A 40,567-nucleotide genomic window follows, 5' to 3' on the forward strand; every position below is an offset into this window, starting at 1 on the left:
CGCGAGCCCACTGCGGGTGGAGCTCGCGGCCGCCGCGGTCGGCGATGCCCGCCGCGACCTCGTCGGGGTCGTCCCCGGCCTCGAGCCGGATGTCGAGGTGCAGCCGGTTCTTCTCCGGGCCCTTGCCTGCCGGCTCGGGGCACAGGTCGAGGAGCGGACCGCGGCGAGACGGGTGACGCAGGGTGCGCGGTGCGACGCCGGGCGCGTCCGTCCAGCCCGTCAGCCACGACCAGAAGCCCGCGTCCCGGTCGGGGTCGGCGCAGTCGAGCGGCAGCACCGCGATGGGTCCGGTGTCGGTGTACACCGACCTGTCCTCCATGACGCAGCAGGGGTTGCCCTCGGGGTCGGCCAGGACGACCCACGGCACGTCGCCCTGACCGATGTCGAGCAGCCGAGCACCCAGCGCGAGCAGCCGGTCGACCTCCTCGGCCTGCCGGTCCCCGCCGCGCAGGTCCAGGTGGAGCCGCGGCGGGTCGGCCGGTCGCTCGGGCACCCGCTGGAAGCACAGGTCGAGCACGGGTCCGCCCTCGACGGCGAGCCTCGTCTCGAAGCCGTCGGGCTCGTCGGTCAGCCGCTCTCCGCCGACCACCGCCTCCCAGAACCGGCCCACCCGCTGCGGGTCGACGGCGTCGAAGACGAGGTTCTCCAGGTACATGGTGGACACCGTAGGTCGGGTGGGACCGGGCTCGCCTCCCGTCCCGTGCGTCCTAGGATGCCCGGGTGATCCGGTACCAGGAACGCTCCCCCAGCCGTCGCGCGTGGCTCGTCCTCCTCGGGATCTGCGTCGTCGCGTGGCTCGGCCTCTTCCTCGTCGACACCTCCTCCCCGTGGATGCCGACCACGATCGTCGGCATGCTCGGCGTCATCGCGGCGATCACCCTGTGGAGCACCGGGCGGTACGGCAACATCACGCTCACGGACACGCTGCTGCGCGTCGGGAGGGCTCGGGTGCCCCTCGCGGACATCCACCCGTGGGGCGTGTCGAAGCCGGGCGAGGCCCTCTCCGGCAAGATCATCGGCGGCGCGTACGCGCAGGCCATGGGCACGCACGTCGTGGGGCTCACGATGCGCGACGGCCAGACGACGCTGGTGCAGGCGAAGGCCCCGGAGGCGCTGCGCGCGGCGCTCGACGAGGCGCTGGTGCCGTTCCGCGCGGACGTGCCCTGACGCCCGGTGGGGGACGTGCCCGCCCGGTAAGGTTTCGCCCGGCATCGACACCCCCGAGGAGACCTTGAGCATGGCGCAGCTGGATGTGGTGCGGCGACGGATCTCGCTGAGCGACGACGAGTTCGAGACCCTGCGGCTGGTCCACAACGCCGAGCCGGTCGCGGCCGAGGCCCGGCAGGCGCTCGTCGACGCCGGGATCGTCGACGCCGACGGCGACATCGCGCCGCTCGTGCTCGACCTGGTGCGGACCGTCTCGGAGCCGATGATCGAGTGCGCCGTCGAGATCGCGGGCCCGCAGGGTGCCACGAACGCGCTGCTCGCGGTGCGCGAGGAGACCGTCTGGTACTCCGACCCGTGGCCCGACGGTGGTGCCACGGTCTACAGCCAGGACGAGCTGCCGCAGATCCTCTGGATCCTGGCGCGGCTCGTCGGGCTGCGCCGCCGCGAGGTGCCGCGCGTCGCGACCCCGTTCACGGTCCCGCTGCGGGCGATCGACGCCGTGGTACAGACGATGGCCCTGTCCGAGGACGCGTGGGAGCCCACGCGCATCGTGGCGACCGCGCAGCTGGAGCGGTTCTTCGGCGCCGAGCTCGCGGACCAGGACCGCACGATGCTCATGGCGACGCTGTCGTTCCTGGAGGCCACCGCCCGGGTGACCCTGGTGTGGGGACCGGACATCGCGACGGACGCCCGGGGCCTGGTCCTGTGGGACTGCGGGCCGGGCGGGTACTGGGTCCGCGAGCAGCCGGCCGAGCCCCTGCGGGCCGAGGACATCACCCCCGACACCGTCGCCCACTTCCAGCCCGTCACCGGCGGGGAGGCCTGGAAGCTGCTCGCCGGGCTGCTGCCGTCGTCGGCGGACCTGCGGGCGGTGCTCGACCGGGTCCCCACGCCGTGACCGTCAAGGTCGACAAGGACGTCCTCGCGGCGACGGTCATCGCCCTGGACGACCTGTCGTACGCCCTGCCGGACCTGATGTCCCGCGCGGACCGCCTGGGCGCCGGCACCGAGCTCGCCGGGCTGCGGGGTGCGGACCAGTGGGCGGTGGACACTGCACGCGACCTGCAGGCCCGCATCGGCGTGCTGGAGCAGATGGCCCAGGCGAACCCGTCGTTCGCCGGGGTCCGCATGAGCGGCGACCAGGCGCTCGAGATCGCCGGGCAGTCGATGCGCATCGAGGACGCCGCGCTCGCGCTCGAGGTCGCCGACACCCCCGCCGACGCCTGGACCGAGGACCCCGCCAACCTCAGCGAGTGGTTCGAGCAGCTCCAGGCTCGGGCGCTGCAGAAGCTCACCGGCATGAGCGACGCCGAGCAGGCCGAGAAGCTCGTCGACGCCTACAACGACGTCCAGAACCTGGTCGTCGCCAGCGTCGGCACCACCGCCGCGGTCTCCCAGGTCATCCTCAAGGGCGGCCCCGCGCTGGTCCGGTGGATGGCCCAGCGCGGCATCGTGGACCCCGGGCTCAACGCCCTGGTCGCGTCCGGTCGCCCGGGCCTCGCGAACTGGCTCAGCGGTGCGCTCAACGCCGCCGACGCCAACTACATCAACGGCAAGACCCAGTTCACCCGGCCCGGCGCCTTCGTCCCCAACCTCACGCAGAAGCTCCTGCTGCGCACCGCGTCCACGGTCGAGGACTTCGACGCGTGGGTGCAGCGGACCTCGCAGGCGGTCAAGCCGTACCAGGTCGCCGGCCAGACGAAGCCGACCCTCCTGGCCAAGCTGCTCACGTCCCGCCCCGGCGTGGCCAGCACCACGTGGGTCTCGTCGATCCTGCAGACCACCAGCACCGGGCAGCTCGCTACCCGGCTCGCCGGCTGGGGCAACAACGTGTTCGGTCGCCCCTGGACGAACACGGTCACGGGCGTCACCTACGGGCGCGGCGCGGGCAACCTCCTGACGATGGCGAACCAGTCCGGGCTGCGCACGATGGCCTCCAGCGCCGGGGCGCTGCGTGTCCTCGGCGTCGCCGGGAGCGGCCTGGCCACGGTCGACGGCGTCGTCGGTCTCGTGAACAACTGGGACGAGCACGGCGAGATGTGGGAGAACGGGGGCACGGAGGGCAAGGCGCACGTCATCGGCGAGTACGCCGAGACCGCGTTCAACGCCTCCATGACCGCCGCGCTCATCGCCCCCAACCCGGTGACCCTCGGGCTCGTCGCGGTGACCGGGCTGGTCTGGGCGGGCGCCGAGGTCGTCGAGCACTGGGACGACATCACCGCCGCGGTCGACGACGCCGCCGACTGGGTGGGCGACCGGGCGGACGACGCCGCCGACTGGGCCGGCGACCGCCTGGACGACATCAAGGAGTCCGACCTCAACCCCATGAACTGGTTCTAGGGAGGACGCGATGACCTCAGCGGACCTGTACGCCAAGGCACGGGACCTCGACACGCTCGCCGACGACGTCGAGACCTGCGTCGACGTCGCGTGGGGGGTGCCCCGCTCGCCGGAGTGGGAGTGCGCCAACGCGGACGACGTGCGGGGCGCGCTCGACCAGTGGCGCACCGCCGCGCGGACGTCGGCACGCAACCTGCGCGAGGAGGCGTCGCGCGTGCGGGGGGAGGCCGGCCGGGCGGCGGAGCGCGAGCAGGACGAGCGCGACGCCCGGGCGAACCAGCCGCAGTGACCGGGCCCGACGTCTGGGCGCCGCTCGGCACGGCAGGGACGGTCGACGTCGTCGACGCCCTGACCCACCTGCAGTTCCAGGGCACCCGCACGACGGCACCCCACGTGCACCGGTGCACCCTGGACGTCGCCGGCCACCACGTCGACGTCCACTGGCGGCTCGGGCGCGTCCTGGCGTGCTCGGTGACCGGCCCCGACGGTGAGGCCCGCGAGGTGGCGTCCGGCAAGGCCGAGGGTGTCCGCACCGGTCAGGACACGTTCGTGTGGGACTACACGGTCATGCCGCTGACCGTCCTGGGCGGCACGATCGAGGTCACCCGGGAACGCAGCGGACGCGACCGGTGGGAGTTCCGCGTGGACGGGCCGCAGGACCGGACCTGGCGGTGGCGCCCCGCCGGCACCCTCATCGCCGACCGCATGGAGCTCACGCGGGACGGCGAGCGTTCCCCCGTCGTCACCCACACCCTGCGTCCCGTGCCGGGACACCCCCGCTCACCGTCCGGACCACCCACGGTGACCTGGCAGGAGTCGGCGAGCCTGGTCGAGGTCCTCATGCCCGTCCTGTGGGTCCTGGACCAGGTCCACAAGGGGCTGCTGCCGAAGGCCCAGCGCATCGCGCGCCTCGAGTTCCTCTAGGGACGGCCCCACCCGCGACCCTCTCTTCCCAAAACGGGCTATACGGGGCAGGGTGGCTGGTTGTCCGAGCGTGATCGAGGAGCCCCCCATGCAGATCCGTCGCCGGCGCCAGGGTGCTGCCGCCACCGTCGCCGCCCTTGCCCTGATCCTGACCGGTGCCACCGCCGCCGACGCGCACGGCAAGCCCCCGAAGCCCCCCAAGCCCGCCAAGACGGTGACCGTCAACCTCATCGCCTTCAACGACTTCCACGGCGCGATCGACCCGCCGACGGGCAGCGGCGGCCTGGTCAACGGCACCCCCGCGGGCGGCGTCGAGTACCTCGCCACCGCGGTCAAGACCCTGCGCGCCCAGCAGGAGCAGGAGTCGCCGTACAGCTTCACGGTGGCCGCCGGGGACCTCGTCGGCGCGAGCCCGCTCGTCAGTGCGGCGTTCCACGACGAGCCGACCGTCGACGAGATGAACAGCCTGGGCCTCGACGTGACGAGCGTCGGGAACCACGAGTTCGACGAGGGCGTCACGGAGCTGCTCCGCCTGCAGAACGGCGGCTGCCACCCGGTCGACGGCTGCCTGGACGGCGATGGGTTCGCCGGGGCGGACTACCCGATCCTGGCGGCGAACGTCGTCGACAAGACCACCACCCGCCCCATCCTCGCGCCGTACACGATCGAGAAGGTCGGCGGCATCAAGGTGGCGTTCGTCGGGATGACGCTCGAGGGGACGCCGAGCATCGTGAACCCGGCGGGGATCACGAGCGTGAGCTTCCTCGACGAGGCGGAGACCGCCAACCGCTACGCCCGCGAGCTGCGGCGGCACCACGGCGTCCGGTCGATCGTCCTGCTGCTGCACGAGGGCGGCCAGCAGACCGGCGCGACCCCGGACCCGAGCGGCTGCACGGGCTTCTCCGGAGCCGTCACCGGCATCGTGTCCCAGCTGGACCCGGCATACGGCGTGGTCGTCAGCGGGCACACGCACCGGGCGTACAGCTGCGCACTGCCGAACTCGTCCGGCGCCAGCACCGTCGTGACCAGCGCAGGGTCCAACGGCACGGTCCTGACGGACATCTCCATGACGCTCGACAAGCGGGCCAAGACGATCGTCGCGGCCGACGCGCGCAACCTGATCGTCGAGAACGGCGTCAAGAACGCGGACGGGACCTGGCAGCAGTCCGCGCCCGGCGTGTTCGTCCGCAACCCCGCCACCGTCGACCCCGCCGCCAAGGCCATCGCCGACAAGTACCGAGCCGCGGTGGCACCGCTGGCCAACCGGGTCGTCGGGTCGATCAGCGCCGACATCACGCGGACCGCGAACGCCGCGGGCGAGAGCACGCTGGGCGACGTGATCGCCGACGGCATGGTCGCCTACACGTCGTCGGCCGGCGCCCAGCTGGCCCTGATGAACCCCGGCGGCATCCGGGCGGACCTGATCTACACGGCCTCGCCCGGCGGCGAGGCGCCCGGGCAGGTCACCTACGGCGAGGTGTTCACGGTGCAGCCGTTCAACAACCTCGTGGTCACCGTGACGCTCACCGGCGCCCAGCTCAAGGAGGTCCTCGAGCAGCAGTTCGCGGGCTACGCCGGGCAGTCGACCACCAGGATCCTGCAGGTGTCCGACGGCTTCACCTACACCTACACCGCCTCCGCGGCGCTCGGGAGCCGGGTCAGCGCGATGGCGCTGAACGGCACCCCGGTCGACCCGGCCGGGACCTACCGGGTGAGCACCAACGACTTCCTCGCGAACGGGGGCGACGGTTTCACCACCCTCACGGCCGCCACCGACCGCGTGACGGCGCCCGGTTTCGACGTCGACTCGCTCGCCGCCTACGTCGGTGCCGGACCCGTCGGGCCGGGACCGCAGAACAGGATCACGCGGATCCCCTGACCGCCCTCACGGGGAGAGGTCGGTCGGTCGCCGCCTCGGAGCGGTGGGGCCGGATCGTGGCGACGGCGGCGACCCCGGTCGAGATCGAGCTGTGACCTGGACGAGGGCTCCTGCGCAGCCACCGACCGGCATCCTTGGCCGCAGGAGGCCTCGATGACGACGGCGGGACGCAGGACCGGTCACGGCGTCCTCGCCTGCGCGGTCCTCGCCGTGACCGCCACCCTCGCCGGGTGCGCCGGGACCGGCGGGGCGTCGGACTCCTACGACTGCATGGGGACGTCGATCCCCGCCGAGACCCTCACCGACCCCCGGCCGGCGACCGAGCTCGACGCCACCGGCCGGGACGCCCTCGCCGGGACGAACGTGCCGCCGATCGACCCCGCGGAGTGGGCGATCGCGGCCACGACTCCGACGGAGGTCGTGCTGCTGCGTGAGCTGGCCGAGCCCGTCGACCAGGGTGCGGGCGACGTCCGCACCCACGAACGCATGGTCATCACCCTGGTCGACGCGCCGAACCTCCCGAGCTCACCGGCCTGGATGCTCTCCGCGCTCGGCACCTGCGCGATCACCTCGTCCGCCCCCGGCGCCGGCAGCGCCACGGTGACGCTCGACCCGGCCGGACCGCCGACCCCCGGGTCGACGGCGGTCGCTCTCCTGGTCACCGAGAGGTCGTGCAACAGCGGCGAGGACGCCGACGGTCGCGTCGAGCTGGCGACGCTGCGCGAGACGGCCAGCACCGTCGAGGTCGTGATCACGGTCGAGCCCCGGGACGGCGGACACGACTGCCAGTCCAACCCCCCGACCCCGTTCACGGTCGAGCTGGCCGAGCCTCTCGGAGACCGACGGCTGCTGGACGCCTCGACGCTCCCGCCCCGGCCGATCACGCTGCCGACGCACTGACCGAGAGGCGCGCCCGGTCAGCCGGCGATCTCCTGGTAGGTGTCGATCAGGCCGACGAACTCGGACCGCAGGCCGTAGACGTCCTCGCCGAGTGCGGCCTCGGCGCGTTCGCGCGCCCGGGTGGCGCTGGCGTCCTCGGCGTGCGGCGACCCGGTGACGGCCAGGGCGAACTCGACGACCGCGGAGGCGAACCTGAAGTCGCTCGTCGGCCTGGTGGTGAACACGCTCGCCCTCGCCGGGAACACGGCCTCCGTGCTCGTGCCGGCGCCCGGCTGCTTGTAGCGCACGTGGACGGTCAGGAAGTCGCTGGACTGCCCCGACTCGACGTCCTGGTAGTCCAGGTCGTCGACCTGCGCCCCCTCGCGGGCCGGGACCAGCTCGTAGAAGGCCGTGACCTCGTGCCCGGCGCCGACGTCACCGGCGTCCTTGGTGTCGTCGTCGAACTCCTCGTCCTCCAGGCGCCGGTTGTCGTAGCCCAGCAGCCGGTACTGGGCGACGGTCGCAGGGTTGAACTCGACCTGGACCTTGAGGTCCTGGGCGACGACGAACATCGTCAAGTCGAACTCGTCCACCAGGACCTTGCGCGCCTCGTCGAGGGTGTCGATGTACGCGTAGTTGCCGTTCCCGTGGTCGGCGATGGCTTCCATCGTGTTGTCCTTGAGGTTCCCCATGCCGAAGCCGAGCACCGAGATGTAGACCCCGGACCTCGCGTGCTCCTCGATCAGGTCCGTGAGCTGCTCGGGGGTCGACGGGCCGACGTTGAAGTCGCCGTCGGTCGCCAGGATGACCCGGTTGTTGCCGCCCTCGACGAAGTTCTCGGCAGCGAGCTCGTACGCGGTCTGCAGGCCCTGCGCGCCGCCGGTCGAGCCTCCCGCCTGCAGCTCGCGCAGGATCCCCACGAGCTCGTCGCGCCGGTCGCCCGGCACGGAGTCGGCGAGCACCTGGTCGCTGCCGGCGTAGGTCACGATCGAGACGGTGTCGTCCTCGTCGAGCTGCTCGACCAGCAGCTCGAAGGAGTCGGCGAGCAGCGGCAGCTTGTTCGGCTCGTCCATCGAGCCCGACACGTCGAGCAGGAAGACGATGTTGTTCCCGCGGCTGGTGCCCGTCGCGGCGGTGGCCTGCACACCGATCATCGCGAGCTGGTGGTCCGGCGACCACGGCGACCGGGCGACCTGGGTCGTGACCGTGAACGGGTCCTCCGCGCCCGGCTCCGGGGTCGGGTAGTCGTAGTCGAAGTAGTTGACCAGCTCCTCGATCCGCACGCCCTCCGGCGCGACGCCTTGACGCAGCTGGCGGCGCAGGTTGCTGTACGACGCGGTGTCGACGTCGGACGCGAACGTCGACAACGGGCTCGTCGTCACGTCCTGGAACGTCTGCTCCGGGGAGTCGTCGTACTCCTCCTGGTCGTCCGTCGGGACGTCGCGCCACTGCTCGGGGGCGACCGAGTCGTCGTAGGCGATGCCCTCGTCGTAGGAGGCGTCGCTCATGCCGTCCGCGCCGCTGCAGGCAGCGAGCGTGCCCACGACAGCGAGCACGGCCACCGCGGCGACGACGCGCGTCGGCGCCGTGTCACGACCGTTCGCCCGGGCAGGCGTCTTCGCAGGGGAAAGGGCACCCATCAATGACCGAACGCGCATCGCTTCCTCCATTGTTCGAGGACTGAAGCGTGGCGCTCCGCGAGAGCCGGGACCAGCACGACACGGTCACGCAAACATCCCGTTCGGGTAACGGACTGCACACCCTCAGCCGCCCCGGCACACGCCCATGACCAGGGAGATCGTCACCCGAGAGGCGCAACGGCGGCCCAGAGAAATAGTGCCCGCGCCGTGACTTTTCCGACGCCGGTCGCCTGCACAAAAAGAATCACCAGGAGGGCTGCTTCACGTTTCCTCCACAACCCTGGGTGGATATCCACACAGAAGAGGACGACTAGTCCCGCACCGTGACCGATCCGTCGAGCACCGACCCCCGCAGGTCCGGGTACTCCGTCGCCGCCGCGCAGTACGCCGTCGTCGCACCCGTCGACCAGTCGTCCGGGTGCGGGAAGCTCACGTCCGTCCAGACGACCCAGTCGTCGAGGATGCCCGGCGCTGCGCGCTCGATCATCGCCGAGCACTCCGCGAACCCGCGGTCGTAGCCCGCGTCCGACGGGTCCGCCAAGGCGTCGACCGGACCCGACATCGGCAGGACCGCCACGATCTGCAGGGCGTGCGCCTCGCCGCAGTCCACCGGGTCGGCCGTGCCGAGGTCCCACGACCCCGGGTACTCGCGCAGACAGTCGCCGACGACGAGGTCCGAGCGCAGCGAGTAGTCGGGGAGCTCGTCCCCGGCGGCGAAGTCGCTGACCACGCCAGGGCTCGACGCCGCCCACACCGCGAGCCACACCCAGCCGATGCATACGAGGGTGCTCACCGCTCCCACGACCACACCGGCGATCGCCATCCCGCGACCCCGCGTGCCGCGGCGCCGGATCCTGCGCAACGCGCCGATCCCCAGGCCCACGCCGACGGGACCCGGAAGCCCGCCGAGGACCAGCAGGCCCGCGATGCTGGTCACGAGCGACGCGATTGCCAGGCCGTCCGGGGGCGGCTCGACGACGCCGTACCCGAAGGCGGTCCCCGGGGCACCGGGCGTGCCGTACGACGGGGGCCCACCGTAGGCGGGCACGCCATACGGCAGGGGCCCGCCGTAGGGCTGCGGCGCACCGTACGCAGGCGGCGCGCCGTACACGGGAGGCTGCGCGAACGGGACGGCCGGTCCGTACGCGTCGGCCTGCGGGTACGTGCCCGGCGGGGTGTGCGGGCCGGGCCGGGCGTACGGGCCGGGCTGGGCGTACGGGCCGGGCTGCGTGTACTGGCCGTACGGCGCGGTCCCCGGCGTCGGGTGGGGTGCGGGCGGAGCGAAGGGCGACGCGTCCCCCGCAGTCGGCACGGCGTACGGAGACGTCGCGGAAGGATGGGGCCCGGCCGCCGCCTGCCCGGCGTCAGCCGACGGGCGGGGACCGCCCGGCGGGACGAACGGCGTACCGCTGGGCCCGAGCCCCGTCTGCTCACTCACCCGCGCACCGTAGTGGAGGCCGGGGCGCCGCGTGGCGCCCTACTGACGAGGTTCACCCGCGCACCGCACCCGACGGTCTGCCGTACCCTCAGCGCATCGACCGCCCGGACCCCGACGCGGACCGAGTGCGAGCGCGGATCCGTCACGACGGGACCGCGCAGTCCGACGGTCGGCGCGCTCCCGCGGCTCACGCACCTGACGTTCGGTCGACTCATGGGGAGGAACGCGAGCGTGTGCGGCGCACGACACGCGCCCGACCCAGGCACCGCCTCGCCACCGGACCGGCTTCCGTGATGGGATCCAGTCACGGAGGACGCGGACCGACCTCACGGGGCTTGCCCCGAGGGTTCCACGGACCACGAGCGCATCCCCCGGGCCTCTAGCTCAACTGGCAGAGCAGCGGACTTTTAATCCGCGGGTTGTGGGTTCGATCCCCACGGGGCCCACCCGATCACCGTGCCCGACCTGGCCTGTCACCCCCGAGCCCTAGGCTGCCGCCATGTCGATGGACCACACCGACGCGGTGTTCTTCGACACCGGCGAGGCGTTCGAGGCCTGGCTCGCCGAGAACGCCGCGAGCGCCACGCACGTCTGGGTTCGGATGGCGAAGAAGGGCACGGGCGTCCCGTCGATCGACTGGACGACGGCCGTGGACGTGGCGCTCTGCTTCGGCTGGATCGACGGCATCGCCCGGCGGCTCGACGACGACTGGTACGTCCAGCGCTTCACCCCGCGGCGCGCGCGGAGCGTCTGGTCGAAGATCAACCGCGAGCGCATCGCGCGGCTCACCGCCGAGGGGCGGATGCGACCCGCCGGCCTGGCCGAGGTCGAGAGGGCGAAGGCGGACGGCCGCTGGGACGCGGCGTACGACAGCCCGTCCACGGCGGTGGTTCCCGACGACCTCGCGGCTGCTCTGGCCGCGCGCGACCTCACGGAGACCTTCGCCGCGCTGGACGGCCGCAACCGGTTCGCCTTCCTGGCTCGCATCCAGACCGCGGTGCGCCCGGAGACCCGCGCCCGCCGCATCGAGCAGCTCACCGACGGCCTCGCTGCGGGCACGACGCCGTACCCGACACCGAAGTCGCGGTCCGACTCCTAGGGCGGCCCTCGTCACCGCAGGTCACGGGCCACTCTCGTGCGCCGGGTATTCCGGTCTGCGCCTGCGCCCCTTTCCAGGTGAAGCAGTTCCCCGCTGAGCGAACACCCTGACGGAATGGTCCGCCCTCGACCGATGGTTCGGATGAGCAGCACACACGGAGCCCCCGCTCCGCCCCTGCACCGAGACGAGGTACTCGACATGACGATCGCCACCATCGACGCTCCCGCGGCCGCCGAGCTGACCCGGCAGGACCGGTGCGACCGCTGCGGCGCGCAGGCGTTCGTCAAGGCGACGCTGGCCGACGGGCTGGACCTGCTGTTCTGCGGCCACCACTTCCGCGCCCACGAGGTCAAGCTGGTCGCGGCCGGCGCGACGATCCTCGACGAGCGGCACCGGATCGACGAGCAGGCACCCGAGCGCGTCTGAGACGTTCCGTAGCCTGGGTGGATGGCCATCGAGGTGCTCCCCGCCGTCGGGCGGTACGACGACTTCGTCGAGGTGGTCGGCGTCAAGAAGCCTGGGGGCGCCGGCTGCTGGTGCATGGCGTACCGGGACAGCCGCGTGCCCAACGACGAGCGGGCGCAGTACATGCGCGACGAGTGCGCCACCGAACCTGGTCCGGGCGTGCTGGCGTACGTGGACGGTGAGGTGGCGGGCTGGTGCTCGGTCGCGCCCCGGAGCACGTACCGGCGGCTGATGCGCTCGCGGACCATCCCGTTCGTGGACGACCGCGACGCGTGGAGCGTCGTGTGCTTCGTGGTCCGGCCGGCGTTCCGGCGCCAGGGCGTCATGCACGAGCTGCTCGAGGGAGCGGTCGCGCACGCCGCCGCGCACGGCGCCGAGGTGGTCGAGGGCTACCCGGTGACCATCGCCCCGGACGAGCGGGTGGACGTCATCTCCGGGTACGTGGGGACGAGCCGGCTGTTCGAGGCCGCGGGGTTCACGCAGGCCGCGGCCACGACGGGACACAGCGGCGGCCGGCCGCGGGTGGTCATGCGGCGGGAGGTGTCCGGATGACCGACGCAGCCCTGCGCGGCCGGCTCCTCGTCGCGACACCGCGCCTGCGCGAGCCCACGTTCTTCCGGACCGTCATCCTGCTGCTCGACCACGGCCCGGAAGGTGCGGTCGGCGTGGTGCTGAACCGCCCGTCGTCCGTGGACGTCGGCGTCGTCCTGCCCGACTGGCAGGACGTCGTGAGCGACCCGCCACGGCTGTTCCACGGCGGGCCGGTCGGGCTCGACGGTGCGATGGGCGTCGCGGTGCTCCCCCACGGTGCCGGCACGTCGCCCGACGTCGACCGCCTGACGGGCCGGTTCGGCCTGGTCGACCTGGACGCCGCGCCGACGTCGGTGGCGGCGCACGTGGGTGGCGTTCGGGTGTTCGCCGGGCACGCGGGATGGGGTGCCGGCCAGCTGGAGGACGAGCTCGCCGAGCGCGCCTGGTACGTGGTGGACGCCGTCGCGGACGACGTGCTGACGCCGGAGCCGGAGCAGCTGTGGCGGCGGGTGCTGCGCCGTCAGGGCGGCGACCTGGCGATCGTGTCGACGTTCGCGGCGGACGCCAGCCTGAACTGAGACGCTCGCTGTGTCAGGATCACCCGTGCGCACGCGCACCACGACGAGGGAGAACTGATGGCTGGCGGTCTGGCCGCGCTACTGGACGACATCGCGGCGCTGGCGAAGCTCGCCGCGGCGTCGGTCGACGACGTGGGCGCGGCGGCGGGCCGGGCGAGCGCGAAGGCGGCCGGCGTCGTCATCGACGACACGGCGGTGACCCCGCGCTACGTGCACGGGTTCGAGCCCAAGCGCGAGCTCCCGATCGTCCGCAAGATCGCGTTCGGGTCGCTGCGGAACAAGCTGCTCTTCATCCTGCCGGCGGCCCTGCTGCTCAGCCAGTTCCTGCCGTGGCTGCTGACGCCGATCCTCATGGTCGGCGGGACGTACCTCGCGTACGAGGGTGCGGAGAAGATCTACGAGCTGATCACCGGGCACGCCAAGGAGCACACGACCACCCCGGTGGCCGCCCAGGGCGAGGACACCGAGAAGTCGATGGTGCGCGGCGCGATCCGGACGGACTTCATCCTGTCGGCCGAGATCATGGTCATCGCCCTCAACGAGGTCGCCGACGAGCCGTTCCTGTCCCGCACGCTCATCCTGGCCGTCGTCGCGCTGGCGATCACGGTCCTCGTCTACGGCGTCGTCGGGCTCATCGTGAAGATGGACGACATCGGCCTGCACCTCGCCGAGCGCCGCAACGGAGCGGTCGCCGCGCTCGGGCGCGGGCTGGTGCGCGCGATGCCGAAGGTGCTCTCGGTCCTGTCGACCGTCGGCATCGTCGCGATGCTCTGGGTCGGTGGGCACATCCTGCTGGCCGGCGTCGACGAGCTCGGCTGGCACGCCCCGTACGACCTCCTGCACCACCTGGAGGAGGCCGTCGTCGTCGTCGTCCCGGGCGTCGGAGGCCTCCTGGCCTGGCTGGTGGACACCCTCGGCTCGGCCCTGGTCGGGCTCGTGGTCGGTGCCGTGGTCGTCGGCATCATGCACCTGATCCCGAAGCGCACGAAGGCCGAACCCGCGCACTGACCGCCCGGTCAGCGCCGCCCGTCGCACGTCACGCGGTCGCCAGCCCCCACGTTCCCGTCCAGGTGTCCCCGGGGGCGAGCGTGACCAGGTCCGCACCGGACCGGAACGCGTGCGGCGGGCAGGTCATCGGCTCGACGGCCAGCGACTGCCGCTGCCGCTCGGCCGGGAGGACACCGTCGGCCGAGTAGACCATCACGTACGGGAAGCTCTCGTCGACCCACAGGCGCACCCCCTCGGCGCTCCCCGGGTCGGTCAGGTGCACGACCGCGCGTCCGTCGTCCCCCCGCGTGAGGTCGCCGAAGACGGTGTCCAGCACCGTGTCCCCCACCGCCCGCCCGGAGCGGAAGTCGAGCGACGTGCCGCTCACGTCGACCGGCGTGGGGCGCTCGTCGCGGTCGGCGGGCACCGGCGAGTGGCTCCCCGCGGGCACCAGCAGCTCTAGGCCCGCGACGTCCGCGCCGAGCCCGACGTACGGGTGGAAGCCCATGCCGAAGGGCGCCGGCTCCGTGCCGGTGTTGGTCGCCGAGGACGCGACCGTGAGCCCGCCGGGTGACAGGTGGTAGCCGACCTGCAGGCTGAGCTCCCACGCGTAGCCGGGCTGCGGACGCAGGACGCAGGCGAGCACCACGTCGTGCTCGGTGAACGACACCTCGGTCCAGTCCAGCCAGCGGACCATGCCGTGGATCGCGTTGCCGCGCTCGGGCTCGTCCATCGCGACCTGGCACGTGCGACCGCCGAACGTGTACCGGCCGTCGGCGATCCTGTTCGGGAACGGCGCGAGGACCTGACCGCGGCCGTCGGGTGCGCGCTCGTCCTCGTCGTACCCGTCGAGGACCGGGCGCCCGTCGAGCGTGCACTCTCGCAGCCCGGCGCCGACCTGCGTCACGACCGCCTCGTGGCCGCCCGCCATGATGCGGTACTGCCGCCCGGACGGTGGGGTGCCGCTCATACGTCTCCTTGGGTGCTCGCCTGCGGCCTGTGCTCGGGCCACCCGACAAAGTAGCGCCCGCCCGACACAATGGCGGGCATGGAGCTCGGGTTCACGGCCGGCATCGCGGCGATCGTCCTGCTCGGTGTGCTGGGCCAGCTCCTGGGCCGTGCCGTGCGCATCCCGTCGATCATCGTGCTGCTCGTCCTCGGGCTGCTCGCCGGACCGGTCCTCGGCCTCGTGGACCCGGACGCGCTCCTGGGCGACGCGCTGTTCCCGCTGGTGTCGATGGCCGTGGGGCTGCTCCTGTTCGAGGAGTCGCTCAAGCTCGACCTCTCCCGGCTGCACGGCGGGGCACGCCGTCCGGTCTTGGGGCTGGTCACGACGGGCGCCGTCGTCACCGGCGTCTGCGCCACGCTGATCGCCCAGTGGGTGTTCGGCCTGCCCCTCAGCAGGGCGGCGGTCATCGGGGCGATCCTCATCGTCTCCGGCCCGACGGTCGTCGGCCCGCTGCTCGCGGTGATCAGGCCCAAGCAGCCGCTGGAGTCGGTCCTCGCGTTCGAGGGCATCTTCATCGACCCGATCGGCGCCACGGTCGCGCTGAGCATGATGCACCTCGCGCTGCACGACAGCGGGGTCGGGCTCGGCACCACGGCCGTCGCGGGCGTCCTCACCGGCGTGGTGGCGGCCGCGGCGTACCTGGTGGTCGTCCGGTTCGGGCGGGCCCCGTCGGCCACCCACGTCGCGCTCGGGGTCGCGGTCGCGCTCGCCGCGTTCGCGGCGGCGGAGTCCGTCGCGGAGGAGTCCGGCCTGTGGGCGACGACCGCCCTGGGGGTCGCCCTGGCCAACCAGCGGTGGGTGCCGCTGGAGGCGCTGCACGAGTTCGGCAGCCACGTGGGGATGCTCCTGATCGGCTCGCTGTTCATCGTCCTGTCGGCCCGGATCGACCTCGACGCGCTGGTGCTCTACCTGCCGGGCACGCTCGTCCTGCTCGCCTTCCTCGTGCTCGGGGTCCGGCCCCTGGCGGCCGGGCTCGCGACGGTGCGCACGGTGCTGTCGCGTCCGGAGCGGGCGATGGTCGCCTGGATGGCGCCACGCGGCATCGTCGCCGCGTCGACGGCGAGCGTGTTCGCGTTGCAGTTCGATGACGCCGGCGACCCGTTCCCTGCGCTCGTGCCCGTGGTCTTCGGCGTGGTGCTGTTCACCGCGATCGTCTACGGGGGCACAGGTCCGCTGGTCGCACGCCTGCTGGGCGTCCGGGCCGCCGAGGTCGAGCCGATCGACGACGACGGCGTGCCGCGCGCAATGTCCGACCGATCGTGACCGTCCCGAGATGTGGATGTTACTTACCGGTAAGACCCTCGTGATGCCTGACACATCGGTGTGCTACCCATAGCCCACTGAGAAACAGCCGACGGGTCCGCTTTCGACGCGTGCCCGCGGCCCTGACAGAAGAGGTAGCGCATGTCCTCCCTCGCACCACACCGTCGTCGCGTCCTCGCGGCGACCGCCGGCCTCGCGGCCACCGCCCTCGTCCTGACCGCCTGCTCGGGCGCCAACGACGACGAGGGCGGCGACGGCGGCAGCACGTCCGCCGGGGGTGCCCTGACCATCGGGACCACCGACAAGGTCACCAGCCTCGACCCGGCCGGCTCGTACGACAACGGCTCGTTCGCCGTCCAGAACCAGGTGTTCCCGTTCCTCATGAACACCCCGTACGGCAGCCCGGACGTCGAGCCCGACATCGCGGTCTCCGCGGAGTTCACGGCGCCGACCGAGTACACCGTCACGCTGAAGCCGGACCTGAAGTGGGCCAACGGCAACGACCTGACGTCGTCGGACGTGAAGTTCTCGTTCGACCGCCAACTCGCCATCGCGGACGAGAACGGCCCGTCGTCGCTCCTCTACAACCTGGACAGCGTGGACGCCGTCGACGACACCACGGTGGTCTTCCACCTGAAGTCGGAGAACGACCAGATCTTCCCGCAGATCCTGTCCAGCCCCGCCGGCCCAATCGTCGACGACGAGGTCTTCGCGGCCGACGCGCTGACGCCGGACAACGAGATCGTCGACGCCAACGCGTTCGCCGGCCAGTACACGATCACGAGCTACTCCTTCAACGAGCTGATCTCGTACGAGGCGTACGCGGACTACGCGGGCGTCCTGCCCCCGGCGAAGACCGCCGAGGTCAACGTCAAGTACTACGCGGACTCGTCGAACCTCAAGCTGGACATCCAGGAGGGCAACATCGACGTGGCGTTCCGCAGCCTGTCGGCGACGGACATCGCCGACCTGTCGACGGACGACAACGTCAAGGTCGTCGACGGTCCCGGCGGGGAGATCCGCTACATCACGTTCAACTTCGACACGCAGCCGTTCGGCACCAAGGCGGACGGCGCCGACCCGGCGAAGGCCCTCGCGGTCCGCCAGGCGGTCGCCCACCTGATCGACCGGGCCCCGCTGTCGGAGCAGGTCTACAAGGGCACCTACACGCCCCTGTACTCCTACGTGCCGGACGGCCTGACCGGCGCCACCGAGTCCCTGAAGGGTCTCTACGGCGACGGCGACGGCGGCCCCGACGCCGCCAAGGCGAAGGCCACGCTCGAGGCCGCCGGCGTCACCACGCCGGTCGCGCTCAGCCTCCAGTACTCGAACGACCACTACGGTCCCTCGTCCGCCGACGAGTACGCGCTGATCAAGGACCAGCTGGAGAAGGACGGCCTGTTCGCGGTCGACCTGCAGACCACCGAGTGGGTCCAGTACTCGAAGGACCGCACCGCCGACGTCTACCCCGCGTACCAGCTCGGCTGGTTCCCGGACTACTCGGACGCCGACAACTACCTGACGCCGTTCTTCCTCACGGAGAACTTCCTGTCGAACCACTACGACAACCCGGAGGTCAACGACCTCATCCTGGAGCAGGCGACGACGGCCGACGCCGACGCCCGCACCGCGCTCATCGAGGAGATCCAGGACAAGGTCGCAGCCGACCTGTCCACGGTCCCCTACCTCCAGGGCGCCCAGGTGGCCGTCGTGGGCAAGGACGTGACCGGCACCGAGGACACCCTCGACGCGTCGTTCAAGTTCCGCTACGGCGCGCTCGCCAACGGCTGATCGCACCGCACCGCAGGCCGACGGTCCCGTCCCCCGCCACACTCGGGGGGCGGGGCCGTCCGGCACGTCCGCACGCACACAGGCAGGAACCCATGACCTCCACCACCATCGGAGCGCCCACCGACGCCGCGCCCGCGCCGGCGAGCCCCGCCGCGAAGAGCAAGAGATCGGGGGGTCATCTCGGCAGCTACCTGCTGGTCCGCTTCCTGCTGATCTTCCCGACGATCTTCATCCTGGTCACCACCGTCTTCGTCCTCATGCGGGCGACGGGTGACCCGATCACCGCCTCCCTGGGCGGCCGGCTGACGCGCGAGCAGCTCGACGAGCGCATCGCCGAGGCGGGTTACGACCGGCCCATCCTCGTGCAGTACCTCGAGTACCTGGGCAACATCTTCCGCGGCGACTTCGGCACCACGATCTCCGACAACCGCCCGGTGACCGAGGTCGTCATGACGTACGGGGCCGCGACCCTGGAGCTCGCGTTCTACGCGCTGCTCGTCGCGCTCCTGGTCGGCATCCCCCTGGGCCGCATCGCCGCCGCCCGCCGCGACAAGGGTGTCGACGCGTCGCTGCGCATCTCCGGGATCCTGGCGTACGCGACGCCCGTGTTCTTCGCCGGCATCCTGCTCAAGCTCATCTTCTCGGTGTGGCTGGGCTGGCTCCCGGTCGCCGGGAGGGCGTCCACCGACGCGCAGATCGAGCTCCAGCGCAACGGCGCCGAGACGGGCATCTTCCTCATCGACGCCATCAGCACCGGCGACCCGGCCGTGGTCCTCGACGTGCTCGAGCACGCGATCCTGCCCGCCCTCGCGCTCGGCCTGCTGACGGGCGGCATCTTCCTGCGCCTGGTCCGCACCAACGTCATCGGCACGCTGTCCACCGGGTACGTCGAGGCGGCCCGCTCCCGCGGCGTCAACGAGCGCCGGCTGCTGCGCCAGCACGCCTGGCGCCCCGCGCTCGTCCCGATCATCACCGTCATCGGCCTGCAGGTCGCGCTGCTGCTGTCCGGCGCCGTCCTGACCGAGAAGACCTTCGAGTGGAAGGGCCTCGGCTTCCAGCTGGTCCAGTACCTACTGGCCCGCGACTTCGTCGCCGTGCAGGGTCTCGTGGTCCTGCTCGCCGTGGTGGTGGCGCTGACGAACTTCGTCGTCGACGTCATCGCCGCGCTCGTCGACCCGAGGATCAGGTACTGACATGACGAACCTCCCCGCACCGGACGCCACCCTCCTCGTCGCCCACGCCGGACCCGCCACGCCCGAGCACACGTCGCTCTGGAAGCGCCTGCCCGTGGTGCGCCACGTCCGCACGAGCGTCGGCCTGCAGCGCACGATGCTGCTCATCGGCATCGTCCTGATGCTCGTCTTCATCGTCACCGCGGCGTTCGCGCCGCTGCTGGCGCCCTACGGGTACGCGCAGCTGAGCTCGGGCGACGTGAACTTCGGCTCGCAGCAGCCGCCCTCGGCGCAGAACCTGCTCGGCACCACGGTCGGCGGCTACGACGTCCTCTCCCGCACGATCTGGGGTGCCCGGCCCGCCTTCCTCGTGATCGTCGTCGCCGTCACCCTGTCGATCTTCGCGGGCGTCGCGCTCGGCCTGGTGTCGGGCTACTTCGGCGGCTGGGTCGACCGGGTGCTCGTCGTCATCGCCGACGCGCTCTTCGCGTTCCCGTCGCTGCTGCTCGCCATCGTCGTCGCCATCGTCATCAGCGGCGGGCAGTCGTCGATGTGGGGCGGCGTGATGGCCGCGGCCATCTCCCTGAGCGTCGTGATGATCCCGCAGTACTTCCGCGTGGTCCGCGCCGAGGTGGTGCGCGTCAAGGCGGAGGCGTTCGTCGAGTCCGCCCGCGTCATCGGCTCGGGGCACCTGCGGATCATGGGCCGCCACGTGCTGCGCAACTCGACCCGTACGCTCCCCCTGATCCTCACGCTGAACTGCTCCGAGGCGGTCCTCACGCTGGCCGGCCTCGGGTTCCTCGGGTTCGGCATCGAGCCGACGGCGGCGGCGGACTGGGGCTACGACCTGTCGAAGTCGCTGTCGGACGTGACCAGCGGCATCTGGTGGACCGCGGTCCCCCCGGGCGTCGCGATCGTGCTCACCGTGCTCGGCCTGACGCTCGTCGGGGAGTCCCTCAACGACCTCGCCGACCCGCGTCTGCGGACGCGCCGGGCCGCCAAGGCCGCCGTGCCGCTGAGCCCGGTCACCGCCGTGCCGGGCGGCGTCGCCACCGACCGTGTCCCCGGCGTCGAGAGCATCGACGAGCTGGAGGGTCCGACCGACCTGTTCGACGAGAGGGGTGACCGGTGACCAACGTCGTCGACATCACGAACCTGCACGTCTCGTTCGCCACCGACGCCGGCACCGTCCGGGCCGTCGAGGGCGTCACGCTCCAGGTCGCCGCCGGGGAGGTGCTCGCGATCGTCGGCGAGTCCGGGTCCGGCAAGACCGTCACCGCCCGCTCGATCCTGGGCCTGCTCCCCGAGACCGCCCTGAGCAGCGGCACCGTCATGCTCACCCGCAAGGACGGGTCGGCCACGCACGACATCGTCACGCTGCGCGGCAGCGACCTGCGCGACGTGCGCGGCCGCGACGCCGCGATGGTCTTCCAGGAGCCGTCCACCGCGCTGAACCCGGTGTTCCCGGTGGGCTGGCAGATCGCGGAGGGCCTGCGGGCGCACCGCAAGCTCTCCGACAAGGACGCCCGCACCCAGGCGATCGACGTCCTGCGGCTGGTCGGCATCCCCGACCCCGAGCACCGCGTCGACCACTACCCGCACCAGTTCTCGGGCGGGCAGAAGCAGCGCATCGTCATCGCCCAGGCGCTCGTCCTGGACCCGGGCCTGATCATCGCCGACGAGCCGACGACCGCGCTCGACGTCACCGTGCAGGCCGAGATCCTCGACCTGCTGCGCCGGCTCCCCCAGGAGTTCGGGTCGGCGATCGTCCTGATCACGCACAACATGGGCGTCGTCGCGGACCTGGCCGACCGGGTCGCGGTCATGTTCAACGGGGAGATCGTCGAGCAGGCCGACGTCCGCACGCTGTTCTCGTCGCCCCAGCACCCGTACACGCAGCGGCTGCTGGACGCCGTGCCCCGCGTGGGCGGGCGGCGGCTGCGGGACCGCGTGCGCGTGGCCGACGAGCTCGAGGCGATGGTCGTCGACGAGTCGGCGACGCCCGTCGTCGAGGCGAGCGACCTGCGGATCGTCTACCCGGGCCGCCTGCGGCAGCCGTCGTTCACGGCCGTCGACGGCGTGAACCTGGCCATCCGCCCCGGCGAGGTGCTGGGCCTCGTCGGCGAGTCCGGCAGCGGCAAGACGACGATCGGCCGGGCCATCGCCGGGCTCACCCCGATCAGCGGAGGGTCGCTGAAGGTCCACGGCGTCGAGATGCTCGACGTCAAGGAGAGGGTCTTCCGGCCGGTCCGCAAGCGCATCGGGTTCGTCTTCCAGGACCCGGCGACCAGCTTCAACCCGCTGCTCACGATCGCGCAGTGCGTGGCGGAGCCGATGGTCGTGCACGGTCTGGCGCCGAACCCCGAGGAGGCCCGGCCGCGGGTCGACGAGCTCATGGAGGCCGTGCAGCTGCCGAAGGCGTTCGGCGACCGGTTCCCGCACGAGCTGTCCGGCGGTCAGCGGCAGCGCGCCAGCCTGGCCCGAGCGCTCATCCTCGGTCCCGAGCTGCTCATCGCCGACGAGCCGACCAGCGCCCTGGACGTCTCCGTGCAGGCCCGGGTGCTCGACCTGTTCGCCCGCCTGCAGGCCGAGCTGGGCTTCGCGTGCCTGTTCATCAGCCACGACCTGGCCGTCGTCGACCTGCTGGCCCACCGCATCGCCGTGCTGCACCGCGGGGTGCTGGTCGAGGAGGGCACCGGCGACGAGGTGCTCGGCGCGCCGAAGCACCCATACACGCAGCGCCTGCTCGCGTCCCTGCCGGTACCCGACCCGATCGAGCAGGCGGCCCGCCGCGAGACGTGGAGGAACCTGCGCGCGCACGGGTGAACGTCGGGCCGGTTCACCCCCGGGTGGACCGGCCCGCTCCTAGCGTGGCGTCGTGCCGCCCGCTGACCAGCAGGTTCGCTCGCGCCCCGTACGCGTGCTCGCGCTGCTGGCCGCCCTGGCGACGGTCCCGCTGTGGGCGCCGCCGGACAACGTGACCACGTCCGACGGCACCTTCATGGTCGCAGCGGCCGTCCCGCCCGGCGTGCCCGTCGTCCGGGTCGGCGCGCTGGTGGTCGTCGTGCTGCTCGCCGCGCTGACGCTGTGGCGGGGCCGGCGCGTCGTCGCGCTCTTCGCGGTGCCGGCCGTGGCACTGAGCTGGGTCTGGGTGCGGACGGAGGGCGGCGGCAGCTACACAGTCGCGATGGTCGGGACGGACGCCCCGCCCGCCTTCACGTCCCCGTGGTTCGCGGTCTCGGCGGCCCTGACCGCCCTGGTGGTCCTCACGTGGACGCTCGCGGTGATCGGGATCGTGGGACGTCGACGCGGTCCGAGCGCTGAGCGCCCGTGACCGAGCCCGCGCCGCTCACCACCCTCGACCGGGTCGCCCGTGCCTCGAGCCTCACCGTGGCTCTGCTGGCCGTGGCCGTCGGTCTCGCGACCGTTCTGGGCCTCCCACCGGCCCCGGACCGGACGGCGAGCCTCTGGCTCGTGGTCGCGGTGTCCGCGGTCGTGGTGTGGCGCCGCACCTCCTCCGCGCGCCTGAGCCTGCTCCACGGCGTCCCTGCGGTGACGCTCACGGGCTCGTGGTGGGCCACGTCGTCGGCCGAGGTGTGGTTCGCGTACTCCGCGGAGAGCAGCCCGGTGCCGCCCGGGCTCGGACCGACCCGGATCGGTGTCGCCGTCCTGCTCCTGCTCCTCTGGACGCTGGCCGGGATCGGACTGCTGGCAACCGTCCGTGCCGCCGGAGCCCAGGTCCCGATGCGCTCCCTCGCCGTGGCGACGATGGTGCTCACCCTGCCGATCTGGGCGTCCTCGCTGGGCACCTCGCAGCTCGTCCTGGTGCGGTCGGCGCCGGCGGCGCACGGCGCCGTACGCACCGCCGCCCTGGTCCTCGTGCTGGTCGTCGGGACCCTGGTGCTGGTCGACCACCGACGAAGGTGGGTGTGGGCCGCCGGCTACGTCCTGCCCGCCGTGGCGCTGACCTGGGTCGGCTGGGAGTCGCACCTGGCGGTGGCCTCCGGCGTCGCCACAGCATCGTCCTCGACGATCGCCCTGCAGGGCGTCTTCCTGCTGACCGCACTGATGACCCCGGTCGCGCCGCTGCTTCTCGTCGCGCTGCTGTGGTTCGCGGCCGTCAGCGGGGCAGCCACCCTGGGGCGGTTCCGGCCGCCCCCAGCCGAGGTCGCCTAGCGGAGCGCCGGCGTCTCGCACGCCTCCCGACGGGCCGTATAGCGGTCGTACAGGGTGACCACGAGAGCCACGACGTAGGCGAACAGCAGGACGTCGCCGACCGACACCTGTCCGCGCTGCCCGGTGGCGAACGCCGCGAACACGAGCATCGCGACGACGCTGATGGCGGTGTTGACGGCAACCTCGACGCCGAGCGACGCCCGGCCGCGCCACAGGGCCAGCGCCGCGTGGACGAGTACCGTCCCCGTGACGACGAGGGCCACCACGGAGAGCCGCCCCTCGGTCAGCGGGTACGACTCGAACAGGACCGCGGTCACCAGTCCGGCCAGGACGACCTTCTCGACGAGGTGACCGACACCCCGCGGAGCCACCGGGACAGGCCCACGGGGGACCCAGCCCACGTGCGCTGCGACGCGGTCCGCGTCCACCGTGAACGGCCAGTCGGGGGGCGGCAGCCGCCGGACCAGGCGCCGCCCGACCACCACGAGCACCACCGCGAGGACCGCCAGGACTCCCCAGACCCACGGGTGCTCGTCGACCAGCTCCCCGAACTCGTCGGTGAAGTCGAGCTGCGCGACGTGGATCCACCACTCCTGCGGCAGCTTGATCACCACCCAGATCAGCCCCGCCGTCCAGAGGAACGCGGCCCTGCTCAGGCGGGCGGCGTCCCACCGCGTCCGGACCACCTCGATCGCGATGACGAAGTACTCGAACGTGTTCGGGAAGACCATGAGCAGCCAGCGCAGGTCGGTGAGCTCGAACAGGAGCACCCCCACCAGCCGGTAGTACCAGAGGAACGCCGCGACGCCGACCGCGAACGGGTTGCGCCAGTTCCGCAGCACCGAGAGGTAGGCGATGGTCAGGTAGTAGATGTCGAGCGCCTTGTCGTACGACTGGTAGTTGTCGAGCGGCAGGCCGGTGAACGCGACGAAGATCGACTTGTCGACGCCGTCGATCACCAGCGCGGCGAGGATCGCGGGCAGCGGGAAGCGCGGGATGAACAGCGGCACCACCAGCCGCAGGCCCACCACCAGCACGAACACCGCCCAGTCGACCGTGCTCGCGTCCGTCATGCGGGGGACTCTAGCGACCGAGACCTTCACCGACGGCAGCAGCGCGGTCGTCTCCGCGGGCGACCTGGTCGATCCTCCGCCCGAGGCCCTCGACGTCGCCCTGACCGCCGCCTTCGTGGTCCTGCTGACCCTGCTCTGGACCCTCGCGGTGTTCGGTCTGGTCACGCTCACCCGTCGCACGCGCTGCCGTCTATGTCGTGCCTGCGCTCGCACTGTCGTGGGTCTGGTGGCGCACGAGTGCGGGGGGCACGTACGGGTTCGCGGGGTCGAGCACGTGGCTGGAGCCCAGCCTCGCCGACCGGCTCCCCTGGATCGTGACCTCCGTGGCGGAGACCACCCTCGTGGTGCTCCTGTGGGTCCTCACGGTCCGTGGGTCGCGCGAGCTGATGCGCCGGTACCGGCCGCCGGACGCCGCGCTGGTCAGCCCGACCGGGCGATGACGATCAGCAGCATCGTCACCAGGAACCCGGTGACCAGGTTGAGCCACAGGAACCGCCGCCAGCCGACGTTCGCCCGTTCACAGTCCTCGTCGCGGACCGACCAGAACTGCGCGGTGCTGATCGCGTACGGGAGAGGCAGCACGGCGGCGAGCGTCCCTGGCCACGGCACGACGAGCAGCACCGCTGCGGCCAGCACGTAGAGCAGGGTCGACGCGACGACCGTCGGGTGCGCACCGAGTGCCGTGGCGACGGACGCGATGCCGCCCTCGCGGTCCGCCCGCACGTCCTGGACCGCCCCGAACGCGTGCGACGCCATCCCCCAGAGCACGAACGCGACGAGGACGGGCCACGTCGTCGGCGCGCCCAGGTCCGCGCCCACGAGCACCAGCGCGTACAGCAGCGGCCCGACGAAGTGCATCGCGGACGTCAACGAGTCGAGGACCGGACGTTCCTTGAACCGCAGCACGGGCGCCGAGTACGCGACCACGAGGAACAGGACCAGCGCGAGGGTCGCGTTCGCGGCGGCGTCACCGACCAGCAGCAGGTAGACGACGAACGGGACGGTCGTGACGAGGCACGCCCACAGGATCCGGCGGTGCACCTCGCGCGCGCGTGCGGGCTCGACGAGGCCGCCCTCGATCCCGCCCTTGCGCGGGTTGCGCAGGTCGGAGGCGTAGTCGAACACGTCGTTGATCCCGTACATGAGCAGGTTGTAGGGACCGAGGAAGAACAGGGTGCCGACGACGAACGTGACGTCGAGTCGCCCGCCCGTGGCCAGCAGGTAGCCGGCGGCGAACGGGTACGCGGTGTTGATCCAGGAGAACGGCCGGGACGCGGCGAGGACCTCCTTCACGGAGCGTCCTGACGCGGCCGACGGCGACCGAGCACCACCCAGAGCACCGGCATCCCGACCGCGGCGGCGATCGCGTACGCGAAGTCCTCCAGCGGCGCGCCCCAGACGTACCAGCCGAGGATCTTGTCGGGGTCGAACACGTAGAGGTCGACGTCGATCATGATCGTGTCGAAGACGGCGGTCAGCACGCACAGGTGCACCACGGTCCAGACCAGCGGCATCCCCCGCATCCCGCGCAGCACCCGCCAGGAGACCGCACCGAGCACCGCCAGCACGATCACGTTGAGCACGATGTTCGTCATCGCGTGTCCCCGTCGTGGAGCGCCCGGCGCCCTGCCTCCCGCTGCGCGGCGCTCTCGTCGAACCACCGCCACGCCAGCAGCGCCGTGTAGCAGAGCAGCGCCAGGAAGAACGCCTCCTCGACCGGCAGCTCGGGCGCCAGCAGGAGTCCCGTCATGTGCGGAGAGTCGCCGCGGGCGAAGATGCCGAGCACGAGGCCGATCCCGTCCCAGAGCAGGAAGGCGACGACGCCGATCCCGATCGTCAGGGCGGCGCGGCGCGCGTCGGACCAGAACGCCAGGCGGAACCGACGGTCGAGGAGGGCGAGGCCGCCGAGCGAGAGCAGCAGCGCGCCGAGGTAGGCGAATCTCATCCGACCTGCTCGCTCCAGACGCCACGGGGCCGGGCGGCCGCCAGGTAGCCGGGCCGCAGCGGGGCGGGCAGCGGGCGGGACGACGTCTCGCCGAGCATCCGCTTGACGACGAGCTCGGCGCTGATCAGGCACATCGGCAGTCCCACACCGGGGATCGTGCCACCTCCGACGTGCAGCACGTTCGGGACGCGCGCCGACGCGTCGCCCGGCCGGAACATCGCGCTCTGCCGAAGGGTGTGCTCCATGCCCAGGGCGGTGCCCCGCCAGGCGGAGAAGTCACGCGCGAAGTCCGCGGGCGCGACGACGCGGCGGGTCACCACGCGGTCCCGCAGCCCGGGGATGCCCGCCCAGGCGCCGACCTGGTCGAGGTACCGGTCCGCGTGCCGCTCCACCGTGTCCCGGTCCCCCGCGCCCAGCGTCGGGTCCGCGGGGAACGGGACGAGCACGAACAGGTTCTCGTGTCCGGGGGGCGCGGCGGTCGGGTCGCTCGCGGTGGTCCGCGAGACGTACATCGACGCGGCCTCGGGGACCCGCAGGGCGTCCGGCGGGGTCGAGCGGCCCGACCCGAGGATGTCCTCGAAGTTGCCCGGCCAGTCGCGCGTGAAGAACAGCGAGTGGTGCGCCAGCTCGGGCAGCTCCCCGCGGACGCCGGCCATGATCAGCAGCGCGGAGATCCCCGGACCCCGGTCCGCCCACCACGCCTCGGGCAGCTCGCGGTGCGCACCCAGCAGCGCGGTCTCCGTGTGGTGCCGGTCAGCCGCGGACACGACGACGTCGGCCGGGAGGAACGTCCCGTCGGCCAGCCGCACGCCCCGGGCCTGACCTGACCTGCGCGGATGCCGGAGCGACGGGCGCGCGTCGTCGATCTCGACCGACGCCACGTCCGCGTCCGTCCGCACCTCGACACCCTCCTTGCGGGCGATCCGCTCGAGCGCCTCGATGAGGGTGTACATCCCGCCGCGGGGGAAACGTACGCCGTCGACGAGGTCGAGGTGGCTCATCAACGAGTACAGCGCCGGCACGCGGTACGGCGACGAGCCGAGGAAGACCGCGTGGTAGCCGAGCACCTGGCGCAGCACCGGATCGGTCACCGTCGCCGCGACCTTGCCGGCGAGCGTGCCCGTCAGCAGGCCGGCCAGCGTCCGGGACTTCGTGACCACGTCGCGCGACAGGAGCCGGTCGGGACGCGCGAACGTCGTGTAGAGGAACGAGTCGAGCGCCGTGCGGTACGCCTCCGTGGACTCCTGGGTGTACCTGCGGATCGCCTGCCCCGCCCCGGGCTCGCGCGCCTCGAACGTCGCCCAGTTGGTCTCGGGGTCCCCGACGACGTCGAACGGCTCCGAGGGTCCACCGTCGACCGGCTCCGGGAACAGCCGGTACGCGGGGTCCAGCCGGTCCAGCTCGACGTGGTCCTCGATCCGCTCGCCCAGCAGCGCGAACGCGTGCTCGAAGACCTCCGGCATGAAGTACCAGGACGGTCCGGTGTCGAACCGGAACCCGTCGACCGACAGCGTCCCCGCCCGTCCCCCGAGCCGGTCGTGCCGTTCGAGCAGGGTCACCTGCGCGCCCCCGCGGGCCAGCAGTGCGGCGGTGGTCAGCCCGGCGATGCCGCCACCGATGACGACGACGCGTCCTGGGGTCATGCGTCGGCGGTCCGGCCCGCGCGCGCCTCCGCCAGCACCGACTCGCCCACGACGAGCAGCTTCACCGGCGTGGGCAGCCGGACCCGGCCGTCCAGCAGCTCCTCGGGCGGCCGCGACGCGATCTCGTCGAGCAGCCTCTGGTACAGCGCCAGCGTGGCACCGACCGCGTAGCGCGCACGGCGCGGCAGGCTCGGCACCGCCGCTCGCGCCGTCGCCACGTCGTCGGTGATCTCCTGCAGGATCGCGGCCAGCTGCGCGTCGTCCAGGTGTCCCGGCGTGGTTCCCGGGAAGTAGGTGCGGCCCAGCTCGCCGGTGTCGGCACCGAGGTCGCGCAGGAAGTTGATCTTCTGGAACGCCGCACCGAGCGCCCGTGCGCCGGTCACCTGCACGTCGTCCGGCTCCCGCACCGGCTCGCCGGGCCGGCGGTCCTCGTTGAGGAACGCGCGCACGCACATCAGGCCGACGACCTCGGCGGAACCGTAGACGTAGGCCTCGTAGCTGGCCCGGTCGTGCTCGCGGACGGTCAGGTCCGCCCGCATGGACGCGAAGAACGGCACCGTCTCCGCGGCACTGATCCCGACGCGGCGGGCGGTCCGGGCGAACGCGTGCACCACCAGGTTCGTCGAGTACCCCGTCCGGAGCGCGCGGAGCGTCTGCTCCTCGAGCTCGTCCAGCTCGGCGCCCGCGTCGTCGCCGCGGTACGTGTCGACTACCTCGTCGGCCAGCCGGACCAGCGCGTACACCGCACGGATGTCCTCCTGGCCCTGCCGCCCGAGCAGACGGGTGCCGAGCCCGAACGACGTGGAGTACGCGGCCAGCACGCCCGCGCTCGTGCGCGCGGCCGTGGCGTCGTACAACCGCAGCGCCCGGTCGCGGGCGGTTCGCAGGTCCGTCATCGACTCCCCCAGCACCTCAGTGACCTCGTCCGACCAGATCGTCGACGACGCCCACAAGGTAGCCTCCCAACGGCTCCGGCACCCCGTCCACCGCCAGCTCCCGCGCGCGCTGCCCGGTGGCCCGCGCCAGCTCCCGCACGGCGTCCAGCGCCCCGCTGGACACCATGACGCCCCGCACCACGGCGGCTCCCGCGTCGTCCAGGTCCGCCCGGCCGACGTGCGCGTCGAGCACCGCGCACCCGGCGTCGTCCGCCATCGCGTAGGCCCGGCGCAGCAGCTCGGTGCGCTTGCCCTCGCGCAGGTCCGACAGCACCGACTTGCCCGTCACCGCGGGGTCGCCGAACACCCCCAGGTCGTCGTCGGCGAGCTGGAACGCGACCCCGAGGGCGGACCCCACCGCACCGAGCCGGGCGGCCTGCGCGTCGTCGGCCCCCGCCAGGACCGCACCGACGACCAGCGGCAGGCTGCCCGAGTACGCCGCCGTCTTCAGCTCCGCGACCGCGAGCGCGTCCACGTCCCGCGGCGAGGACAGCGCGCCGGTCACGTCGAGCAGCTCGCCGACGACGGTCGTCTCGATGCCCTCGGCCAGCAGCCCGACCACGCGCAGCACGGCGGCGCTGTCCGCGGGTGCGCTCGCCGCGAGCGCGAACGCCGAGGCGATGGCCAGGTCGCCCGCCAGCAGGCCCGCGGCGAGGACCTGGTCGGACACGGTGCGCTCGGACAGTCCCCGGTCCGCCAGCCGGGCGCGGGTGGCCCCGGCGACGTTGGGCCGGCCGCGGCGCACCTCGTCGTGGTCGAGCAGGTCGTCGTGCACCAGCATCGCGGCGTGCAGCACCTCGACGGCCGCGGCGACGGGGGCGATCGCCGCCGCGTCCTGCCCGCCCAGCCCGAGATAGGACGCGACCGCGAGCCGCGGGCGCATGAGCTTGCCCCCGACGCCGTCCGCGAGGTCGGTCCAGAGCTGCACGGCGACGTCGGATCGGGCTGCGGCGGCGCGCACGCGCATGTCGAGGAAGTCCTGCAGCACCCCCGACGTCACGGCCATCGCTCGCTCGACGGACTCCGCCAGGTCCGCACGCCCCGCGGCCTCCGCGCGTGCGTCGGCCTCGTGACCCTGAGGTGCCCTCGATGAGGTCCGCAGCGCCGGCTCGACGTACATGCGCTCTCCCGTCGTCGCTCCTGGAACCGGTCCGTGCACCTCGCGCGCCCGGGCCCTGCGAGAAATGCTCAGCATACTGAGCATTCGCCGGACCGCCACCGCACGAGGCCGTCCTGCACCCTTCGGGTCGAAGGGCCCCGACGGATGCACCTCTCGCCGACTTCTTTCCAGCCGGGTGACGGTCGGCCGTCCGTCACCGGCGTCGGTACGCTCGGCTCCATGACATGGCTGGTCACCGGGGGTGCTGGGTTCATCGGGTCGCACGTGGTGCGGGCGTTCGGGCAGGTCGGGCTGGAGACGGTGGTCCTGGACGACCTGTCCAGCGGGCACCGGGAGTTCGTGCCCGACGACGTGCCCCTGATCGAGGGGTCGATCCTCGACACCGACCTCGTGGCGGACGCCCTCGTCCAGCACGGCGTCGTCGGCGTCGTGCACCTCGCCGGGTTCAAGTACGCCGGCATCTCCGTGGAGCGCCCTCTGCACACGTACGACCAGAACGTCACCGGCACCGCTCACCTGCTCGACGCCATGGCGTCGCAGGGTGTCGACGCGATCGTGTTCTCGTCCTCGGCGGCCGTCTACGGCACCCCGGACGTCGACCTCGTCACGGAGACCACCGCGACCAACCCCGAGTCCCCCTACGGCGAGTCGAAGCTCGTCGGCGAGTGGCTGCTGCGAGACCAGGCACGAGCCGTCGGGTTGCGGCACACGTCGCTGCGCTACTTCAACGTGGTCGGGTCGGCCACTCCGGACCTCTACGACACCAGCCCGCACAACCTCTTCCCGCTCGTCCTGAACGCCCTGGCCGGGGGCCGCACGCCGCGCATCAACGGCACCGACTACCCGACCCCGGACGGGACGTGCGTCCGCGACTACATCCACGTGGCGGACCTCGCGGACTCCCACGTCGCCGCGGCGCAGGCCCTCGCGGAGGGTCGTCCCCTGGAGCCCGTCTACAACCTGGGATCCGGCGACGGCGTCTCGGTGCGGGAGATCATGACCGCGATGGCCGAAGGCACGGGGATCGCCTTCGAGCCGGAGACCGCCCCGCGCCGCGCCGGCGACCCGGCTCGCATCGTGGCGTCCGGCGAGCTGGCGGCGCGCGACCTCGACTGGCAGATGCGCCACACCCTCCTGGACATGGTCACCAGCGCCTGGGCAGCCCGCCAGGCCCACTGACTCCCCGCACGGAACGGGCCCCGGGGACGTCCGCACGTTGGAGCGTCCCGACGAGCGGATGTGCGGACGTTGCAGGACTGGACCGCCCCGCTACAGCGCCTGGAGTCGCGGCAGGTGGTCGACCAGACCCTCCAGCACCGACTCGTCGCCCGCGTAGATCCCGTCGGTGCGCGGCCAGTGGACCACCACGTCGGTGAACCCGAGCGCCGCCGCCCGCTCGATACCCTCCGTCACCACGGCGAGCGACGTCATCGAGAAGATCGGCGCACCGTCCAGGCTCAGGTACCGCCGCAGCGCGGGCTGCCCCTCCGGGCGGTGCTCGGCCTCGATCGCGTCGACCTGCTCGAGCATCGTCGCGAGCCCCGTCCACCACTGCTCCTGCGCGGCACCGGGGTCGTCGGGCACGTCCTCGGTCGCGTACGCGGGGCCGTAGGTGGCCCACCCCTGCCCGTACCGCGCGGCGAGCGCCATCGTCCGCGGACCGTTGGCGGCGACGACGAACGGGGTCCGCGGCTGCGCGATCGTGCCGGGGATCATCCGCGCCTCGTCGGCCCGGTAGAACGTGCCCTGGTGCGACGTGACCGGGTGCGTCAGGAGCTCGTCGAGCAGCCCGACGAACTCCTCGAACCGCCGGGTCCGCTCGCCCCGGCTCGGCGGGTCCCCCAGGACGGAGGCGTCGAACCCCTCGCCGCCGGCGCCGACCCCGAGCACGAACCGGCCGTTGCTGACGTCGTCGAGCCCCAGCACGTCCTTCGCGAACGGGACCGGGTGCCGGAAGTTCGGCGACGCGACCCACGTCCCGAGCCCGATCCGCTCGGTCACGGCAGCCGCCGCGGCGAGCAGCGGGACGGTCGCGAACCACGGCTGGTCGACGAGCGTCCGCCACGCGAGGTGGTCGTAGGTCCAGGCGTGGTCGAACCCCCACTCCTCGACCTGCTCCCACCTGCGACGAGCGAGCTTCCACCGCTCCTGCGGCAACAACGCGATCCCGACAGCCACCATGCGCCGACCCTATGCGCCCCTCCCCGACACCGTCCGCACTCGCGCGGCCCGGGCCCTACGGAACGCGAACGTCCGCACTCGAGCGGGCCGGAGCCCTACGGAACGCGGACGCTGCGGCAGACCGCTCGAGCGACCCGGTCAGGCGTGGGCGTGGTGCTCGCTGCCGGTGGTCGACGGTGGTTCCAGCTGGAACGTGCAGTGGTCGACGTCGAAGTGGCCCGCCAGGCACCGCCGCAGGTCGTCGAGCACCCGCCCGGCCTCGCCGCGGGACAGCAGGTCGTCGGGCACCTCGACGTGCGCGGACAGCACGGGGACGCCCGACGTGATGGTCCACGCGTGCAGGTCGTGCACGCCGAGGACCCCGGGCACGCCGCAGATGTGCGCCCGGATCGCGTCGAGGTCCACGCCGCGCGGGGTGGCCTCCAGGAGGACCGTCCCGACCTCGCGCAGCAGGGCCACCGCGCGCGGCACGATCATCAGGCCGATGAGCACCGACGCGATGCCGTCGGCGCGCAGGTACCCGGTGGCCATCACGACGAGGGCGGCGGCGACGACGGCCACGGAGCCGAGCAGGTCACCGAGCACCTCGAGGTAGGCGCCACGCACGGTCAGCGACTCCTCCTGCCCGCGGCGCAGGAGCACGAGCCCGACCGCGTTGGCGGCGAGCCCGACGACGGCGACGGCGAGCATCAGCCCCGCCTCCACCTCCCCCGGCGTGACGATCCGCGCGACCCCGCCGACGACCACCCCGACGCCCACGACCCCGACGACCAGGCCGTTCACCAGCGCCGCGAGGATCTCGGCTCGCTGCCACCCGAAGGTGCGCGCGGCGGTCGCGGGCCGGGCGGCGAGCGCGGTGGCACCCAGCGCGAGGCCGACCCCGGCGGCGTCGGTGAGCATGTGCCCTGCGTCGGCGATCAGCGCGAACGAGCCGGAGACGAGCCCGCCGACGACCTCGACGACGAGGACGGCGAGCGTGAGGACGAGGACCGCGACGAGCCGGCCGCGATGGGCCTGCGCGGCGGTGGGGTGGGCGTGGTCGTGACCCACCGGCTCAGTCCCAGCCCAGCTCGTGCAGCCGCTCGTCGTCGATGCCGAAGTGGTGCGCGATCTCGTGCACGACCGTGACGGCGACCTCCTCCACGACGTCCTCGCGGGTGTCGCAGACGGCGAGCGTCGGGAGCCGGAAGATCGTGATCCGGTCGGGCAGCGACCCCGCGGCCCAGAACTCGCCGCGCTCGGTCAGCGGGGTGCCCTCGTACAGGCCCAGCAGCTCGACCTCCCCCTCGGGCGGCGCGTCCTCGACGAGCACGACCACGTTGTCCATCATCGCGGCGAGCTCGTCGGGGATCTCGTCGAGCGCGTCGCGGACCGCGTCCTCGAACTCCGCGGGGGACATGTCGACCATGGGTCCATCCTGCCTGCTCAGCCGGACGGGCAGCGGGGTGACGACCGCCACGCCCGATCGACTTTGGAGTTCCGGCCGATCCCCCGTATGCTCGTCACCGGTCATCCGGCGCCTCGACGTCAGGGGTTGGACATGCCCCCATCGTCTAGCGGCCTAGGACCCCGCCCTTTCACGGCGGTAGCACGGGTTCGAATCCCGTTGGGGGTACGAGCAGTACAGCAGCAAGGCCTTGCAGCAGTTCAAGGCCCCGTAGCGCAGTTGGTTAGCGCGCCGCCCTGTCACGGCGGAGGTCGCGGGTTCAAGTCCCGTCGGGGTCGCTCGATCCGCCCGGTCATCCTGTTCTCAGGAACCCGGGCGTCGTCGGTTACGGCCACTTAGCTCAGTTGGTAGAGCGTTCGACTGAAAATCGAAAGGTCGGCAGTTCGACCCTGCCAGTGGCCACAGCAGAAGCCCCGCCCGGACCACCCGGAGCGGGGCTTCGTCGTCTGCGCGGCAACCTCGCCACCAGCACTTCTGCTCCTAGGCTGGGCGCACCGCACGCCGTACGAGGAGGACCCATGGCCAGCACCCCCGGTTCCGATCGACCCCGCAGCTTCTTCGACCGGCTGACCGAGCCGTTCACCGACCGTGCGCGCGAGAAGTTCGAGCAGGCCGAGGACCACGTCCGTGAGGCCATCCAGCACGAGATCGACGCCGTCGCACGCAGCGTGCGCACCCGGGCGATCGAGGTCCGCCCGTCGGCCATCGGGTTCGCCACCGCCGCGCTCCTCACCTTCTTCGGTCTCGCGCTCCTGGTCACCGCCGGCGTGCTGGGCCTGTCCCACGCCGTCGACCCCTGGCTCGCCGCGCTGATCATCGGTGTCGCGCTCCTGCTCGTCGGCGCCGGCGTCGCCGCGTGGGCCAAGAAGCACCTGCCCCCCGCCCCGTCGGTGTCCGTGGTCCGGATCCACGAGCCGGTCCACCCCGCAGAGGAGCAGGTCCACCCCTGGGCCGACTGAGTCGCGGGCGGGATCGCCGACCAGCAGACTGAGTGCCCTACGGAAGTGCAGACGAGAGGCCGTACCCATGACCACGCAGTCGGGACTGCCGGGCGACGAGAAGTCGCTCGGGCAGCTGGTGTCGGAGCTCAGTGAGCAGGGAGCGCGGCTGGTCCGCGCCGAGATCGACCTGGCCAAGGCGGAGATCACCGGACGGGCGCAGCAGCTGGGCGTCGGAGCAGGGCTCATCGTGGCCGGCGCCGTGCTGGCGCTCTACCTGCTGGCCGCGGGGATCGCGACGACGATCATCGTGCTGGACCTCTGGCTGGACCTGTGGCTGGCCGCGCTCATCGTCTGCGCGTTCCTGCTGCTCGTCATCGTGGTCCTGGTGCTCGTCGGCATCAACCGCGTGAAGGCGGGTTCACCACCCACACCGGCGAAGGCGATCGAGAACGTCCAGAACGACATCGCGACACTCAAGGCGGGGTTCAGCGCATGAGCGACGAGTCGGTCCAGAAGCCTGCGAGCACGCAGAAGCCTTTCAGCACCCCCGAGATGGTCGCCCTGGAGGCCGAGCTCGCGGTGACCCGAGCACAGCTCGCGTCGACCATCGACGAGCTGGTGGCCCGCCTGGACCCGCGCGCCCAGGCCGGCCGGGCCGTGGAGTCAGGCCGTCAGATCTGGCTGGACGCGACCAGCAGCGACGCTCCGCCGGACGCCCGCAAGAAGGCTCTCGCGGTGCTGGGCGGCGCGGTGGCGGGAGTCGCGGCGGTCCTGGCCATCGTGGTCGCCGCGGGTCGCCGCAGGGGCTGAGGAGCGTCGCCGCAGGGGCTGAGGAGCGGAACGGCCCCCGAGGTCGGGGCCGGGAGGACGGAGAACTGCGAGGGTCGCGTCGTCGCGACCCTCGCAGTCCTGTGAGCGGCCCGTGGAGGAGATCAGTCTGTGGAGGCAGGCAGGGCGCACAGGGCGCTCGACGGCCTGAGACCCGTCGATCGTCGTCGACGGGCTCGGCCGGGGGTGCGGTCGCTCAGCCTTCCGACGGGCGCTGCTGCGGAACACCGTTCAGCAGGTCGCGCACCTCGGACTCGCGGTAACGCCGGTGACCACCGAGGGTGCGGATCGACGACAGCTTTCCGGCCTTGGCCCACCGGGTGACGGTCTTCGGGTCGACCCGGAACAGAGTCGCGACCTCGGAGGGCGTGAGCAGTGCTTCGGTCTCTACGGGGTGTGCGTTCATCAGCTGCCTCCTGGCAAGCGTGCGGCCCGCGGTGCCGACAGGTCGGCGCCCGGCCAGTTCAGGTGCGGGTGGTGCAGGTCCAACTGTGTGAAACGTTCTCGAGATGGCGAGCGTACGTCGTCGATGCCCAAACCATGACATCGCCCTCTAGCATGAACGAAAGCCGCAGACAGCGCATTCCAGGACACGTTCCCGTAACAAACCTACACAGGTCTCTCATGGAACTCTCATACCGCCCCACTCTGCGGCCACAGCACCACCCTAAACCCGACCAATCGGTCATACACACCGACGCGCGCACCCGTCCACGCAGGATTGGACGGCCGACCTGTCCCTGTCCTCCCGGGACGGCGCCGGACGGCGCGACGTGACGCGTATCGCCCGCGGCGAGTGGTCGGAATAGCGAACGAGCATGTACCGTTGCCCCTCGAAGAGACGATTCAGCACCCCGGGGCCGCACGTGTCAGCACGGAGCCGCCCCGCATCCACGTAAGAGGGGGTCGATGCCATGGGGCGCGGCCGTCAGAAGGCTAAGCAGACGAAGGTGGCCCGGGAGCTGAAGTACTTCAGCCCGGAGACCAACTACCGAGCTCTCGAGCAGGAGCTCACGTCGCACGGCCACAACGATGTCGTCACCGACAACCGCCCTCGCGCGGCTGTGGAGACGGACACTGACGACGACAGCGACGACTACCGCCGCTGGTCCGACGACGACCGCTGACCCGGTCGTCACCCATCTCGTGCACGTCGCGGGATCGCCGAGCGAGACGGCGGCAGCTCAGCTGTCGCTCGTCTCGGACGTCGCTCTCCGGGCCTGGACCCTCGTGGCCGTCCTGCTGCGCTGGGGTACCAGGTCACGTCTCACCCGGACGTGCGCCGCAAGTGCCTGAGCTGGGGCTGGTGGCTCTCGGCGGTCAGCGTCGGGCTCGCGGTCGAGCGCGCGGCTCAGGTCCGCTAGACGACGGCACCTAGACGACGACAGGCACCGCGGTCGACCAGCGCGAGCCCCCCGGACAGGGTCACGCCCGGTAGGCACCGCTGACCTGGACGGCTCCCCCGTGGACGCCCTTGGTCCCCGCGACGAAGCCGGGAGCGCCGACGACGTCGGTGGTCGGGTCGGTGTGCCGCACCGTGCCCAGCTCCCAGGCCGGCAGGCCGAGCTCGGTGGCGTGCGCGAGGACTCCGTCCACGGCGTCGGCGGCGACGATCGCGACCATGCCGACACCCAGGTTCAGGGTGCCCTCGAGGTCCGTCCACGGCACCTGCCCGAGACGCTGCACCAGCGAGAAGATCGGCGGGAGCGTCCAGCCACCGCGGTCGATGTCCGCGACCAGGCCCTGCGGCAGGACGCGCGCGACGTTGGACGCGAGCCCGCCGCCGGTGACGTGGCTGTACGCGTGCAGACCGGCGACGCCCGCGCGCTCCGCCAGGGCGAGGCAGTCGGAGGCGTAGACGCGGGTGGGCTCGAGGAGCTCCTCACCGAGCGTGCGGCCGAGCTCGTCGACGTGGCGGTCGAGCGACCAGCCGGCCACCGACACGACCTTGCGGACCAGCGAGTAGCCGTTGGAGTGCAGGCCGCTCGACCCCAGCGCGAGCAGGACGTCGCCCGCGCGCACGCGCTCCGGGCCGAGCAGGCTGTCAGCCTCGACGACGCCCGTCGCGGCACCGGCCACGTCGTACTCGTCGGGACCCAGCAGCCCGGGGTGCTCCGCGGTCTCGCCACCGACGAGCGCCGTCCCGGCCACCGCGCAGGCCGCGGCGATGCCCCGCACGATGCCGGCGATGCGCTCGGGCACCACCCGGCCGCACGCGATGTAGTCGGTCATGAACAAGGGCTTGGCCCCGACCACGACGATGTCGTCGACGACCATGCCCACCAGGTCGAACCCGATGGTGTCGTGGAGGTCGAGGGCCTGCGCGATCGCGACCTTGGTGCCGACGCCGTCGGTCGAGGTGGCCAGCAGCGGCTTGCGGTAGCCCAGCAGCGCGCTGGCGTCGTAGAGCCCTGCGAACCCGCCGACCCCCCCGAGCACCTGCGGCCCGTGCGTCGCGCGGACGGCGTCCTTCATCAGCTCGACGGCCTTGTCACCGGCCTCGGTGTCGACACCGGCGGTGGCGTAGGTGACCTGCTCGCCGCTCACGGGTGGTCCAGCGCAGTCGCGCCACCGGCACTCGGGACGATCGACAGCAGCCCGTCCTCGGGAGCGCCGAGCGGGAGCTCGTTCTGCTCCAGCAGGAACTTGCCCAGCCGGTCGTCCGGCGGCAGCTCGATCGGGTACTGGCCCGTGAAGCAGGCGGCGCAGAGCTGCGACGCGGGCTGCTCGGTGGCGGCGATCATGCCCTCCGGGGAGATGTAGCCGAGGGAGTCGGCGCCGAGCGACGCGGCGATCTCGTCGACCCCCAGCCCGTTCGCGATGAGCTCGGCGCGGGACGCGAAGTCGATGCCGTAGAAGCAGGGCCACTTCACCGGCGGGGAGCTGATGCGCACGTGCACCTCGGCCGCGCCGGCCTCCCGCAGCATCCGGATCAGGGCCCGCTGGGTGTTGCCGCGGACGATCGAGTCGTCGACGACCACGAGGCGCTTGCCGCGGATGACGTCCTTGAGCGGGTTGAGCTTCAGCCGGATGCCGAGCTGGCGCAGGGTCTGCGACGGCTGGATGAACGTGCGCCCGACGTAGGCATTCTTGGTCAGCCCCTGGCCGAACGTGATCCCGGACTCCGCGGCGTAGCCGACGGCCGCGGGCGTCCCGGACTCCGGCACCGGGATGACCAGGTCGGCCTCGACGGGGTGCTCGACCGCGAGGCGCCGGCCCATCGCGACGCGGGCGGCGTGCACCGACCGGCCGGCGATCGACGTGTCCGGGCGTGCGAGGTAGACGTACTCGAACACGCACCCGGCGCGGTCGGTCGTCGCGAACCGGCTGCTGCGCAGCCCGTCGGCGTCGATCGCGATGAACTCGCCGGGCTCGATCTCCCGGACGAACGACGCACCGACGATGTCGAGGGCGGGGGTCTCGCTGGCCACGACCCAGCCGCGCTCCAGCCGGCCGAGGACCAGCGGGCGCACGCCCTGGGGGTCCCGCGCCGCGTACAGGGTGTGCTCGTCCATGAAGACCAGGCTGAACGCGCCGCGCAGGCGCGGGAGCACCTCGAGCGCGGTGGCCTCCAGGGTGTGGTCCGGGTCCCCCGCCAGCAGCGCCGTGATCAGCGCCGTGTCCGTGGTGTTGCCGCGCGCGAGCTCTCCGCGCCGCTGGCTGCCGTAGCGCTCGGCGACGAGGTCGACGAGCTCCGCGGCGTTGGTCAGGTTGCCGTTGTGGCCCAGGGCGACCGTGCCGGCGGCCGTCGGGCCGAGCGTCGGCTGCGCGTTCTCCCAGGTGCTGCCACCGGTGGTCGAGTAGCGGGTGTGCCCGATCGCGATGTGCCCTTGCAGGGCGTTCAGCGCGGTCTCGTCGAAGACCTGGGACACGAGCCCCATGTCCTTGTACACGAGCAGCTGCTGGCCGTTGGAGGTGGCGATGCCCGCCGACTCCTGGCCGCGGTGCTGCAGGGCGTACAGGCCGAAGTAGGTCAGCTTGGCGACTTCCTCGCCAGGTGCCCACACACCGAAGACGCCACAAGCGTCCTGGGGGCCTTTTTCGTTGGGGAGGAGGTCGTGGTTCAGACGTCCGTCTGCGCGGGGGGCCACGTGCCTATGGTCGCACAGTCCGTGCAGTGGACCGCGAACCCGACCACGGGTCAGACGTCCGCGCGGACCGCCTTGCGGACGCTGCGGCGGTCCGCGAGCACGGCGGCGAGTCCGCCGAGGAAGCCGCCGAGCACGCCGCCGGCGACGGCCATGACGGTGCGCACGGCGCCCTCGCCGTCGAGGAACGAGATGAAGCCGGACCCGTCGGCCACCCACGGGACCTCGGGGCGCACGACCGCGACCAGGACCAGCGCGACGACGATGCCGACGAGGGCACCGGTCACGATGAACGCGCCGTACTTCGGGGCGTGGCGCACCGTGGCGGGCTGAGCGACGCGGGCCAGCTCCTCCTCCGAGGGGATCGGCACACCACGCGCGTCCAGGACCGCGGGCTCCGGCGCAGCGGGCTGCTCGGGAGCGGCAGGGGTCTCGGCGGGCTGCGGGTCGTCAGGCACCCCGTGATCTTAGGTCAGCACGTGCTCACGCACGGTCGCGGGCGGCCTGCAGCGGGAGCCACTCGCGCAGGTCGGCACGCTCGCCGGACGCCCGGATCCGGCCGTCGGCCAGCGCGGACTCCCAGGTCAGCGCCCCGGAGGCCAGGCCGAGCCACGTCTGGGCATCGGTCTCCACGACGTTCGGCGGGGTGCCCCGCGTGTGACGAGGTCCTTCGACCGCCTGCACGGCACCGTCCGGCGGCACCCGCACCTCGACCGCGTTCCCCGGTGCGACCTCGGCCAGCTCCTCGAGCGTGAACCGGACCGCGGTCCGCCGCGCTGCCGTCGGCACGCCGGCAGGGTCGGCCCGCCAGACGGCGAGCGCAGCCCGACCGTCGGCAGGATCGGTACGTCGACGCGGCGGCATGGTCAGATTCTCCCCCGTCGCCGAGCGCGGCAGTCTCCGACGAGCACGGCAGTTCGAGGTGCCGCGCTCGTCGCGAACTGCCGCGTTCGTCGCGAGGGCACGGGTCGCACGCGCGAACGAGCTCGCGGACGCCACGATCCGTGGCGTCCGCGAGCTCCTGAGGA

At 72.4% G+C, this 40,567-nt stretch carries 44 protein-coding genes and 4 tRNA genes; 29 read left to right on the top strand and 19 right to left on the bottom strand.

The genetic code is table 11. The features are described 5' to 3' along the window. Positions 1–655, bottom strand: a 655-nt coding sequence (locus tag CTE05_RS18760; RefSeq protein WP_146847823.1) for a VOC family protein, incomplete at its 3' end; no start/stop codon positions are given. 65 nt (positions 656–720) lie between these two features. Between CTE05_RS18760 and CTE05_RS18765 the strand changes: the two genes are divergently transcribed. From CTE05_RS18765 to CTE05_RS18795, 7 genes are all read left to right on the top strand, one after another. Beyond that, on the top strand, positions 721–1,167 hold the full coding sequence (locus tag CTE05_RS18765) for a DUF3093 family protein (protein ID WP_146847824.1): 447 nt from the start codon (positions 721–723) through the stop codon (positions 1,165–1,167). Positions 1,168–1,237: 70 nt separating this feature from the next. Then, a complete protein-coding gene (locus tag CTE05_RS18770) occupies positions 1,238–2,065 on the top strand; it encodes a hypothetical protein (RefSeq protein WP_146847825.1) in 828 nt (275 codons plus the stop codon). Further along, positions 2,062–3,507 carry a hypothetical protein gene (locus CTE05_RS18775; RefSeq protein WP_146847826.1) on the top strand — a complete coding sequence of 482 codons (1,446 nt, stop codon included), beginning with the start codon at positions 2,062–2,064 and terminating at the stop codon, positions 3,505–3,507. Before CTE05_RS18770 ends, CTE05_RS18775 begins: the two co-directional genes overlap by 4 nt. Before the next feature lie 10 nt (positions 3,508–3,517). Beyond that, positions 3,518–3,796, top strand: coding sequence for a hypothetical protein (locus CTE05_RS18780; protein ID WP_146847827.1), 279 nt, complete (start codon positions 3,518–3,520; stop codon positions 3,794–3,796). After that, positions 3,793–4,431, top strand: a complete 639-nt coding sequence (locus tag CTE05_RS18785; RefSeq protein WP_146847828.1) for a hypothetical protein — start codon at positions 3,793–3,795, stop codon at positions 4,429–4,431. Before CTE05_RS18780 ends, CTE05_RS18785 begins: the two co-directional genes overlap by 4 nt. 88 nt (positions 4,432–4,519) lie before the next feature. Beyond that, complete coding sequence (locus CTE05_RS18790; protein WP_146847829.1) at positions 4,520–6,310, top strand: bifunctional metallophosphatase/5'-nucleotidase; 1,791 nt, start codon at positions 4,520–4,522, stop codon at positions 6,308–6,310. A 153-nt stretch (positions 6,311–6,463) separates the two neighbouring features. Next, on the top strand, positions 6,464–7,210 hold the full coding sequence (locus CTE05_RS18795; RefSeq protein WP_146847830.1) for a hypothetical protein: 747 nt from the start codon (positions 6,464–6,466) through the stop codon (positions 7,208–7,210). A gap of 17 nt (positions 7,211–7,227) precedes the next feature. On the opposite strand, the gene CTE05_RS18800 is transcribed toward CTE05_RS18795, so the two are convergent. Together CTE05_RS18800 and CTE05_RS20780 are read right to left on the bottom strand one after the other, a co-directional pair. Next, the gene (locus CTE05_RS18800) at positions 7,228–8,751 is read right to left on the bottom strand and encodes a vWA domain-containing protein (protein WP_246123756.1); all 1,524 of its coding nucleotides are present in this window, start codon (positions 8,749–8,751) and stop codon (positions 7,228–7,230) included. A 388-nt stretch (positions 8,752–9,139) separates the two neighbouring features. Continuing rightward, positions 9,140–10,267 carry a DUF4190 domain-containing protein gene (locus tag CTE05_RS20780; protein ID WP_146847832.1) on the bottom strand — a complete coding sequence of 376 codons (1,128 nt, stop codon included), beginning with the start codon at positions 10,265–10,267 and terminating at the stop codon, positions 9,140–9,142. A gap of 373 nt (positions 10,268–10,640) precedes the next feature. Here CTE05_RS20780 and CTE05_RS18810 point away from each other — a divergent pair. From CTE05_RS18810 to CTE05_RS18835, 6 genes are all read left to right on the top strand, one after another. Then, positions 10,641–10,713, top strand: a tRNA-Lys gene (locus CTE05_RS18810). 53 nt (positions 10,714–10,766) lie between these two features. Next, positions 10,767–11,366 (top strand): YdeI/OmpD-associated family protein, encoded by a 600-nt coding sequence (locus CTE05_RS18815; RefSeq protein ID WP_146847833.1) that lies wholly within the window; start codon positions 10,767–10,769, stop codon positions 11,364–11,366. 198 nt (positions 11,367–11,564) lie between these two features. Next, the gene (locus tag CTE05_RS18820; protein WP_146847834.1) at positions 11,565–11,792 is read left to right on the top strand and encodes a DUF7455 domain-containing protein; all 228 of its coding nucleotides are present in this window, start codon (positions 11,565–11,567) and stop codon (positions 11,790–11,792) included. A gap of 21 nt (positions 11,793–11,813) precedes the next feature. Further along, positions 11,814–12,383, top strand: coding sequence for a GNAT family N-acetyltransferase (locus tag CTE05_RS18825; protein WP_146847835.1), 570 nt, complete (start codon positions 11,814–11,816; stop codon positions 12,381–12,383). Further along, positions 12,380–12,940, top strand: coding sequence for a YqgE/AlgH family protein (locus CTE05_RS18830; RefSeq protein WP_146847836.1), 561 nt, complete (start codon positions 12,380–12,382; stop codon positions 12,938–12,940). The genes CTE05_RS18825 and CTE05_RS18830 overlap by 4 nt, the downstream gene beginning before the upstream one ends. Before the next feature lie 57 nt (positions 12,941–12,997). Then, entirely contained in the window at positions 12,998–13,948 is a 951-nt protein-coding gene (locus CTE05_RS18835) for a DUF808 domain-containing protein (RefSeq protein ID WP_146847837.1), read from the top strand. 28 nt (positions 13,949–13,976) lie between these two features. Here the strand turns inward: CTE05_RS18835 and CTE05_RS18840 are convergent, their stop codons facing one another. Further along, positions 13,977–14,897, bottom strand: coding sequence for an aldose 1-epimerase family protein (locus tag CTE05_RS18840; protein ID WP_146847838.1), 921 nt, complete (start codon positions 14,895–14,897; stop codon positions 13,977–13,979). A 78-nt stretch (positions 14,898–14,975) separates the two neighbouring features. On the opposite strand from CTE05_RS18840, the gene CTE05_RS18845 reads away from it, so the two are divergent. The 7 genes from CTE05_RS18845 (at position 14,976) to CTE05_RS18875 (ending at position 23,338) form a co-directional block, all read left to right on the top strand. Then, positions 14,976–16,199 carry a cation:proton antiporter domain-containing protein gene (locus CTE05_RS18845; protein ID WP_186814942.1) on the top strand — a complete coding sequence of 408 codons (1,224 nt, stop codon included), beginning with the start codon at positions 14,976–14,978 and terminating at the stop codon, positions 16,197–16,199. Positions 16,200–16,340: 141 nt separating this feature from the next. Beyond that, positions 16,341–17,990, top strand: a complete 1,650-nt coding sequence (locus CTE05_RS18850) for an ABC transporter substrate-binding protein (RefSeq protein WP_146847840.1) — start codon at positions 16,341–16,343, stop codon at positions 17,988–17,990. A gap of 92 nt (positions 17,991–18,082) precedes the next feature. Then, entirely contained in the window at positions 18,083–19,183 is a 1,101-nt protein-coding gene (locus tag CTE05_RS18855) for an ABC transporter permease (RefSeq protein WP_146847841.1), read from the top strand. Between the two features lies 1 nt (position 19,184). Further along, complete coding sequence (locus CTE05_RS18860; protein WP_371863380.1) at positions 19,185–20,294, top strand: ABC transporter permease; 1,110 nt, start codon at positions 19,185–19,187, stop codon at positions 20,292–20,294. After that, positions 20,291–21,988: an ABC transporter ATP-binding protein gene (locus CTE05_RS18865; protein WP_146847842.1), complete on the top strand. Its 1,698-nt coding sequence runs from the start codon at positions 20,291–20,293 to the stop codon at positions 21,986–21,988. The genes CTE05_RS18860 and CTE05_RS18865 overlap by 4 nt, the downstream gene beginning before the upstream one ends. A gap of 52 nt (positions 21,989–22,040) precedes the next feature. Continuing rightward, entirely contained in the window at positions 22,041–22,496 is a 456-nt protein-coding gene (locus CTE05_RS18870) for a hypothetical protein (protein ID WP_146847843.1), read from the top strand. Beyond that, entirely contained in the window at positions 22,493–23,338 is an 846-nt protein-coding gene (locus tag CTE05_RS18875) for a hypothetical protein (RefSeq protein WP_146847844.1), read from the top strand. Before CTE05_RS18870 ends, CTE05_RS18875 begins: the two co-directional genes overlap by 4 nt. Here the strand turns inward: CTE05_RS18875 and CTE05_RS18880 are convergent. Next, the gene (locus CTE05_RS18880) at positions 23,335–24,411 is read right to left on the bottom strand and encodes a hypothetical protein (protein ID WP_146847845.1); all 1,077 of its coding nucleotides are present in this window, start codon (positions 24,409–24,411) and stop codon (positions 23,335–23,337) included. The genes CTE05_RS18875 and CTE05_RS18880 overlap by 4 nt on opposite strands. 197 nt (positions 24,412–24,608) lie before the next feature. Between CTE05_RS18880 and CTE05_RS18885 the strand changes: the two genes are divergently transcribed. Continuing rightward, the gene (locus tag CTE05_RS18885) at positions 24,609–24,851 is read left to right on the top strand and encodes a hypothetical protein (protein WP_146847846.1); all 243 of its coding nucleotides are present in this window, start codon (positions 24,609–24,611) and stop codon (positions 24,849–24,851) included. Here the strand turns inward: CTE05_RS18885 and CTE05_RS18890 are convergent. From CTE05_RS18890 to CTE05_RS18915, 6 genes are read right to left on the bottom strand one after another with little or no spacing between them, the layout of a single operon-like run. Then, positions 24,832–25,704, bottom strand: coding sequence for a prenyltransferase (locus CTE05_RS18890; protein WP_146847847.1), 873 nt, complete (start codon positions 25,702–25,704; stop codon positions 24,832–24,834). The two genes, CTE05_RS18885 and CTE05_RS18890, sit on opposite strands and share 20 nt — an antisense overlap. Beyond that, positions 25,701–26,006 (bottom strand): lycopene cyclase domain-containing protein, encoded by a 306-nt coding sequence (locus CTE05_RS18895; RefSeq protein WP_146847848.1) that lies wholly within the window; start codon positions 26,004–26,006, stop codon positions 25,701–25,703. The genes CTE05_RS18890 and CTE05_RS18895 overlap by 4 nt, the downstream gene beginning before the upstream one ends. Further along, positions 26,003–26,356 carry a lycopene cyclase domain-containing protein gene (locus CTE05_RS18900; RefSeq protein WP_146847849.1) on the bottom strand — a complete coding sequence of 118 codons (354 nt, stop codon included), beginning with the start codon at positions 26,354–26,356 and terminating at the stop codon, positions 26,003–26,005. The genes CTE05_RS18895 and CTE05_RS18900 overlap by 4 nt, the downstream gene beginning before the upstream one ends. After that, positions 26,353–27,999 (bottom strand): phytoene desaturase family protein, encoded by a 1,647-nt coding sequence (crtI, locus tag CTE05_RS18905; protein WP_146847850.1) that lies wholly within the window; start codon positions 27,997–27,999, stop codon positions 26,353–26,355. The genes CTE05_RS18900 and crtI overlap by 4 nt, the downstream gene beginning before the upstream one ends. Continuing rightward, entirely contained in the window at positions 27,996–28,895 is a 900-nt protein-coding gene (locus tag CTE05_RS18910) for a phytoene/squalene synthase family protein (protein WP_146847851.1), read from the bottom strand. Before CTE05_RS18910 ends, crtI begins: the two co-directional genes overlap by 4 nt. A 16-nt stretch (positions 28,896–28,911) precedes the next feature. Further along, a complete protein-coding gene (locus CTE05_RS18915; protein WP_186814943.1) occupies positions 28,912–30,054 on the bottom strand; it encodes a polyprenyl synthetase family protein in 1,143 nt (380 codons plus the stop codon). Positions 30,055–30,273: 219 nt separating this feature from the next. Between CTE05_RS18915 and galE the strand changes: the two genes are divergently transcribed. Beyond that, complete coding sequence (gene galE, locus CTE05_RS18920; RefSeq protein WP_146847853.1) at positions 30,274–31,233, top strand: UDP-glucose 4-epimerase GalE; 960 nt, start codon at positions 30,274–30,276, stop codon at positions 31,231–31,233. A 90-nt stretch (positions 31,234–31,323) separates the two neighbouring features. Here the strand turns inward: galE and CTE05_RS18925 are convergent, their stop codons facing one another. The 3 genes from CTE05_RS18925 to CTE05_RS18935 all read right to left on the bottom strand — a co-directional run bounded on the left by CTE05_RS18925 (position 31,324) and on the right by CTE05_RS18935 (position 33,643). After that, entirely contained in the window at positions 31,324–32,235 is a 912-nt protein-coding gene (locus tag CTE05_RS18925; protein WP_146847854.1) for an LLM class flavin-dependent oxidoreductase, read from the bottom strand. Positions 32,236–32,373: 138 nt separating this feature from the next. Continuing rightward, on the bottom strand, positions 32,374–33,285 hold the full coding sequence (locus CTE05_RS18930) for a cation diffusion facilitator family transporter (RefSeq protein ID WP_146847855.1): 912 nt from the start codon (positions 33,283–33,285) through the stop codon (positions 32,374–32,376). A 4-nt stretch (positions 33,286–33,289) separates the two neighbouring features. Further along, positions 33,290–33,643, bottom strand: a complete 354-nt coding sequence (locus tag CTE05_RS18935) for a metallopeptidase family protein (protein ID WP_146847856.1) — start codon at positions 33,641–33,643, stop codon at positions 33,290–33,292. A 134-nt stretch (positions 33,644–33,777) separates the two neighbouring features. On the opposite strand from CTE05_RS18935, the gene CTE05_RS18940 reads away from it, so the two are divergent. The 6 genes from CTE05_RS18940 to CTE05_RS18965 all read left to right on the top strand — a co-directional run bounded on the left by CTE05_RS18940 (position 33,778) and on the right by CTE05_RS18965 (position 35,433). Further along, positions 33,778–33,850 (top strand) — tRNA-Glu (locus CTE05_RS18940). A gap of 36 nt (positions 33,851–33,886) precedes the next feature. Next, positions 33,887–33,960, top strand: a tRNA-Asp gene (locus tag CTE05_RS18945). Positions 33,961–34,011: 51 nt separating this feature from the next. Beyond that, a tRNA-Phe gene (locus CTE05_RS18950) sits at positions 34,012–34,084 on the top strand. 116 nt (positions 34,085–34,200) lie between these two features. Next, positions 34,201–34,641, top strand: coding sequence for a phage holin family protein (locus CTE05_RS18955; protein WP_146847857.1), 441 nt, complete (start codon positions 34,201–34,203; stop codon positions 34,639–34,641). A 67-nt stretch (positions 34,642–34,708) separates the two neighbouring features. Beyond that, on the top strand, positions 34,709–35,119 hold the full coding sequence (locus CTE05_RS18960; protein ID WP_146847858.1) for a phage holin family protein: 411 nt from the start codon (positions 34,709–34,711) through the stop codon (positions 35,117–35,119). After that, a complete protein-coding gene (locus CTE05_RS18965; RefSeq protein ID WP_146847859.1) occupies positions 35,116–35,433 on the top strand; it encodes a DUF3618 domain-containing protein in 318 nt (105 codons plus the stop codon). Before CTE05_RS18960 ends, CTE05_RS18965 begins: the two co-directional genes overlap by 4 nt. Before the next feature lie 214 nt (positions 35,434–35,647). Here CTE05_RS18965 and CTE05_RS18970 read toward each other — a convergent pair whose 3' ends face one another. Further along, positions 35,648–35,857 carry a BldC family transcriptional regulator gene (locus tag CTE05_RS18970; RefSeq protein WP_146847860.1) on the bottom strand — a complete coding sequence of 70 codons (210 nt, stop codon included), beginning with the start codon at positions 35,855–35,857 and terminating at the stop codon, positions 35,648–35,650. 508 nt (positions 35,858–36,365) lie between these two features. On the opposite strand from CTE05_RS18970, the gene CTE05_RS18975 reads away from it, so the two are divergent. Continuing rightward, positions 36,366–36,578, top strand: a complete 213-nt coding sequence (locus CTE05_RS18975; protein WP_055911492.1) for a DUF3073 domain-containing protein — start codon at positions 36,366–36,368, stop codon at positions 36,576–36,578. 298 nt (positions 36,579–36,876) lie between these two features. Here CTE05_RS18975 and purM read toward each other — a convergent pair whose 3' ends face one another. Genes purM through CTE05_RS18995 form a run of 4 tightly spaced genes read right to left on the bottom strand, consistent with a single transcriptional unit; the run spans position 36,877 to position 40,403 of the window. Further along, a complete protein-coding gene (purM, locus tag CTE05_RS18980; protein WP_146847861.1) occupies positions 36,877–37,998 on the bottom strand; it encodes a phosphoribosylformylglycinamidine cyclo-ligase in 1,122 nt (373 codons plus the stop codon). Then, the gene (gene purF, locus CTE05_RS18985) at positions 37,995–39,542 is read right to left on the bottom strand and encodes an amidophosphoribosyltransferase (protein ID WP_146847862.1); all 1,548 of its coding nucleotides are present in this window, start codon (positions 39,540–39,542) and stop codon (positions 37,995–37,997) included. Before purF ends, purM begins: the two co-directional genes overlap by 4 nt. A 50-nt stretch (positions 39,543–39,592) precedes the next feature. Beyond that, positions 39,593–39,997 carry a histidine kinase gene (locus CTE05_RS18990; protein WP_246123757.1) on the bottom strand — a complete coding sequence of 135 codons (405 nt, stop codon included), beginning with the start codon at positions 39,995–39,997 and terminating at the stop codon, positions 39,593–39,595. 25 nt (positions 39,998–40,022) lie between these two features. Continuing rightward, a complete protein-coding gene (locus CTE05_RS18995) occupies positions 40,023–40,403 on the bottom strand; it encodes a sterol carrier family protein (RefSeq protein ID WP_146847863.1) in 381 nt (126 codons plus the stop codon). Between the last annotated feature and the right edge of the window lie 164 nt (positions 40,404–40,567).

It is taken from the genome of Cellulomonas terrae, assembly GCF_007990265.1.
In the GTDB taxonomy this organism is placed as follows: Bacteria; Actinomycetota; Actinomycetes; order Actinomycetales; family Cellulomonadaceae; genus Cellulomonas; species Cellulomonas terrae.

Coding starts and splice junctions, on each gene's coding strand:
- CTE05_RS18995 (WP_146847863.1), bottom strand. CDS start 40,403: ATGCCGCCGCGTCGACGTACCGATCCTGCCGACGGTCGGGCTGCGCTC.
- CTE05_RS18955 (WP_146847857.1), top strand. CDS start 34,201: ATGGCCAGCACCCCCGGTTCCGATCGACCCCGCAGCTTCTTCGACCGG.
- CTE05_RS18935 (WP_146847856.1), bottom strand. CDS start 33,643: ATGGTCGACATGTCCCCCGCGGAGTTCGAGGACGCGGTCCGCGACGCG.
- CTE05_RS18790 (WP_146847829.1), top strand. CDS start 4,520: ATGCAGATCCGTCGCCGGCGCCAGGGTGCTGCCGCCACCGTCGCCGCC.
- CTE05_RS18770 (WP_146847825.1), top strand. CDS start 1,238: ATGGCGCAGCTGGATGTGGTGCGGCGACGGATCTCGCTGAGCGACGAC.
- CTE05_RS18925 (WP_146847854.1), bottom strand. CDS start 32,235: ATGGTGGCTGTCGGGATCGCGTTGTTGCCGCAGGAGCGGTGGAAGCTC.
- CTE05_RS18835 (WP_146847837.1), top strand. CDS start 12,998: ATGGCTGGCGGTCTGGCCGCGCTACTGGACGACATCGCGGCGCTGGCG.
- CTE05_RS18815 (WP_146847833.1), top strand. CDS start 10,767: ATGTCGATGGACCACACCGACGCGGTGTTCTTCGACACCGGCGAGGCG.
- CTE05_RS18915 (WP_186814943.1), bottom strand. CDS start 30,054: ATGTACGTCGAGCCGGCGCTGCGGACCTCATCGAGGGCACCTCAGGGT.
- CTE05_RS18850 (WP_146847840.1), top strand. CDS start 16,341: ATGTCCTCCCTCGCACCACACCGTCGTCGCGTCCTCGCGGCGACCGCC.
- CTE05_RS18840 (WP_146847838.1), bottom strand. CDS start 14,897: ATGAGCGGCACCCCACCGTCCGGGCGGCAGTACCGCATCATGGCGGGC.
- crtI (WP_146847850.1), bottom strand. CDS start 27,999: ATGACCCCAGGACGCGTCGTCGTCATCGGTGGCGGCATCGCCGGGCTG.
- CTE05_RS18825 (WP_146847835.1), top strand. CDS start 11,814: ATGGCCATCGAGGTGCTCCCCGCCGTCGGGCGGTACGACGACTTCGTC.
- CTE05_RS18860 (WP_371863380.1), top strand. CDS start 19,185: ATGACGAACCTCCCCGCACCGGACGCCACCCTCCTCGTCGCCCACGCC.
- CTE05_RS18855 (WP_146847841.1), top strand. CDS start 18,083: ATGACCTCCACCACCATCGGAGCGCCCACCGACGCCGCGCCCGCGCCG.
- CTE05_RS18830 (WP_146847836.1), top strand. CDS start 12,380: ATGACCGACGCAGCCCTGCGCGGCCGGCTCCTCGTCGCGACACCGCGC.
- CTE05_RS18900 (WP_146847849.1), bottom strand. CDS start 26,356: ATGAGATTCGCCTACCTCGGCGCGCTGCTGCTCTCGCTCGGCGGCCTC.
- CTE05_RS18960 (WP_146847858.1), top strand. CDS start 34,709: ATGACCACGCAGTCGGGACTGCCGGGCGACGAGAAGTCGCTCGGGCAG.
- CTE05_RS18880 (WP_146847845.1), bottom strand. CDS start 24,411: ATGACGGACGCGAGCACGGTCGACTGGGCGGTGTTCGTGCTGGTGGTG.
- CTE05_RS18820 (WP_146847834.1), top strand. CDS start 11,565: ATGACGATCGCCACCATCGACGCTCCCGCGGCCGCCGAGCTGACCCGG.
- CTE05_RS18780 (WP_146847827.1), top strand. CDS start 3,518: ATGACCTCAGCGGACCTGTACGCCAAGGCACGGGACCTCGACACGCTC.
- CTE05_RS18845 (WP_186814942.1), top strand. CDS start 14,976: ATGGAGCTCGGGTTCACGGCCGGCATCGCGGCGATCGTCCTGCTCGGT.
- CTE05_RS18795 (WP_146847830.1), top strand. CDS start 6,464: ATGACGACGGCGGGACGCAGGACCGGTCACGGCGTCCTCGCCTGCGCG.
- CTE05_RS18975 (WP_055911492.1), top strand. CDS start 36,366: ATGGGGCGCGGCCGTCAGAAGGCTAAGCAGACGAAGGTGGCCCGGGAG.
- CTE05_RS18965 (WP_146847859.1), top strand. CDS start 35,116: ATGAGCGACGAGTCGGTCCAGAAGCCTGCGAGCACGCAGAAGCCTTTC.
- CTE05_RS18970 (WP_146847860.1), bottom strand. CDS start 35,857: ATGAACGCACACCCCGTAGAGACCGAAGCACTGCTCACGCCCTCCGAG.
- CTE05_RS18910 (WP_146847851.1), bottom strand. CDS start 28,895: ATGACGGACCTGCGAACCGCCCGCGACCGGGCGCTGCGGTTGTACGAC.
- CTE05_RS18895 (WP_146847848.1), bottom strand. CDS start 26,006: ATGACGAACATCGTGCTCAACGTGATCGTGCTGGCGGTGCTCGGTGCG.
- galE (WP_146847853.1), top strand. CDS start 30,274: ATGACATGGCTGGTCACCGGGGGTGCTGGGTTCATCGGGTCGCACGTG.